Source organism: Ureibacillus sp. 179-F W5.1 NHS (genome assembly GCF_045369345.1).
GTDB classification, from domain to species: Bacteria; Bacillota; Bacilli; order Bacillales_A; family Planococcaceae; genus Ureibacillus; species Ureibacillus halotolerans.
Genome location: NZ_JBIQFG010000007.1, coordinates 56431 through 100807, shown reverse-complemented (window position 1 = coordinate 100807; position 44377 = coordinate 56431). Strand labels below are relative to the sequence as shown.

At 35.7% G+C, this 44377-nt stretch carries 37 protein-coding genes and 1 pseudogene (1 of these 38 cut by a window edge); 8 read left to right on the top strand and 30 right to left on the bottom strand.

All coding sequences use genetic code 11. The features are described from left to right. Positions 1 to 135: 135 nt before the first annotated feature. The gene (gene pbp4 / locus ACH0B5_RS05725; RefSeq protein ID WP_122972455.1) at positions 136 to 2133 is read right to left on the bottom strand and encodes a penicillin-binding protein PBP4(5); all 1998 of its coding nucleotides are present in this window, start codon (positions 2131 to 2133) and stop codon (positions 136 to 138) included. Positions 2134 to 2382: 249 nt separating this feature from the next. Further along, positions 2383 to 3174 carry a carbon-nitrogen family hydrolase gene (locus ACH0B5_RS05720; RefSeq protein WP_122972456.1) on the bottom strand — a complete coding sequence of 264 codons (792 nt, stop codon included), beginning with the start codon at positions 3172 to 3174 and terminating at the stop codon, positions 2383 to 2385. Positions 3175 to 3325: 151 nt separating this feature from the next. Here ACH0B5_RS05720 and ACH0B5_RS05715 point away from each other — a divergent pair, with 151 nt between their 5' ends. Further along, a complete protein-coding gene (locus ACH0B5_RS05715) occupies positions 3326 to 4522 on the top strand; it encodes a pyridoxal phosphate-dependent aminotransferase (RefSeq protein ID WP_158599706.1) in 1197 nt (398 codons plus the stop codon). A 64-nt stretch (positions 4523 to 4586) separates the two neighbouring features. Here ACH0B5_RS05715 and ACH0B5_RS05710 read toward each other — a convergent pair whose 3' ends face one another. The 8 genes from ACH0B5_RS05710 to ACH0B5_RS05675 form a co-directional block, all read right to left on the bottom strand. Then, positions 4587 to 5423, bottom strand: a complete 837-nt coding sequence (locus ACH0B5_RS05710) for a MetQ/NlpA family ABC transporter substrate-binding protein (RefSeq protein ID WP_341361756.1) — start codon at positions 5421 to 5423, stop codon at positions 4587 to 4589. Between the two features lie 12 nt (positions 5424 to 5435). Then, complete coding sequence (locus ACH0B5_RS05705) at positions 5436 to 6104, bottom strand: methionine ABC transporter permease (protein ID WP_191706119.1); 669 nt, start codon at positions 6102 to 6104, stop codon at positions 5436 to 5438. After that, positions 6097 to 7107 (bottom strand): methionine ABC transporter ATP-binding protein, encoded by a 1011-nt coding sequence (locus tag ACH0B5_RS05700; RefSeq protein ID WP_341361755.1) that lies wholly within the window; start codon positions 7105 to 7107, stop codon positions 6097 to 6099. Before ACH0B5_RS05700 ends, ACH0B5_RS05705 begins: the two co-directional genes overlap by 8 nt. Before the next feature lie 345 nt (positions 7108 to 7452). Further along, positions 7453 to 8523: a nucleotide kinase gene (locus tag ACH0B5_RS05695; protein WP_406927529.1), complete on the bottom strand. Its 1071-nt coding sequence runs from the start codon at positions 8521 to 8523 to the stop codon at positions 7453 to 7455. Between the two features lie 91 nt (positions 8524 to 8614). Continuing rightward, the gene (locus ACH0B5_RS05690; RefSeq protein WP_341361753.1) at positions 8615 to 9802 is read right to left on the bottom strand and encodes a glycine C-acetyltransferase; all 1188 of its coding nucleotides are present in this window, start codon (positions 9800 to 9802) and stop codon (positions 8615 to 8617) included. Positions 9803 to 9949: 147 nt separating this feature from the next. Beyond that, entirely contained in the window at positions 9950 to 10618 is a 669-nt protein-coding gene (locus tag ACH0B5_RS05685; RefSeq protein WP_341361752.1) for a YczE/YyaS/YitT family protein, read from the bottom strand. A gap of 29 nt (positions 10619 to 10647) precedes the next feature. After that, positions 10648 to 11133, bottom strand: coding sequence for a Cys-tRNA(Pro) deacylase (gene ybaK / locus ACH0B5_RS05680; RefSeq protein ID WP_406927528.1), 486 nt, complete (start codon positions 11131 to 11133; stop codon positions 10648 to 10650). Between the two features lie 164 nt (positions 11134 to 11297). Continuing rightward, complete coding sequence (locus tag ACH0B5_RS05675; protein ID WP_406927527.1) at positions 11298 to 12932, bottom strand: Na/Pi cotransporter family protein; 1635 nt, start codon at positions 12930 to 12932, stop codon at positions 11298 to 11300. A gap of 336 nt (positions 12933 to 13268) precedes the next feature. Here ACH0B5_RS05675 and ACH0B5_RS05670 point away from each other — a divergent pair, with 336 nt between their 5' ends. From ACH0B5_RS05670 to ACH0B5_RS05655, 4 genes are all read left to right on the top strand, one after another. After that, positions 13269 to 15461: a DNA topoisomerase III gene (locus tag ACH0B5_RS05670; protein WP_406927526.1), complete on the top strand. Its 2193-nt coding sequence runs from the start codon at positions 13269 to 13271 to the stop codon at positions 15459 to 15461. Positions 15462 to 16251: 790 nt separating this feature from the next. Further along, positions 16252 to 16524, top strand: coding sequence for a hypothetical protein (locus ACH0B5_RS05665; RefSeq protein ID WP_406927525.1), 273 nt, complete (start codon positions 16252 to 16254; stop codon positions 16522 to 16524). 218 nt (positions 16525 to 16742) lie between these two features. Next, the gene (locus ACH0B5_RS05660; RefSeq protein ID WP_406927524.1) at positions 16743 to 17201 is read left to right on the top strand and encodes a hypothetical protein; all 459 of its coding nucleotides are present in this window, start codon (positions 16743 to 16745) and stop codon (positions 17199 to 17201) included. A 21-nt stretch (positions 17202 to 17222) separates the two neighbouring features. After that, positions 17223 to 17738, top strand: a complete 516-nt coding sequence (locus tag ACH0B5_RS05655; protein ID WP_122970658.1) for a hypothetical protein — start codon at positions 17223 to 17225, stop codon at positions 17736 to 17738. A gap of 222 nt (positions 17739 to 17960) precedes the next feature. Here ACH0B5_RS05655 and ACH0B5_RS05650 read toward each other — a convergent pair whose 3' ends face one another. Further along, positions 17961 to 18296: a hypothetical protein gene (locus ACH0B5_RS05650; protein WP_122970659.1), complete on the bottom strand. Its 336-nt coding sequence runs from the start codon at positions 18294 to 18296 to the stop codon at positions 17961 to 17963. A 115-nt stretch (positions 18297 to 18411) separates the two neighbouring features. On the opposite strand from ACH0B5_RS05650, the gene ACH0B5_RS05645 reads away from it, so the two are divergent. Beyond that, positions 18412 to 19041, top strand: coding sequence for a LysE family transporter (locus tag ACH0B5_RS05645; RefSeq protein ID WP_406927523.1), 630 nt, complete (start codon positions 18412 to 18414; stop codon positions 19039 to 19041). A gap of 5 nt (positions 19042 to 19046) precedes the next feature. On the opposite strand, the gene ACH0B5_RS05640 is transcribed toward ACH0B5_RS05645, so the two are convergent. The 14 genes and pseudogenes from ACH0B5_RS05640 to ACH0B5_RS05575 all read right to left on the bottom strand — a co-directional run bounded on the left by ACH0B5_RS05640 (position 19047) and on the right by ACH0B5_RS05575 (position 31700). After that, positions 19047 to 20408 carry an amino acid permease gene (locus ACH0B5_RS05640; protein WP_406927522.1) on the bottom strand — a complete coding sequence of 454 codons (1362 nt, stop codon included), beginning with the start codon at positions 20406 to 20408 and terminating at the stop codon, positions 19047 to 19049. A 216-nt stretch (positions 20409 to 20624) separates the two neighbouring features. After that, positions 20625 to 20846: a hypothetical protein gene (locus tag ACH0B5_RS05635; protein WP_241559255.1), complete on the bottom strand. Its 222-nt coding sequence runs from the start codon at positions 20844 to 20846 to the stop codon at positions 20625 to 20627. A gap of 216 nt (positions 20847 to 21062) precedes the next feature. Beyond that, positions 21063 to 21551: a GNAT family N-acetyltransferase gene (locus tag ACH0B5_RS05630; protein ID WP_122970660.1), complete on the bottom strand. Its 489-nt coding sequence runs from the start codon at positions 21549 to 21551 to the stop codon at positions 21063 to 21065. An 84-nt stretch (positions 21552 to 21635) separates the two neighbouring features. After that, the gene (locus tag ACH0B5_RS05625) at positions 21636 to 21851 is read right to left on the bottom strand and encodes a hypothetical protein (RefSeq protein ID WP_122970661.1); all 216 of its coding nucleotides are present in this window, start codon (positions 21849 to 21851) and stop codon (positions 21636 to 21638) included. A gap of 12 nt (positions 21852 to 21863) precedes the next feature. Beyond that, the gene (locus tag ACH0B5_RS05620) at positions 21864 to 23231 is read right to left on the bottom strand and encodes an NAD(P)-binding domain-containing protein (protein ID WP_406927521.1); all 1368 of its coding nucleotides are present in this window, start codon (positions 23229 to 23231) and stop codon (positions 21864 to 21866) included. Between the two features lie 72 nt (positions 23232 to 23303). Then, positions 23304 to 23750, bottom strand: a complete 447-nt coding sequence (locus tag ACH0B5_RS05615; RefSeq protein WP_406927520.1) for a MarR family winged helix-turn-helix transcriptional regulator — start codon at positions 23748 to 23750, stop codon at positions 23304 to 23306. A gap of 193 nt (positions 23751 to 23943) precedes the next feature. Continuing rightward, positions 23944 to 24366 (bottom strand): arsenate reductase (thioredoxin), encoded by a 423-nt coding sequence (gene arsC / locus ACH0B5_RS05610; RefSeq protein WP_122970664.1) that lies wholly within the window; start codon positions 24364 to 24366, stop codon positions 23944 to 23946. A gap of 12 nt (positions 24367 to 24378) precedes the next feature. Next, positions 24379 to 25674 carry an arsenic transporter gene (locus tag ACH0B5_RS05605; protein WP_122970665.1) on the bottom strand — a complete coding sequence of 432 codons (1296 nt, stop codon included), beginning with the start codon at positions 25672 to 25674 and terminating at the stop codon, positions 24379 to 24381. 150 nt (positions 25675 to 25824) lie between these two features. Beyond that, a complete protein-coding gene (locus tag ACH0B5_RS05600; protein ID WP_122970666.1) occupies positions 25825 to 27021 on the bottom strand; it encodes an aminotransferase-like domain-containing protein in 1197 nt (398 codons plus the stop codon). Between the two features lie 292 nt (positions 27022 to 27313). Beyond that, entirely contained in the window at positions 27314 to 27916 is a 603-nt protein-coding gene (locus ACH0B5_RS05595) for a YdhK family protein (protein ID WP_122970667.1), read from the bottom strand. A 120-nt stretch (positions 27917 to 28036) separates the two neighbouring features. Then, positions 28037 to 30247, bottom strand: coding sequence for a heavy metal translocating P-type ATPase (locus ACH0B5_RS05590; protein WP_341361747.1), 2211 nt, complete (start codon positions 30245 to 30247; stop codon positions 28037 to 28039). An 87-nt stretch (positions 30248 to 30334) separates the two neighbouring features. After that, positions 30335 to 30540: pseudogene (gene copZ, locus ACH0B5_RS05585) on the bottom strand (copper chaperone CopZ). A 52-nt stretch (positions 30541 to 30592) separates the two neighbouring features. Next, a complete protein-coding gene (locus ACH0B5_RS05580; protein WP_122970787.1) occupies positions 30593 to 30892 on the bottom strand; it encodes a metal-sensing transcriptional repressor in 300 nt (99 codons plus the stop codon). 61 nt (positions 30893 to 30953) lie between these two features. Then, positions 30954 to 31700 (bottom strand): GTP cyclohydrolase II, encoded by a 747-nt coding sequence (locus tag ACH0B5_RS05575; RefSeq protein ID WP_122970668.1) that lies wholly within the window; start codon positions 31698 to 31700, stop codon positions 30954 to 30956. Positions 31701 to 32066: 366 nt separating this feature from the next. On the opposite strand from ACH0B5_RS05575, the gene ACH0B5_RS05570 reads away from it, so the two are divergent. Beyond that, entirely contained in the window at positions 32067 to 32882 is an 816-nt protein-coding gene (locus tag ACH0B5_RS05570) for a ZIP family metal transporter (protein ID WP_122970669.1), read from the top strand. 48 nt (positions 32883 to 32930) lie between these two features. On the opposite strand, the gene ACH0B5_RS05565 is transcribed toward ACH0B5_RS05570, so the two are convergent. From ACH0B5_RS05565 to ACH0B5_RS05555, 3 genes are all read right to left on the bottom strand, one after another. Further along, positions 32931 to 37781 (bottom strand): 5'-nucleotidase C-terminal domain-containing protein, encoded by a 4851-nt coding sequence (locus tag ACH0B5_RS05565; RefSeq protein ID WP_406927519.1) that lies wholly within the window; start codon positions 37779 to 37781, stop codon positions 32931 to 32933. A 474-nt stretch (positions 37782 to 38255) separates the two neighbouring features. Next, the gene (locus tag ACH0B5_RS05560; protein ID WP_122970671.1) at positions 38256 to 38525 is read right to left on the bottom strand and encodes a DUF1292 domain-containing protein; all 270 of its coding nucleotides are present in this window, start codon (positions 38523 to 38525) and stop codon (positions 38256 to 38258) included. Positions 38526 to 38612: 87 nt separating this feature from the next. Further along, complete coding sequence (locus tag ACH0B5_RS05555) at positions 38613 to 40067, bottom strand: protein adenylyltransferase SelO (RefSeq protein WP_122970672.1); 1455 nt, start codon at positions 40065 to 40067, stop codon at positions 38613 to 38615. 401 nt (positions 40068 to 40468) lie between these two features. Here ACH0B5_RS05555 and ACH0B5_RS05550 point away from each other — a divergent pair, with 401 nt between their 5' ends. Beyond that, a complete protein-coding gene (locus ACH0B5_RS05550; RefSeq protein ID WP_122970673.1) occupies positions 40469 to 41860 on the top strand; it encodes an MATE family efflux transporter in 1392 nt (463 codons plus the stop codon). 84 nt (positions 41861 to 41944) lie between these two features. Here the strand turns inward: ACH0B5_RS05550 and ACH0B5_RS05545 are convergent, their stop codons facing one another. Continuing rightward, a complete protein-coding gene (locus tag ACH0B5_RS05545) occupies positions 41945 to 42499 on the bottom strand; it encodes an NADPH-dependent FMN reductase (protein ID WP_122970674.1) in 555 nt (184 codons plus the stop codon). A gap of 89 nt (positions 42500 to 42588) precedes the next feature. Then, positions 42589 to 44377, bottom strand: partial view of a cation:proton antiporter gene (locus ACH0B5_RS05540; RefSeq protein ID WP_122970788.1) — the 3' portion only. 50 nt of this gene lie beyond the right edge of the window; only the last 1789 of its 1839 coding nucleotides appear in the window; its start codon lies beyond the right edge, outside the window; the stop codon is at positions 42589 to 42591.

Genomic DNA, 44377 nt, shown 5'->3' with positions numbered 1-44377 from the left:
CATTATATCGAGAGGAGTTTTTAATTCCATCTCCATTACCACTCTAAAAGTATATTTTCACACGTGCAGAGCACGTGGTTTTAAAAGAATTAATAAAAAAGAACCTAACAAAAGTTAGGCTCTTTCATTAAAAAATTATTGAACTTTTTCTAAAAATTGAATGACTGGTTTAATGAGTTCCGTTGCTGTTTTTTCTACTTCCCGATGATTTTCTACAATCGAAACCGTTAAGTAACTTGAATCATTCGCATCAAAGGCAAATATTAAGCTATTTTCTACTCCACGTTCTCCTTGCGAACCTTTTAACTCTGCTGTACCAGTTTTAGCAGCAAGATTACCTACACCTTTTAGACTATTTGCCGTCCCTTCAGAAGATGTAACGACTTTCATAAGCATTGGTTTAATTGTATCTACGGTTTCTTTTGCAAAAACTTCCTTCGTTTTACTTTCAGCATCTACTAATAGCTTCGGATAAGTTAATACGCCATCATTAGCAAAAACGGAATAGTTTGCTGCCATTTGAATAGGAGACATTAATAATTGACCTTGTCCATAAGCAGTATCCGCAAGTAAAATTTCGGAACCAAACGACTTTTCGTTGGAAATTTGAGCAGGTTCCATTGTTAACGGAAGGTCATAATTTTCACCAAAAGTAAGCTTATTTAACCCTTCACGGAACGTGTCTTCTCCCATTTCCAATACTTCTTGGGCAAAGTAAATATTATCTGATTTCACAAGTGCTGTTTCTAAATTGACTACATCTGTTTCCGTCACACGGGAAATTTTATAGTTCCCCCATGAGTCATCTTTTTGCCATTGCAAACCAGATATTTCGCGAGTTTTATCAACAGTAGTAACACCAGCCTCTAACCCAATAGAAGCAGTAATTGGTTTAAAGGTTGAACCAGGTGCATAACGTGTTGAAAAACGGCTAATAAACGGTTTATTTTCATCATTGTTGTACACATCGTATTGATCTTGCGTAATACCTACGACAAATAAATTCGGATCAAAAGAAGGTTTACTAACAAGGGCTAATAAGTTACCGGATTTCGGCTCCATTACAACTGTAGAACCGGCCGCGTTTTCCAACGAATCAAAAGCTACTTGTTGCACTTGTGCATCAACAGTTACTTGAATGTCTTGTCCATCCTTTTTTTCCACTTGTTGAATCGTTGCGCGTTTTTCACCATTTGCTGTTTCAATATAAATTTCTCCACCGTTTTCTCCACGGAGTTCATCGTTAAATGTTAGCTCGAGACCGCTTCTTCCGATAATATCACCCGATTGTAATGTCGGGTCCTTTTCAATATCTTCCGCAGTTACTTCACCAACATAGCCCGTTAATTGGGCTGCAGCATCCGCTAGTGGATATGCACGGGTTTGTACTTCTTGATATGATACGCCATCAATAACTGTCGCTTCCGTTCCATAGGCTAATGTTTTGAGTGGAACAAAATAGTCCGGCTGTACCCAACTTTGGGATAACTGTTCTTCGATAAATTCAGCCGATATGCCTAACTGTTTCGCAATATTAGCAATTTTAGAAGTCCTTGCTTGTCCTTCGCCTAAATTTTGAGGTACAACTCCAGCCTGATAAGTTGTTGTATTAAAGGCAAGAGGTTTTCCATTGCGGTCAATAATACTTCCTCGTTGGGCTTCATCCACTGTGTAGCGAATTTTATCGTCTGAAAGCATGCCAGGGAAAATTAATTCTGCAGTCCAGTCAATTTTATAAGTATCCCCATCTTCAACCAGCTTTGTTTTATAAGGAATCGATGAAATAGTACCTAGGACAGTATCAAAAGTAGCAGTATAACTTAATGTATGATCTTCTGATATTTCATAATCAATCTTCATATTGGAAACACCAATACCACCATAAATAGCATCATATTTCTCAACAACGGTTTCCTTTGTATAACCTGCAGCTTTAAGAGAATCGGATGTCACAAGACTCGGTATTTTATCAAAGGATTGTTTCTCAATGGCTGAAACCCAAGCCTTTGCCGCATCCTTTAATCGTTCTTCCTTTTTGGCCGATTGCCATTGGGAATAACCAAAGACGGAACCACCTGCTAGTAAAACAACAAGTACAATAGATAATATGACAATCCATTTTTTATTTTTCATATAATCCCCCCTACAATTACTTCTATAGTATATTTCTACATATTTTAAAAAGCTTTTGAACGAATCTATTACCACCTTACCATATTACCGAAATTTATAAAATTCAATATAAATTGGAAATCAAAAAATATGGTCAATAGAATGTATAAAACCCCCCAAAGCTCGAAAGCCCCGAGAGGTCTGCTATAGCTTATGTAAAATCTTAAAATTGTTGCATAAATGAAAGTTAAGAATTTGTAAATGTTAAATTTACTCCTCTACTACTCCACTATACAGACCAGGACGGCGATCGTCATAAACAGGAATGCGACTACGAACTTCATCTACTTTTGAAAAATCTACATCAATAATAGCAAGTTCTTCATCCTCTGCCCCTGTCCATAATACTTCTCCCCACGGTTCGATGATCATCGATTGTCCGTTATAATTTTCAACTTTATGGGAGATACGATTTACTGCAACGACAAAACATTGGTTTTCAATTGCTCTCGCCTGTAATAGTGTTTTCCAATGATCAATACGAGGGGTTGGCCATTGGGCAGAAACAAATAACACTTTTGCCCCCGCTAATGCATGGGCACGCAACCATTCAGGGAATCGAATATCATAGCAAATGACACCACCAGCTTCTAATTCTCCTAAACTAAAAAGATTCATTTCATTACCTGATTCTAAATATTTTTCTTCATTCATCAATCTAAATAAATGGGCTTTATTATATTCGCTCACAAGCTCGCCATTATGGTTATAAACATACATCGTATTATAAAACTTACCGTCACGCTCTGTTGCTACTGAACCACCAACAATATGCATGCCTAGTTCCGTTGATAAGCTTTGTAAAAACGCCTTTGTACGAATACCTTCGTGATCAGCTATTTCACCTAATTTTTCTAATGCATAACCTGTATTCCACATTTCAGGTAAAATAACAATTTCCGCACCTTTACTTGCTGCTTCGCGAATAAATTTTTCAGCACGTTCGAAATTTTCATCTACTTTTCCAAATCTAACATTTAGCTGAATACATCCGATTTTCATTGCGATAACCCCCTAGACATTTTTACTTAAAAGTACTATTATTCCTACATATCTAATAGTAATTATATTCTGAATTTGATACAAAGTATAGCGATTATACTATGTAGTTAGTTTAAGAAAAAGAATAAAATGGGAAGAAGAGGAATGAATAATGAAATTATCTAATAAACTGCAAAAACTCCCTACTCAATTTTTTGCATCCCTTGTACAAAAGGTTAATGCAGCGATTGCAGAAGGTCGAGATGTTATCAATTTAGGACAGGGAAATCCAGACCGCCCAACACCACCACATATTGTGAGTGCACTGCAATTGGCAGCAGAAGACCCTCAAACCCATAAGTACTCGCCTTTCCAAGGAATTCAACAATTAAAGGAAGCAGCTGCCAATTTTTATAAACGGGAATACGGTGTCGATATCGATCCAAACCGTGAAGTTGCCATACTAGGTGGTTCTAAAATTGGCTTAGTTGAGTTGCCGATCGCTGTTCTAAATCCTGGAGATTATATGCTTCTTCCTGATCCGGGTTATCCCGATTATTTATCAGGAGTTGTCCTTGGTGATGTCCATTACGATACGCTTCCGCTGACCGAGGATAACGACTTTTTACCAGATTATGAATCATTATCTGATGAAATAAAACAAAGAGCAAAATTAATGTATTTAAATTATCCAAATAATCCAACTGGCGCCACTGCCACTCTTGAGTTTTTCCAACAAACGGTTGACTTTGCAAAGCAAAATGATGTAGCCGTTGTTCACGATTTTGCTTACGGTGCCCTTGGATTTGATGGTGAACGTCCTCCGAGTTTCCTCCAAATAGAAGGAGCTAAAGAAGTTGGAGTTGAACTTTACACGCTATCTAAAACGTACAATATGGCCGGTTGGCGGGTTGGATTTGCAGTAGGTAACGCAGATATTATTGCCGCTTTAAACTTAATTCAAGATCATCTATTCTGTAGCATCTTCCCTGCTATTCAACATGCCGCAATTGCCGCTCTAAACGAAGATCAGCATTGTGTAGAAGAACAACTTGCCATTTACGAAAGAAGACGTAATGTTTTCATTGAAGAAGCCCATCGCATTGGTTGGGACGTAGTGGCGCCAAAAGGTTCATTTTTTGCATGGTTAAAAGTTCCTGAAGGCTATACGAGTGAACAATTTGCCGATCTTTTACTTGAAAAAGCAAACGTAGCAGTTGCGGCTGGTAACGGCTTCGGTGAGTATGGAGAAGGTTACATTCGAGTCGGCTTATTAGTAGATGAAAGTCGGTTAAAAGAAGCGATAAGTCGTATCGAAGCGTTAGGTTTATTTAAAGGCGAACCGATTTCAATAACGAAATCAAATTGAACTTAAAATAATAAAAAAGAAAAGGTTAAAGCGTTTATTCAAACGCCTTAACCTTTTTTATCTATTAGCGATTAACCATCCACTCTGGTTTACTAAAACCTTGGAAGTCTTTATCAATTACTTCTTCATATTCAACTGATTCAATAATTTCAACTAAATCTTTTGCTAACTGACTATCTTTATTTTCTGCTTTAATAGCAACAACATTACGATACTTTTCATTCATATCTTCTAAAAATACCGCATTCATTAAATCTAATCCTGCAGCTAGGGCAAAGTTACCAGGTACACCGGCTACGTCCGCATTTTCAATTTGACGCGGAAGGGAACCTGCCTCTACTGGTTGGAACACTAAGTTTTTATCATTTTTTACGATATCTTTTTCTGAAGCCGTTAACTCGTCAATATTGGGATCAATTTCAATAAGTCCCTGAGCCTGTAATGTTAAAAGGGTACGAGCAGCGTTAGATGGGTCGTTTGCAATCGCAACTGTTGCCCCGTCTTCAATTTCCTCCACAGATTTATACTTTTCGGAGAAGAAGCCCATTGGTGCTGTAGGTACTGAAATTAATGCTTCTAAATCCATATCATTTTGCTGTTCAAAAGTTTCTAAGTAAATGGAATGTTGGAAAAGATTCGCATCAATATCCCCATTGTTTAAAGCATTATTTGGTTGAACATAATCACTAAATTCAACTAGTTCCACTTTGTAACCTTTTTCCTCTAATTGGGGAATAATTGCTTTTGTTAACATGTCACTATAAGGACCTGCCGTAGCCCCCAATTTAATCTCTTTGCTTTCTCCACCTTCGTTCGATGAAGTCCCTTCATCGTTTCCACCACATGCCGCAAGTATTATCGCTAATGCAAGGGTTAAAAATGTTAATAAATACTTTTTCACATCTATCTCTCCTTATCGTTTATCGATTGATTTTGCAATCTGTTCGCCAATTAATTGAATGAGTTGTACGAAAATAATTAAAATGACCACAGTTGAAATCATAATTGTATCGTCATAACGGTAATAGCCGAACCGAATCGCTAAATCACCGATACCACCTCCACCAATTGTTCCTGCCATCGCAGAGTAAGCAACTAAACTAATAACGGTTAAAGTAATCCCGCGAATAATCGTTGATTTCGCCTCTGGAATAAGGACATCTGTTATAATCATCCACGGTGTAGCTCCCACTGCGATTGTTGCTTCAATTACCCCTTTATCGATATCTCTTAATGACGATTCAACTAAACGGGCAAAATAAGGAATCGCTGCTACCGAAAGGGATACACTTGCCGCAACAGGGCCAATTGTACTTCCTACTAGTAATTTCGTTAATGGAAATAACGCAACGAGTAAAATAATAAAAGGTATCGACCTAATAATATTCACTGCAAATCCGAAAATACTTTTGACAAATCGATTTTCCCAAAATAACCCTTTATCTGTAACAAACAACAATACACCAAGGGGTAATCCAATGATGAGGGAAATTGAAAGGGAGATTCCTATCATAATTAGCGTTTCAGTAAAGGCTTTCCAAATATCTGGCAACATACTAATAAAATACGGAAAATCAAACATGTTCAATCACCTCCACTAGCGCGCCTCGTTGTTCCATATAATGCTTGGCCTCATTAACAGCGGCTGTTTCACCTTGTAATTCCATGATAAAAATCCCAAGTGGACGTTCTTGAATATATTCAATCGTGCCATGTAAAAAGTTCCCTTTCACATCAAAACGTTGCATCGTATCTGAAATAACACCTTCTCCTGCGACATCACCTTTAAACAAAATTTTTATCACTTGTCCATTTACTTCTTTTAAGATTTCATTTGGAATCTCAAAAGATACGACACTATTAATAAATTCCTTCGTTAAAGGCTCCTTTGGTTCTGCGAAGATATCATACACTTCCCCTTCTTCAATAACCCGACCATCCTGCATAATCGCCATTCGATTACAAATTTCCTTAACAACATCCATTTCGTGAGTAATTAATACAATCGTAATGCCCAATCGTTGATTAATTTCTTTTAACAACTTTAATATGGAAAGGGTCGTTTTCGGATCCAGTGCAGAAGTTGCTTCATCGCAAAGTAAAATGGAGGGATTGTTGGCAAGGGCACGAGCAATTCCAACTCGTTGCTTCTGACCACCACTAAGTTGCCCAGGATATACATCTCGTTTGTCCGTTAACCCTACCATTTCTAGTAATTCCGTAACTTTTGTCGGGATTTTATTTTTAGGAGTCTTTGCTGCACGTAAAGCAAATGCAATGTTCTCTCCAACGGTCTTTTGACTAATTAAATAAAAATGTTGGAAAATCATCCCAATTTTCAATCGGGCAATCCGCAATTTACTACCGGGCAGTTTTGTTAAATCGATACCATCTACAAGTATCTTCCCACTAGTCGGTCTTTCTAAAAGATTGACACAGCGAAGCAATGAACTTTTCCCTGCACCTGAATAACCAACGATACCAAAAATATCGCCTTTATTAATCGTTAGAGAGACGTTATCTACACCGACTATTTGTTTCTTTTTAGATTCATATATTTTCGTAATATTTTGAAACTCTAGCATGCACTTCTCCTCACTGGTTAGCATTTAGTTAATACCAACTAAATTTCTATATTTTATCAAAATACATTGAAATCTCTGTATTGTCAATAAATACAGAGAAATTGTTAGATTCATAAAATAATAAACTATTTTTATAATTTTAACTAAAATAAAAAAATTTCTACCCATATAGTAAAAAAAGAAGCAAAGTCGTTATTTTATAAGGAATTTGAAGCTCTTTTCGATAAGGCTACGAAGTACCGCAGGAGCAAAGCAGAATAGGGGCTGGGCCGTCTATTAACTTTTCCTTTTTGGACGCCCCAATTTAAAACCCCTATATAATTTAAGTAAAAACTAATTAGTTGCTTATATAAATAATCCCTCTGTCCGTTTATCGAATTCTTCTAAATTGATTGCTTGATCTATTATCTCTCGTACTTTTCTCTCTTCCTGAGCATACAAATTGGCATTAACTGTCGCATCAGAAATAGCTGATTTATATTTTGCAACAATCTTTTGTATATTGTTCTCTTCAACCTCTGTTGGATGACAATGCTGAGCAATGTCAAAGATTTCATCCCCTACTCGACTTTCATCAGGGAAATAAACATGTGGTTCAGTGCTGTCAAAAATACAAAAATTTAGCTCTGGTAAAATCACCATATCAACTGAATTTGAATCAAGGCCACACCATACCATTTGCACATCATATCCTCTTGAAGCAGCTTCGTCGGCAAGTTTTTTCATCATCGATGACTTTCCAGTGCCTGGGTAACCTTTTATAAACAGCCTTCTTTCAAGATTTTGCGTTATGCTTTGAACCGTATCTCGTGCCCCTTCAGGTGTTAATGTTCCAAGGAGACGGTGAGTTGTTTTTGCCATTTTAGCTTGTTTTTCGTCCCCAAAAAGAACGTTTTTTAGTTCATCAAATTGTTTATCTAGCCCTTGCCAGTTCATATATCTTCTCGTTTCTACTTCCCAATCATCATGAATTTTAATCGCATTAGCTAAAGCAGAAAAGCATTTTTGATAATAATTTGTTTTTGTTTCATATAATTGCTCAAGTTGCTCACCATGTAAAATAAGCTTCTGCTCATCTAGACAATCATATAATGAAATGACTTTATCTCTTTTTCCTAATACTATAGGTTCAACAGATGGGTTGGTAGCTTGGAGGTAAAGAATGTTGTATGGTTTTTTTACAAATATTGCCTCGAGGGTATTTTCAAAAAGCAGATCAAGGAAGTATTCAACGTCTACTCCTTTGTTACTGTAATGATTTGCAAGTTTCCCAAGCAAATCAGATATTTTAAAACTATGTGCTCCTTTTAGAAGATACACTGTGTTTGCTTCTGTGCTCATTAATTCTTTATATAAATGTTTCATGCCTTGCCCAGTCATTGCTTGCCCGAAAAAGTATGTTATTGTCCCAGTCAAAACTTCATCCTTCCATCGATTTGTTAACCTTATTTTTATGTCGCCAGCCTAAAAAAGGTACCTAGTTTTCGTTCACTAGGTACCTCAATCTTTAAATTACGCCTAATTCACGGCCTACTTTTTCATAGATCGCAAGTGCGTTGTCAAGCATTTCTTTTGTGTGAGCAGCTGTTGGCATATTACGTACCCTACCAGTTCCTTTCGGTACAGTTGGGAATACGATTGCTTTTGCATAAACCCCTTCTTCTACAAGACGCTTTGAAAATTGTTGCGTTAATTTTTCATCTCCAATAATACATGGAGTGATCGGTGTTTCTGACGCACCGATGTTAAATCCTAGCTTTTTCAAGCCTGCTTTTAGGTAGTCGCCATTTTCCCAAAGTTTGTCGTGCAATTCGGTTGAATCCATAATCATTTGCAATGCACGCGTAATTGCTGCTACATCGCCAGGTGTTACAGCTGTTGAAAATAGGAATGGACGGGAACGAACTTTTAACCAATCAATTAATTTTTTCTTCCCTGCCACATAACCACCTACTACCCCAATCGCTTTCGAAAGAGTACCGATTTGGAAGTCGATTTCTTTTTCCAGTCCAAAATGTTTTACAGTTCCTTTTCCTTTACCTGTTACACCTGAACCATGAGCATCATCTACATAAGTAATTAAGTCGAACTCTTTTGCAATTTCAACGATTTCTGGAAGTTTAGCAATGTCGCCATCCATCGAAAATACACCATCTGTAATGACCATAATTTTATTATACAAACCGGATTCTTTCGCTTCTTTTGCCTTTGCACGAAGGTCATCCATGTCCGAATGATTATAAGCAATAATTTTTGCCTTTGAAAGCCTACAACCATCAATAATGGATGCATGGTTTAATTGATCAGAAAGAATCGCATCGTTTTTATCCATTACCGCTGAAATAGCGGCCATATTACAGTTAAATCCGGATTGGTACGATATGGCACTTTCTGTTCCTTTAAATTCAGCAAGCTTTTCTTCTAAAAGTACATGAAGGTCCATCGTACCATTGATTGTACGAACAGCTCCTGCTCCTACACCATATTTATCAATAGCTTTCTTTGCTACTTGTTTTAATTCTTCATTTGTTGCTAAGCCTAAATAGTTGTTTGAAGATAAGTTAATTAATTGTTTCCCATTTACTTGAATCATTGGGCCATTAGCGCCTTCAACGGCATCAATTTCGTTATATAGCCCTTGGTCTCGTAAAGCTTCTAAATTTTCATTCAGAAATGCATCTAAAATTTTAGACATGAATTTCATCCCCTTTTACTTCAGTTAGTTAGATTTTAGCATATTCAAAGGATTTTTCTACATGAGGGATTGATTTTAGTCACCCTCCCTTTAGTGTAACTGTATCTGTTCAAAGATTCCATTCAATATCAAAAAAACTCGCAAAAGCTACGATTCTTTTGCGAGTTTATCTGTTTTCCGACTAGGGAAAACGTTGTCAGTAAGTGATTCATTTAATTTAGTATGGAGCATGTTTCGGAAAAAAGGGAGCGCCGACTGCACAATATACCCTGTAAAAAAAGCAATAATAATTGTACCTAATCCGATAGGGCCACCTAACAACCAGCCGATACAAGCAATTAATGCTTCCATCAATAATCGAGCACTTCCGATAGATAAAGAAAACTTTTCAGAAATAATGATCATCAATGTATCCCTTGGTCCAGCCCCAAGATTAGGAGAAATATAGAGTGCACAACCTATCCCTAAAACGATGACACCTAACAAGAAATATATATAATCAACTATTAATCCAGTTGAATTTGGTAAAATCCAATTAAAAAAGTCAATAAAAGTTCCACATAGTAACATATTGATAATAGTTGCTAGTTTAGGCCACTCTTTTAAATAAAGGGAAGTTAATCCAACAATTACAATTCCCGTTAAAATAGACCACGATCCAACAGTTAACCCGAAATGATGAAATAATGCTACATGTAATACATCCCATGAGCTTACCCCAACTGCTTTTCCTTTAATAATCATTGAGACACCAAGGGACATCACCATGAGCCCAATGAAGAAGAACAGCCATTTCCACTTTAATTCTCTTCCCAATTTTAAGCCTTCTTTCTATTAATAAACAACTATGATACTGTCAATTTCGCAACGCGTGCATTTGTTACGCTGATTAAATGTTGAGGATGTAATTTAATCTGCATACCAATTTTCCCCGCGCTGACTACGATATACTCAAGATGATTGACAGACTCATCTATAAACGTTGGAAATAACTTTTTCATGCCAATAGGTGAACATCCACCGCGAACATAACCAGTTGTTGCTAACAAATCCTTCACATGTAGCATTTCTAATTTTTTAACGCCTGAGATCTTTGCGCATCCTTTTAAATCGAGTTCTTCGGATACAGGAATGACAAAAACAAAAAACTTCCCACTTCCCGCTGTCGTAACTAAAGTTTTAAACACATGGGAAACTGGAAATCCAACTTTCTTTGCTACACTCACACCATCGATATGATCGTCTACATCATATTCAATTAAGTTATAAGAGATTTTTTGTTGATCCAATAAACGAACTGCGTTAGTTTTGACTAGTTTTCCTTTCGCCATTTTCATCACCGCTCCTATACATAATTAAAAAGCCTATATCTACTATAACAAAGTTGTCAAATTTCGTTTATAAATTTTTGTAGAAAAATAAAATGTCATAAAATTGCGGAATATCAAAAAGCGTCTAAACCTTTACTTCGGTTTAGACGCTTTTTTATTCGAAACTACATCATATGATGATTATCTTCTAAAATCGTTTCAGCAATATTAACGGCATGATCACCAACACGTTCTAAGTTACTTACAATATCGGCGTAAATAATACCTGCTGAAGCGGAACATTCGCCTCGATTTAATCGATGGATATGGCGTTTACGTAACACCCGTTCTAATTCATCGATACGATCTTCTTTACTTATTACTTCTCTTGCAAATTCTTTACTTTGTTTATCTAAAGCTAATACCGATAAACTTACCGTATCTAATACGAGCTCAAACATTTCTTTTAACTCTTGATTTGCATCATCACTAAACTTCACACGATTCATTTCTCTAGTTTGAATAAGTTCCACAATGTTTTCAAAATGATCCCCTACTCGCTCAATATCCCGAATATTTTCAAGTAATGAATGGTGTACCTTCGAGTCATGTTCAGAAAGGGATTCTTTAGATAACTCTACGAGATAATCAGTCGTAATTCGATCTAAATTATTAATAGCCTCTTCTAGTTGAACCGTCATTCCAACATGCTTTGTATCACTTGTGAACAAGAAATCCATTGACTCTTGAAGACCTTTTACGGCAAATTCACCCATCCGCACAACCTCTTCCTTTGCTTGTCCTAAAGCAATAGATGGAGATTGTTCAATTAATGATTTATCTAAATGTTTTGGTGCATACTCTACTGTCTTGTCCTCACCAGGAACAAGTTTTGTCACAATATATGCTAGCACACCAACGAATGGAAGTTGAATGATTGTATTAATCACGTTAAATGTACCGTGAGCAAAGGCAATTTGCATTTTATCTTCAAGTTCTAAAACGCCTGAAATCCATTCAACATAATTTGTAAATAACGGTAAGATCAATAGGAATATGATTGTACCAATTAAGTTGAAAATTACATGGGAAGCTGCAGCACGTCGAGCTACAATTGAAGCACCAAGAGCAGCTAAGACAGCAGTAATCGTTGTCCCTATATTATCCCCAAACAATACTGGAAGTGCACCTTGTAAAGGAATCAACCCTTCTGCATATAATCCTTGTAAAATACCTACTGTTGCCGATGAAGATTGAACAACGACTGTAAACAATGTCCCCGCAATAACACCTAAAATTGGGTGATCACTAAAGCTTACTGTTAAATCAATAAAGGCATCCCAGTCTCGCAACGGTTTCATACCATCGCCCATCATTTCTAAACCAATGAAAAGTCCTGCAAATCCGAATAAAATTTGGCCGATATTTTGAACTGAATTCTTTTTAAAGAAGAATAATAGTACAGCACCAAGTGCCATGATTGGGTAAGAATACGCCCCTACATCAAAACCAATTATAAAGGCTGTTACAGTCGTACCAATGTTGGCCCCCATTATAACCCCAATAGCTTGGCGTAGCGTCATAAATCCAGCACTAACTAGCCCAACGGTAATAACCGTTGTTCCTGAACTTGATTGAATTAATACTGTTACAACTATTCCGACTAAAACACCCATTAATGGATTTGTCGTAAATCTATCTAATATTTCACGAAGACGATCCCCCGCTGCCTTTTGGAGACCGTCCCCCATATACTTTATTGCAAATAAGAATAAACCTAGCCCACCTAAAAATTGGAAAATCATCGTCTGCCAATCCATCTTTTTTGTTTCACCCTTTCGATGTTGTCGTCACTATTATTCATTATTCTCACATGTGATGTAAACGTTATTACAAAACTGAAATATAAAATTTACAATAGCTTTACAATTCGTTTGTTTTTTTGACACCTGCACAACATTTACCTTTTATAATTAATAGTTTGTTCAAATTTTCAAACAATTATATTTAAATATATCACTTAAGTGTTTCCTAAAACCTTACCCAAAACAAAAGAGAGCCTGTACTCAAAAGTACGCCATGTAGTTTTATCGACTGAAAGTATATTAAACCTATGCTATATTTAAACTTACGGAATGTAGAAAGGATGTTTTGTTATGGCAAAAAGCTTAGTGCTAGCTGAAAAACCATCTGTAGCGCGCGACATAGCTCGAGTTTTAAAGTGCAATAAAAAAGGAAACGGTTATTTAGAAGGAGAGAAATATATTGTAACTTGGGCATTAGGTCATTTAGTAACCCTTGCTGACCCTGAAAGTTATGATACGAAATATAAAACGTGGAATTTAGAAGATTTACCAATGTTGCCTGAACGTTTAAAACTAACGGTAATTAAGCAATCTGGTAAACAATTTAACGCGGTAAAAACCCAATTATTACGTAGTGATGTTTCAGAAATTATTATTGCAACGGATGCTGGCCGAGAAGGAGAACTTGTAGCCCGGTGGATTATTGAGAAAGCAAAAGTTCGAAAACCGATTAAACGTTTATGGATATCATCGGTAACCGATAAAGCAATATTAGAAGGTTTTAAAAATTTAAAGCCTGGGAAAGCCTACGAAAACTTATATGCTTCTGCCGTCGCTCGTTCCGAAGCAGATTGGTATATCGGGTTAAATGCAACAAGAGCTTTAACTACTCGTTTTAACGCCCAATTAAATTGTGGTCGAGTTCAAACACCGACCGTTGCGATTATTGCGAAAAGAGAAGATGAAATTAAAAACTTCAAACCACAAACTTATTATGGAATTGAAGCACAAACAACAGAAAACTTAAAATTAACATGGCAAGATGCTCAAGGAAATACCCGAAGTTTTAATAAAGAAAAAATGGATGCTATTGTTAAGAAACTAGGTAAACAAAATGCTATCGTTACGAGCATTGATCGAAAAGCAAAAAAGACATTTGCACCTGGCCTTTATGACTTAACAGAACTTCAACGGGATGCCAATAAAATATTTGGTTATTCCGCAAAAGAAACATTAAATATTATGCAAAAATTGTATGAGCAGCATAAAGTTTTAACATATCCTCGTACAGACTCTCGTTATCTTTCCAGCGATATTGTAGCAACATTGCCCGAGAGACTGAAAGCTTGTGGTATTGGTGAATATCGTCAACTGACAAATAAAGTATTATCCAAACCAATTAAAGCGAACAAATCCTTTGTTGATGATAGTAAAGTAAGCGATCACCATGCCATCATTCCAACAGAAGGATATGTGAATTTCTCTAATTTTAATGATAAAGAACGTAAAATATACGATTTAGTTGTAAAACGTTTCTTAGCTGTCCTATTCCCTGCTTTTGAATATGAACAATTAACCTTAAGCGCTAAAATTGGGGATGAAACTTTCATTGCCCGGGGAAAAACAATTTTATCGAGCGGTTGGAAAGAAGTTTATGAAAACCGGTTCGATGATGAAGAAACAGCAGATGAAGTGAAAGAGCAAATTTTGCCACGAATAGAAAAAGGGCAAACTTTAACGACTCAATTAATTGCTCAAACTTCAGGTCAAACAAAACCGCCTGCTCGATTCACTGAAGCAACACTACTGTCCGCTATGGAAAACCCTGTGAAATATATGGACACTCAAAACAAACAATTAGCTGAAACGTTAAAATCTACAGGTGGTTTAGGGACCGTTGCAACTCGAGCAGACATCATCGATAAATTATTTAATTCTTTCTTAATCGAAAAACGTGGCGGTAAAGAGATTTATATCACATCCAAAGGTCGCCAGCTTTTAGATTTAGTACCAGAAGATTTGAAGTCCCCTACTTTAACAGCTGAATGGGAACAAAAATTGGACAAAATCGCCCACGGTAAATTGAAAAAAGAAGTCTTCATTTCTGAAATGAAAAATTATACAAAAGAAATTGTTTCAGTAATTAAATCAAGCGATAAAAAATATAAACATGATAACATTTCCACAAAGTCTTGTCCTGATTGTGGAAAACCGATGTTAGAAGTAAACGGCAAAAAAGGAAAAATGCTCGTTTGCCAAGATCGGGAATGCGGCCATCGCAAAAACGTATCCCGTGTGACCAATGCTCGTTGTCCTCAATGTAAGAAAAAGTTAGAGTTACGCGGTGAAGGAGATGGCCAAATATTCGTATGTAAATGTGGCTATCGTGAAAAATTATCGACTTTTGAAGCAAGACGTAAAAAAGAAGGCGGAGGAAAAGTGGATAAACGAAGTGTACAAAAGTACTTGAAACAGCAAGAAAAAGAGGCAGAACCTTTAAATAATCCTTTTGCAGATTTATTAAAAGGAATAAAAATTGATTAAGTCTAATGATTTAAGCACCTTAATTATTGAATACTTTCAATAATTAAGGTGCTTTATTTAAATCAAATGAATTATTTTATCTTCACTAAAATTTCTTCAAATTCTTTTTGATCCATTTCTTTAAATAATCTTCCGACTTTACCACTCAGTGAAGAAATAAAATCATTCGTTGGAGGCATGTTACATGTAAAAATTGGGCTTTTAAGGAGTTAAATTGCTTACAAGATTGCTTAATAACCATTAATTTAAATGGTCAGGTAACAGGGTAAATCTTCTATATTCCACGTTTTTAGATCGTAACTTTCTGGATCTACCAGGATATCCTAGTGACCAACAATATATCGATTTCCATATAAATAGTCGTAACCTTTATTATTGTATTTTAGTACATCTAAATACCGTGAGCTACCGAAGGTTTCTCAGCTAATACCAGGCTTTTCGCCATAACTTTTAGAACATATGAATAGGAATTTTCATTTCTTTGTTGTAATAATAGAAATTCGTTTTAATTTAATTTCACGCTTTAATTGTTTATTTTGATATTTCTTTAAACTCTTAAAGAAGGTAACCTATCTTGCATAAAAAGTTAACCATTATTTTATTACTATATTTTTTATTAATATTAACTACAACACAATATCTCAACAGTGTTTCTAATACATATATAATTTATTAGAAGTTAAATAAAGAGGAGATTGCCTACAACTCATTAATTGTATATATTTGTATAAAGAGTATATATAAACCAATTATACTCTGTAAAATATAATATAAAAAGGAGTGTTATAATGTGCAACAATTATTAAAAAGAATGATTTGGTTTACACTAATACTTTTGATTTTAAATGCAGTTCTAGTACCACTTAGTACAGTTGCTCAAGCCTTAGATGCAGAATCAGATAAAATAATTTTAGAAAATGAAAAATCCGAAAATTCAAGCTCATTGTCATCAGATGACCTTAATATTTTCCCATCGACTATAATAAAAGAGACTGAAAATGAAAAAATATACAGACTTCTATCGGTCATGAAGAATATGAATATCATGAAAAGTATTCTATAGAAAATAATATAAAACTAATAAAAACAACTAGCTACTTAGTAAATACTGAAGGCGAAAAAGAATTTATAGATTACTTCGAAAGACAAGAAGAATTAGAACTACACTCTCCTATTACTTTAGAAGATAACTTTGTACCCGATGAAGCAATTAGAAAAGATGAATACCAAATAATGTGTGGCCCACCTTGTGGATATATTGCAGTAATAGCAGTAAGAGCGTTGGTAAGTGGAACATACCGTTATTATTTGAAGAGAACTGCAACCTCAGCTACCCTGGCAACAGTTACTTCACAACCCGTTAGCAGAGTAGCACCTGTAATCGCAAATTACTCTCCTCGTGTCTTTTCTGCTGGTGGTAGGTCTTATAAAATTACCAAACAAGATATGCAGCACTTCCTTCAAAGACATCATATGAATTACTGGAATGCTGGAATAAGAGCTCCACAAAATGGACAAACGTTTTTTGTAAAAAATATGAGTACTAGGACACTTGATCACATTGCAAGTCAAGCAGTTCAAAGAAATGCAACTGCTATTAGCGCTGCAAGAAGTAAAGGTTGGAGTTTCACAAATCAAATAACTTACACTTATAATGGTATAACATATAGAGTAGGTGTAGATTTAGTTAATAATAGAGTTACTCAATTGTATCCATTAACTACCTATATTGCTCCTTAAATGAAGCGGAGGGTTAATTCTATGAAAGTAGAAACATTTATATTAGTCCCAAATATTGAAGTGAAAGTTCCATTAACACCTAAAGATTTTGAAAAGAAGTTTATAAACATTGAGGATAAAGATAGGTATCAGGAAATTGAACGCATTATTAAAAATAGCAAAGATGAGTATTATTACGGTTTTATTAGAATTCTTCATAATGATTTGATCATCTTTGGTGAGGAGTTTTTAGACTACCTTCCGATTTATTGGATGGTTTTTACAGACATAATCCATACTTATTTAATGGAGGAATTTGTCGAGACTATTCTACCAGGTTATGAAATAAAACTATCTTTCAAAAAAATGAATAATGATGTAATAAATATTAAATTAGGGGACGAGATGTTTAAATTGCCAAATAATGAGTTCCTAATCAACTTATTAAAGGGAGGGAAAATTTTCTTCTATAATCATATGAAAATAACTGGTAGTAACACATATAGCAATATTATAATGAAAATAAATTCTATGTTAAACTTATTACTGGGGAAATAAGAAAATTTAGGGTCTATAATACAACTTTTTATAAAGATTTTCTAACAATAAAAAATAGAAGAACATATAAATAACGCGTTGGCAGAAGCTTTAAAAGGACTAAAATTAGATTAACTATATATGAAAACCATACTTACATCTTTTTTACGCTGTAAGTATGGCTTTTTATCATTTAATAATATTCCATTACTCGAAAAATAATGGGACAATATTAAAATATTCTTATTTCTCTTCTTTACTCGAAATCTTTTTATTAATCCCCCGGAACATTTGAGTATACATCGTTCCTTGAACAACATGTTCTAAGAAAAAATCACCAATTAACTTTAAATACTCATCATCATCGTACATTTTACGATTTTGAATTTCCATTTCCCCTAACCCCTCGTATGTTGCAAGTAGTGCATACTTATAATCTTGACCAGTAATAGGAATGAACACTTCAACAGTATGATCATAATGTTCATTTCGGTATTTTTTAATGTTTTGTAAGTTTTCGATGGCCTCTTTAAATTTTCCTTGGTTAATTTCAAAGGTCTGATATACATAAACGGGCATTAGTTCTACTCCTTAAAAATATTTAGATTGTGAAGATTTAATAATCTGTCCTATTACGTTCAAAGAATGAATAGGATGGTAAAAACCATCTATCTGTTACTAAAGGAGTTATAAAATGAGTATATTTTTTGGATACGTTTTTCTAGGGATATCACTTGCTGCCCCTATCGGTCCCGTAAACGCAGCACAATTAACGAAAGGTATATATGGTGGCTTTGGACATGCATGGCTAGTCGGATTAAGTGCAATGTTAGCTGATGCTATCTATATGCTTATTGTTTATTTAGGGGTGTTTCATTTTCTTGAAACACCATTTATGCAAACATTATTATGGTCATTCGGCTGTTTTGTTCTTATTTATACAGGCGTTGATAGCATTGTGAATGCTGGTAAAGAAGTGAAAATGAAAACCGTTAAGGAAAAATCATTAAAAAAGTCATTCTTTTACGGTTTTTTATTATCCATCACAAACCCACTATCAATGCTTTTCTGGCTAGGTATTTTTGGTTCTGTTCTTGCAAAAACGGTTTCCACTTACGACATTAACCATATTATTTTGTATAGCCTAGCTATATTTGTCGGATTATTCATTTGGGACGTTACGATGGCTTTTATTGCTAGTAGCTTCAGAAAAATTTTAACAACAAAATTATTAGGTGCTATTTCAATCATATCAGGAACATCACTCATTGGATTTGGCGTGTATTTTGGTGTACAAGCCTTTAAATTACTATTTCTCTCATGACAAAGTTAAACCCCACGAGGTAATTCGTTTTTTTTCTTCTTCCCTTTTCGCATAAATAGTATGACAATCAAGACCAATGCAACGAAGAGTATACTAACGAAAAAACCCATGCGATTCGTTTTATCAAAAATAGTGCCGCTTACTGCAAGTAATATTAGTAACATCGCTGAAATTCGCTTTATATGGTCAAAGGTTGTTGCTTCGATTAGTTTAGGGAATGATACAAGAATAAAAAACCAATTATAAATGAGCATTAATCCAGCTGCTGTTGTAATATACTCATATACTTTGTCTGGTACGAGTCTAGAAATAACAATCGAAATGACTAAAATGGAAATCGTTAATGCTAATGCGAAAGGTGGCACTTTAAGTTTCCCTTTTTTTGAAAAAAGTTTCGGTGCATCTCCTTCTTCAGCCATCGTAACAAGCATACTAGTGACCGCAAATAAAGAAGCAGCCATTGTAGAAAAACCTGCAATAATAATTCCTGCATTAAATACATGAGGGAAAAAATTTAAATTGTAATCCGCTAGAGCAATAACAAAGGGACTTTCTTCGGCATTAAACTGATCAAATGCAACTAAAGTTGAAGCCAAAACTATAGAAATTATATAAATGGACAATAACATGATTAACATGACTGTCGTCGATTTGATTACTTCTTTCTTTTGTTCGAGCCTTACTGATAAAATACCCATGATTTCAATACCACCAAAAGCATAAAAACCAAAAATTAAGGATGACCATAAACCAGTTAATCCATTGGCAAATAATTCATCTGGAGTGTTCGGAACATTAAAGTCACGAATACTACCACCGAAAAATCCAAAAAGCAAAAGGGTAGCAAGTATAATGAACATAAAAATAGCGGCGACTTTCATGACTGCAAATAAGTTTTCTGCTCTCTCAAAACCTTTTGTTCCGATTAATACGACGATAATTCCTAGGGCAGCATAAATCGAAGCCAAAATCCATAACGGAATGTTCGGAAACCAGAAGCGAGTTAAAATCGAAAGGGCTGTCAATTGACTACCGGAAATAAGCATTTCTGAAAACCAATATACCCATCCACTACTGAATCCAGCCCAACGTCCAAAAGCCTTTTTAGCATATGATCGAAACGAACCTTTTTGCGGATCCTGAACAAACATTTTTCCAAGTAACTCCGAAACAATCATTGCTGTTAGCCCAGCGAGTATAAATGAAATCACAATGGAAGGGCCAGTTTTTGATATACCAATACCTGATCCGAGAAAATAACCTGTTCCAATTGTACAACCAACGCCAATTAAGGAAAGTTGCCACCATTTCAGCTTACCTTCACTATTTTTTTCATTTTTTCCTCCTACACGTGCTGGTATTTCCACCAAAACTACCTCCCCTGAATTCCTATTTATTATTGGCGTCGGAATAAAGTTTATTCATAAAAATAAAATCACAAAATAGAAGATAGAAAACACTATTTTAAATAACGCAGTTTCCTTATTGAAAGTTGGAATTTTATTTTAAAAAACCCCGAATAAGGACACTGTACGTAAGTGTTCCCTATTCGGGGTTTATAAGTTCATCACTTAGGTTTTCCCTTAGCGATTTTCACGGTTGTTTTTATTTTGATCAAGATCACGGTTTAAGTTTAAATCCTCTGCAAACTCTTCACGATTGTTTGCATCTTGGTTGCGATTGAAATTTAAATCTTCAGCAAACTCTTCACGGTTATTTTCGTTTTGATTACGGCTAAAATTTAAATCTTCTGCGAATTCTTCACGGTTGTTTTGGTCTTGTCGACGGTTGTTATTTTTATCCACTATTTTTTCACCTCCATCCGTACTATTTTAGTATTATCAATCTTTTTATACATAAAAAGAATATAGGACTCTCACCTTTCCGTCGTTCTCAAAAATAAAAAGCACCCTTAATTAAGAGTGCATGAAACAGTCGTTAACATTTCAATCTATCCAAGGTAGATACCCAAGATTAGGTTACAAATAAAAATTTAGTAACATGGCTTCCTACTAACTATGTTAAATTTTATTACTTCTTCTTTCTAAAAAGACAACGTCCCTCCAAACCCCATTTAACTTCCCGATTTTTTCACGTATTCCAACAACTCGAAAACCTGCTTTTTCGTGTAAATGAAGGCTGGCCTTATTTTCGGGGAAGATTGATGTTTGCAATGTCCAATAACCTAATTTTTCACTTTCTTCTATTAGTTTATTTAGCAACATTGTACCTATTCCTTTTCCTTTCGCAGTTGGTGCTATATAAATACTGTCCTCACCAATCCCGGCGTAGCAGGAACGATTTGATACTTGACTTAAACTAACCCAACCTAAGCATTCGTTACCTTCTACCGCAACAAATCGACATGTTGGGTGATGGGTGCTATCCCATTTTTCATAACTAGGTGCAGTTACCTCAAAGGTTGCATTTCCCGTTGCAATTCCTGCTAAATAAATGTTCTTTACATCTTCCCAATCCTCTTTCACCATCGTTCTAATTTCAACAGCCATTTTCATTCCTCCTTTTTTTTAAATAACTCAACTCTAAAGCATCTGAGTTGAGTTATCCTTAAAAAATCTATTTTTTGACTCACTTTATGTCATAGTTCTTTTTACTTCTGAAAATTCCTGAACTGCTTTTACAAAGTTAGAATAAGTGTAGGTTCCAAAAGAATAGATATTCCCTTTAAAAAAATGGTCCAACATATAATCTTCCGCCTGATTTAATGAACAATTATGGGCATTCATCACAAGGTTTATATAAGCCAAGAAATACTCTTTTGGCAAGTTACCACCGTGATTAACAGTCATTTTTATTCCCCCTTAGTTACAGCAACAATTTGAAGTATCAGAAACTAAGTTAATACTACAAACTCCCGTTTCAGGCAATTCAAGCTCTACCCTTTTCGAAGCCTCTATGTCCCCCGAAAGATAAGAAACAATAGAACGGATTTGTTCATAACCTGTCGCCATTAAAAATGTAGGGGCACGTCCGTAACTTTTCATCCCAACTATATAAAAATTTTTTTCAGGTTGTCTTAATATTTCTTCACCATGCGGCCGTACTGTACCACAACTATGAAGGTTTGGATCTATTAATGGGGATAATGCCTCTACACTTTCAGTTGCTGCATCTACACTTAATCTAATTTCCCGTAGGAAGGAGAAGTCTGGACGGCTACCTGTGTTCGTAATAATTTCATCGATTCCGGATAACGTGAATTCATTCCCTTCATATTCTCCGATTAAATCAATACCATTTTCATTTGAATTTAATTGGCGGATTGTAAAAGGTGTTAACACTTTAACAAAACCCCCATCAACTAATTGGTGAATACGACTACCTAGTTCCCCTCTTCCTTTAAGTGCATCTTTTTCTTCTCCTCCGTGTGCATCCTCTACTCTTTTCTTTCTCATAATCCAGGAAATTTCCACATTATCTCCAAGTAGAGAAAGCTCTAGAATTGTATTAATTGCGGAATGACCACCACCAACAACTGCCACCCTTTTTCCTTCGTATCTTTCTCTATGGCTTCCTTTAATATCAGGAATGCCATAATATATTTGTTCATTCAGTTTTCGCTCTTCCGATGTCCAAATATTATCTGCATTAACTGGGTTAGGTTGTGACCATGTTCCCGTTGCATCAATTACAGCCCTCGCTTCAATTCTTTTAGTAATCCCTTGCTGTTCGACATAGATCATAAAGGATGATTCTTCCCGTGCTAGATTTTTCATTTTATCTAGCCCCTTTTTGCTAATCGACACAACTTTTGAATGTAAGTGAAGATTTTTTTCAATTGCTGGAAGTTTTGCTAATGGTTCTAAATAATTTTCTACTAACTCCTTACCAATTGGAAGAACATCTTTAGGGGGCTCATTCCACCCACTATTCTTTAACAATTTTTTTGCAACTTTATCAATGTTATATTGCCAAGGGGAAAATAGGCGTACATGACCCCATTCCAATACATGATGACCAACTCCTGAACCCGCCTCTAGCAGTATAAAGTTTTGGCCACGATCCACTAAATGAGCAGCAGCTGCCAAACCAATCGGACCAGCACCGATAATAGCTATAGGTAATTGATCCATACGATCGTTTGAGTGTTTATCCGTTTCCGAATGAACGTATTGACTTGGTGAACTACAGCAATTCGTTATAATGCCTAAGTCTCTTTCATTTTTCATCATTAAACCTCCTAATTATTTTACTTGTATTTTGCAAGTATTAATTAAATATAAAAGCAAGATTTCTCTTGCTTAATATAATGGTTTACAGCAAACTGTGGATTTTGACATCGCTTCATTTAATAATTTTAGCGAACGTATAACAGTCTCTCTTTCAAATTCATTCATATGTGAAAATACTTCGTCTAAATAAGCATTCATTGATTGGTCAGTACTTGTTGCAACGAATTTCCCTTGCACAGTTAAACTCAAAATGGATACTCGTTTATCTTGTGATGAAGGAGTTTTTTTAACTAGTTCCATATTTACTAATGTTTGGATTTGTCTACTAAATGTCGTAATATCCATTGCTAACGATTCGGCAATTTGCTGCATAGATGGTTCAACATGTTTGTCAATTTCATAAAGGATATGACTTTGAACGATTGATATATCAAAGTTGCCTACAGAACAGCAATTTTTATCCAATAAACCGAATCTTCTCGTTAGTAAATGGAAAATATCACGTTTGTTTTCCATCATCTCACCTCTTAATTTATTTATACACTAATTATTTGCAAAATACAACTATTTTTCTGAATTTTTTTATTCCATTTTAGTTTTATGTAAAACCATCTACGTATCTTGCTAATATTCGTCTAACCAATGAATAGCTTCCAAATTAAAAAAAGCTACCATAATGGTAGCTTCTTAAAACGGAAATAATCCTTCATTATTCACCTGTTTCTTTGAACTTTCTTATTCTTGCTCCAATATCATCTCGAACCCGCTCGAACACTTTCCACTTTTCCTCTTCCGTACCTTGTGCTTTCGCTGGATCATCAAAGCCCCAATGTTCACGTTTTACAGATGGTGGTGTAACAGGACATTTATCTGCTGCATCACCACATAAAGTAACTACTAAATCAGCATTATTTAATGTTTCCAAATCGATAATATCGGATGTTTGGTTTGAAATATCAATTCCAATTTCTTTCATTGCTTTAATTGCATTTGGATTTACTCCATGAGCTTCAATCCCAGCACTTTTTACTTCCCATTCATCTGATGATAAAATTTGTTTTGCCCATCCTTCAGCCATTTGACTTCGACATGAGTTTCCCGTACATAAGAAATAGAGTGTTTTTTTTGCCACAGTGATTCTCCTTTATAAAATAAGCAAAGTTAAAAATAAACCTAATAACGTAATAAATAATATTGGTATTGTAAGTATAATCCCTGTTTTTAAATAAGTTCCCCAAGAGATTTTAACTCCCTTTTGGGATAAAACGTGTAACCAAACTAACGTTGCGAGAGAACCAATTGGTGTAATTTTTGGACCTAAATCAGAACCAATTACATTCGCATAGATAAGAGCTTCTCTTATAATCCCACTAGTATTCGTTTCTGCAATGGCTAACGCATCAATCATAACAGTTGGCATATTGTTCATCACAGACGACAAAATTGCTGCGATGAAGCCCATAGCAATTGTAGCTACAAATAAACCTTGTTGTGCAAAGGTTTCAATAACACTAGCTAATGACCCTGTTAACCAAGCATTCCCTAAACCATATACAACAACATACATTCCTATGGAAAAAAAGACGATATTCCATGGTGCCCCTTTTACAACAGCAGTTGTATTCACGACTGAACTTCTTCTAGCCATTAATAAGAAAAATATTGCAATGACACCAGCAATGATTGAAACTGGCGTACCAATAAATTCACTTGTAAAGTAACCAATTAATAATAACGCAAGTACATACCATGACAAATGAAACATTTTATGGTCTTTAATTGCCTCATTTGGATTTCTTAATTTAGAAATGTCATAATTCCTTGGAATACTTTTTCTAAAGTAAATTAGTAATACTGAAATTGTTGCAACTAAAGAGAAGATGTTTGGAATAATCATTCTCGAAGCATATTCAACAAATCCGATACTAAAGAAATCGGCCGACACAATGTTAACTAAATTACTTACAATGAACGGTAGTGATGTTGTATCTGCAATAAATCCACTTGCCATAATGAATGGGAAAATCATTTTTTCTTGAAAATTTAAATTTCGAACCATCGCTAAAACAATAGGTGTTAAGATTAAAGCCGCTCCATCGTTTGCAAATAATGCTGCGACAATAGCGCCTAAAATACTAACATAAACGAACATTTTTATCCCATTACCTTTTGCAGCTCTAGCCATATGTAAAGCAGCCCATTCAAATAACCCAATTTCATCTAAAATCAATGAGATCAAAATAATCGCTACAAAAGATAAAGTGGCATTCCAAGTAATCCCTATAACTTCACTAACGTCTTCAAAATTAACTACACCTACTAATAATGCAAGTATTGCTCCGCCACAAGCGGTCCAACCGATATTTAAACTTTTCGGCTGCCAAATAACAAATATTAATGTTACTAAAAAAATAATTGTTGCCAAAACAGATGTTAACAATCCATGTTCCTCCTACACCATTGACGCTCATATATAATCGTATGATTATATAATAATTCACTTATATAACGAATACAATCCCATCAACTTTATTTACACTTATAAAAGGTAGAAAACGCCATAAACGTTTCTACCTTTTAGATTGTACCATTATACAGTTTGTTTTTCAGACGATAAAGAATATAGAATGTTCCCTAATCGTTTAATTCCCTCTTCGATTATTTCCGGAGAAGTGTTTGTATAATTTAAACGGAATGTGTTGACGTTCGATTTATTTGTATAAAATGGATCTCCTGGTACGAAGGCTACTTTTTCTTCCATCGCTTTATAAAATAAGTCCAAAGAAGATGTTCCTTCCGGAAGCGTCACCCAAATAAACATGCCCCCATCTGGTTTTGTATAGTTCACATAAGTAGGGAAATATTTTGCTATTGCATTTAACATCGTTTCGGCTTGAGTTTTGTACAGTTGAACGATTTTTTCTATATGGGATCGTAAATCATTGTTTACTAAATATTTGTGAATAATCATTTGGGAAAAAATGTTCGTGTGCAAATCCGTTGCTTGTTTAGCTGTATTCACATGATTCATAAGTTCTTTATTTTTCGTTGCCATATAGCCGATTCGCATCCCTGGTGTGACAATTTTAGAGAAGGAACCTAACAATACTGAATTCTCTAAACGTCCAGCACCAATGTAAGGTATTTTTTCACCACTCCAACGCAATTCACCATAAGGATCATCTTCAATTAAAACAACATCATATTTTTTTATCACTTCATAAATAGCTTCCCGATTATCTTTCGTATATGTAATACCTGTTGGGTTATGAAAATTTGGTACAAGATAAATAAATTTAATATGCTGATTATGCTTTAACGTATTCTCCAATTGTTCTACATTTAGCCCATCTTCTTTTAACTGAACAGAATAAAAACTTGGTTCAGCTAAAGTAAAGGCTTGAATAGCTCCTAAATAACCAGGCTCTTCCATAACAATTCCTTCTCCTTTATTTACAAGAACTTGCGAAATAAGTTGTAATGCTTGTTGAGAACCGGTTGTAATAAGAATATCTTCAGGATTGAAATTTAAGCCATAGTCCTTTTTATATTTATCAGCAATATATTGGCGTAATGGTAAATAACCTTCTGTAGTAGAATATTGGAATAATTTCGCTCCATTTTCTTCAATGGCACAATGAATCGATTTTTGTAAATCTTCAATCGGAAACGAGATAGGATTTGGTAATCCTCCTGCAAAGGAAATGACATCTGGTGCATCTGTCACCTTTAAAATATTTCGAATAAACGATGATGGCGTATTTAAAATTTTTTCGGAGTACTTCATTTTATTTCCCTCTTTTGTTTGATAGTCGCTGATTATGAATTAATCAGTGTTATCCGATTTTATCAGACTATTCTAAAAATTTCAAAGAGTAATTGTAAAAATTCATTTGAAACATGGAATTTGCACATTGCCATTAACATGAATTTGCTGGAATACTCTTATTTTATTCAATATTAAGTTAACATTATTCTAACTTTTGCTTTTATAAAACAAGTTTCAAGTTACCCTTCTTATGTTACTTTCGAAATAAAAAAAATACCCAATTAAAGAAGCACTTTAATTGGGCACCCGATTATTGCTCTGGGGCTAATTCACTTTCTTTTAACCAATAATGATCTGTTACAGTTTCTCCTAATGAGTTCGTATAATCAACCACATAAACAGTTGTCTCTTCAACAGTATCAATGACGCCTTGCGCACCTAACATACCCTCTAAATGGTCTGCGTTAATAATTACATCAGCCCCTTGATCTAACGTTCCTTCGTCAACCGGGTCCAATTCCCCTTCTACAAACCATTTATGATTTTCCTCATAAGGATCACCGTTCGTAGGTGTGTAAGAAACGGAATAAACCGTCGTATCATAGGCAGCCTTTATCGTTGCTACTGCCCCTTCCATTCCATCTGTATGACTTGCGTTTACAATGGCTGTACTACCAACTGGATACTTAGGATTTTCTGCTTCTTTTAACCCTTCTGGTACTTGCCCATTATGCTCAGTATGTTCACCATGTCCGCCATCTGCTTCTGGCTGTTTATCCATTCCTTCTTGATTATTCGTAACATTCGTACCCGTTTCCGTCGTATCTCCATTATTCGTATCATTTACTCCGCAAGCTGCCAATGAAAGGGCTGCAACAATTGTCATGATGCTAGTTAATAATTTATGACCCATTCTAATCCTCCTAATATTCTCTTTCTATATTAAGGATTGAACTTTGAACTCGTTTCTATTCATGAAAATAACTACATATTATAATGTTTAAAAAATGGAGACATTTCTTCTATGAAACGATTATTTACTTATTTCAACTTTTTGTAACCGTAGTGCATTAAAAACAACGGATACAGAACTAAAGGCCATTGCAGCTCCTGCTAACCATGGAGCAAGGAAACCCGCAGCTGCAATTGGAATACCTAGAGTATTATAACCAAAAGTCCAAAATAAGTTTTGTTTTATATTTCTCATCGTTTTATGACTCATAATGATCGCATCAGCAATACTATTCAAATCACCACGAATTAACGTAATATCTGCGGTTTCCATCGCAACATCCGTACCTGTACCAATGGCCATTCCAATATTAGCAACAGCTAACGCTGGTGCATCGTTAATACCATCTCCTACCATGGCAACCTTTTTTCCCATCCCTTGTAATTTCTTTATTTGTGCAGTTTTTTCTTCAGGGAGCACTTCTGCAATAATTCGAGTGATTCCCACTTGTCTTGCAATTGCCTGAGCTGTCCGCTCATTATCCCCTGTCATCATAATGACATCCATTTTCATTTTATGAAGTCGTTCAATAGCTTTTTTAGAACTCTCTTTTACTGTATCTGCAACAGCTACTAATCCTGCAAATTGTCCATCAATACTCGCTAATATAACGGTTTTCCCCTCTGATTCAAGTCGTTCCATTAAAGAAACAACAGCAAAACTATCAATATTGTATTGCTCTATTAGTTTACGTGTACCAACAACTACTTCTTTTTGATTTACGATTCCTTTTACTCCGTATCCTGGAATAGCTTCAAATTCACGAACATCTCTCATTTCAATTCTTCGTTTACTAATTCCTTGTACAATAGCTTGGGCAAGGGGATGCTCAGATTTCCTTTCGATCGAACCGAGAAAAGAAAGAAACAATCTTTCACTCATCCCCTCTACGACAAAAACATCTGTAAGTTCTGGCTTCCCGTTTGTAATTGTCCCTGTTTTATCTATAACTATTGTGTCTATTTGATAGGTTTGTTCAAGATGTTCTCCACCTTTAAATAAAATCCCTAACTCGGCTGCACGCCCAGAACCAGCCATTATTGAAGTTGGGGTTGCAAGTCCTAAAGCACATGGACATGCAATTACAAGTACAGCTATTAAAGCTTCTAATGCTGGAGCAAATTCTCCAGGCGTTATAAAGACAAGCCAAGTTAAATAAGTAACGATCGCAATCCCAATCACGATTGGAACAAAAATTCCCGAAATCTTATCAGCTAAACGCTGTATAGGTGCTTTAGATCCTTGGGCATCTTCTACTACTTTAATAATTTGGGATAAAGCTGTATCTCTTCCTACCTTTGTTGCTTTCATTTTAATAAAACCATTTTTATTTATAGTAGAACCATATACCGTTGAACCGATTGTTTTATCGATTGGAAGACTTTCCCCTGTTAACATCGATTCATCGACCGCCGTATTCCCTTCTAGAATTTCACCATCTACTGGGATTTTTTCTCCGGGTTTAACGAGCATAATGTCCCCAATGGCAACTTCCTCTAGCGGAATCTCTTTTTCCATATCCTTTCGTAGAACAAGGGCAGTTTTTGCTTGTAACTTCATCAACTTTTTAATCGCTTCAGAGGAGCGACCTTTTGCTTTCGCTTCAAGTAATTTCCCGAGCAAAATTAAAGTAATTAGTACCGCGCTTGTTTCAAAATAAAGTTGGGAATGATAACTAGTTCCTTTTGATATCGTTTGAAAAACGCTATATAAATACGCAGCGGATGTACCCATTGCAACAAGAACATCCATATTAGCACTTTGATTTTTTAAAGCTTTAAATGCACTAACATAAAACTGCCAGCCAATAATAAATTGTACCGGTGTTGCTATTACCATTTGAACCCATGGATCATTTAAAAAGTCCGGTATATAAAGAAAAGACGTAAATGTGAAGTGACCAACCATTGTCCATAAAAGCGGAATGGAAAGAACAGTCGAAACGATGAACTTTACTTTTAGTTTTTCAATCGCCTGTTGTCGAAAATCGACTCCCCCTCGTTCATTGTCTTTTACATGGGCACCATAACCTAACTGCTCCACACGACGAATAATATCCGTAACCGACACTTCAGATGGATTAAATTGTACCGTTGCATTTTCCAAGGCTAAATTTACGTTGGCTAACGAGATTCCTTTAAATTTTTGAAGGCCCCTCTCAATTCTCGTTGCACAGGCTGCACAGGTCATGCCAGTAATGTGCAAACTTGTTTCCCTTTGTTCATTTGTCAATTTTCTTTCACCTACTTCCCAATACCTTTACAGGGTATATAATTGATATGAAAGAGAGTGCTTTAATAGAGCACTCTTGAAAAACTTCTATTCAACATCATAACCTTGATCATCAATCGTTTCTTTAATTTGAGTAAGGGTTACTTGTTGTTCATTATAAGCTACATCAACTTTTCCCTGTTCTAAATTAACTTTTCTTCATGAACACCATCTAAAGCACCAACACTTCCTTCAACGGCTTTCACGCAATGTCCACATGACATCCCTTTAACGTTTAAAGTTACGTTCTCCATTTGCATCACTCCTTATGTTTTAATAGCTCTCTTAATACTATATAGGGGTATATTATTTCCTCATTAACTTTTGAATCGTCACTAACAACTCGTCCAAAACTTCTTCATCCCCAACAGCTAAACGATCTACAACACATCCCTTTAAATGACCTTGTAATAGAACTTTCGCTACACTGTTTAACGCTGATTGTGTGGCAGCTAATTGCGTGATAATGTCGTCACAATAGACATCCCGATCAACCATCCCTTTTATTCCACGAATTTGCCCTTCAATTCGGTTAAGGCGGTTCGTTAAATCCTTTTTCACGCTTTCTGGATGATGACTTTTTCTGCAATGGGATGACTCGCTCATGTCTTCCTTCACGTTTTCCAGTTTGGTCAACTCCTCTTCTTCAATAGGTAAACTAAATCCTTTAATCGTTACAACACGCCCCATCCTCGTTTAAATGACCAGAGCGATTAATTTTCGTTTGTAAATAATTTTTATTATATTCAGAAACGTCACCCCATAATGGCCTTCTAGCATTAACGGATAAACCTGATTGTTTCAGAGCTTCTAATTTTTTCGGATTATTTGTAATAAGTGTGACAGGCTTGGAACGAAGCGCTTTTAACACTTGAATCGCATCGTCATAATTTCTTGAATCATTAACAAAGCCCAATGCATAGTTAGCATCTACTGTGTCATAGCCATTTTCTTGTAGAAGGTAAGCCATTGCTTTACTAAATAAACCAATGCCTCTTCCTTCATGATTGGCTAAATAAAATAATGCTCCTGTTCCATGATCTACAATAATTTTCATGGATTGTTTCAGTTGATAACCACAATCGCACCTTTTACTTCCAAAAATATCGCCTGTATGACAGATGGAATGCATTCTTATTATCGCATCATCCTCATCAGTAAAATTTCCATAAACGAGAACACTCGATTGCTGCATTTCAGCTAAATTAATCGAAGATAGTTTTTCAACAATTTTTTCAATATCTTGATATACTTCATCACAATTTAACCAACAATACCATTGGAAAGTAACCGTTTCATCATATAAGTTCACAGGTAATTTTATCGGACCAACTAAATATATCGCGCCCTTTTCCGTCTGAATAAGTTTAATTTTATCCTTTAAAATTGAAATAACTTGTTGATCTAAATTCATAGAACCGCCTCCTAAAGTTAGTTTGCAACTTACCAAGTTTTTTATGTTAGGAATACCATCGTAACGTTGCTCTTTTTATAACTTCTATTTTGGAGACGAAAAGAAAAAGGTTTCTTTATATCACTTTATTAACCAGCAACATAAAAAATACATCGATCATTCACTTTTCATCAAAAGCAAACTTCTATTGAAAAATCTTTTAAGTACAAAATATAAACTACTATTAGGAGTATTTTATAAAGATGATTCTCTTTTTCGAACAATGATGATGATAATCTTGGCATTCATCCATTGATTTCCTCATTTTATAAGCTTAAAATTTGCTATAAGAAGATTTTGGTAAGGGATACATAAGGGGGTGTTTCAATGATCGACTTTATCCTAACACTAAAACCAATTTATCAAGTAATACTCGCTACATTGTTTACTTGGGGAATGACAGCATTAGGTGCTGCACTCGTTTTTACAACAAAAAATTTCAATCAACGTTTTTTAGATAGTATGTTAGGCTTTGCCGGCGGTGTTATGATTGCTGCAAGCTTTTGGTCTTTACTATCCCCTGCGTTAGAAATGGCAGAGGGGGGACGTTTTCCTTCATGGCTCTCTGTAGCAATTGGTTTTTTACTTGGTGGTGCTTTTCTTTTTGCCATTGATAAACTGTTGCCCCACCTTCATCCGAATGCAGCAATTGAAACAGCTGAGGGTATACAACCAAAACGAAGAAAGCGAAGTACTTTGTTAGTCCTTGCCATCACATTGCATAACATACCGGAAGGATTAGCTATTGGTGTTTCTTTTGGAGCTGCTTCCCTTGGTTCCCCTTCCGCTTCAGTTGCTGGAGCCCTTGCTTTAGCAATCGGGATTGGTATCCAAAACATACCTGAAGGTGCTGCAGTTTCAATGCCCCTTCTACGGGACGGATTATCCAAAAAGAAAAGTTTTCTTTTTGGTCAATTTTCAGGGATGGTAGAACCTATTTCTGCCATTATTGGATTTCTGGCAGTTGCTTTTATTGAACCATTATTACCCTTCGCATTAGCCTTTGCAGCTGGTGCAATGATTTTTGTTGTCGTAGAGGAAGTTATTCCAAGCTCACAAGAAGAAGGAAACAAAGACTTAGCTGTCTTGTCATTAATGATTGGATTTACCATTATGATGATTTTAGATGTGGCATTAGGTTAAATTGAATATAGAAAAAGGAGATGCTCTTAGCTGAGCATCTCCTTTTCATTATTTAAAATCAATTTGTGTTAACACTGGATCATGGTCACTTGCACGACCTGATTCTTCAGTAAAGTCGGAATTAACGTGTAAAATATCAAGTACTGCTTTCTCAACTAGATTGCTAGATACGAAAATGTGATCTAGTGCTTGAGAATTTCCTTGGTACGTATACGTATAACGATCCGCTTCATCTAATGAATAAATCATATTCACCATTGATTCATTGTCCCCTTCTAATGTTTGAAGGGCAGGCGTCCATTGGAAATCATTAAAGTCTCCCAATGCTACAATATTTGCTTCTGGATTTTGTGATTGAATCGATTCTACAAAGTTTCGAATAATAGAACCTATCTGAATCCGTTGTTGTTCACTGCCTAGTACAGGCGGTTGGATTGAACCAAATAAAGGTGAGTCACCTGACTTTGAATTCCAATGATTTGCAATGACAATAACTTGTTCATCATTAAATGTAAACTGTGCAGCTAAAGGTTTTCTACTATTAGAAAAGGCATCATTTGTAGGATCAATACGTCCTGGATTTAATGTTAACGCCCCATTAACATATTCCGTCCCCGTAGTTGCGTTACCAACGGCTTGTGCTTCAGTTAACGATACTCGTTCAGGATTATAAAGGAAACCGACACGAATGTTACCACCAGGTGCTCCACCATCTTGATTATACTCTGGATCAATATTGACATATTCATATTGAGGACCACCTTCAGCAGCGATGGCATTAATCAATGTTTGATAACTTTGATCCGCAGCTGAACTTCCTGAATCAGTTTGACCATCATTATCTTGCATCTCTGTAACTCCAACAATATCAGGTGAATTTAATTTGTCCGCAATGGCTACAGCAATTTTCTTCACTTTTTCTGAATCAGATTGGGCAGAGAAGTTTTCCAAATTATAAGATGCGATTGTTAACTTTTCGTCGGATGCTGTAATAGCAGTTGTATCTGGTGCCTTTCCACCATCGACTATTTTACTTTGAACATCTGTATTATCTACATAGACTTTATAGTTGGAATAACCATAGTTTACAATACCAGTGATAGGTCCATTAACTTGATCGCCTGTATTAATATCGCCACCATTTGTTACTTCCTTTTCACCGTTAAATAACTTCAGTTGAATTCGTTCAGGATTCGTATCCGTTTCACCTAATAATAGACCACCGTTCGTTGTAGTAGCTTCAATTGAGTCAAATACAGTTATAATTTCACCGTACTCTTCTGGAGAAACAACACGCAAGCTACTTTCTGTGCCTTCACCAATTTGAACGCGCATTCCTTCTAGGCTTTCCCAGAAATCAATCGCATCGCTCGTTGGGTCAAAGGATGTTAATTCATCATCATCAATCGATTCAGAAGGAATCATAGATGGTGTAATAACAACTGGATCTGGTAATTCTACATTACTTTTCACAACTGTAATCGAACCGTTTCTCGCATTAATTTCCGTTACAGTTAAATCTGTATCCGCATCATCATATCCGTCTAAACGGTATTCATCTACAGTACCAGTAACACTTACTAGATCTCCCACTTTGAATGAGTATGAAGATGAAGCATTACCTGCATAGACAACAATTCCTTCTGAAGTACTAGAATCATTATCTTCTGTCCCCTTTGCAGATTGCATATAGAAGTATTGGCTACCATCTAACTCAAACAAAGAAGTAATTACCCCTTGAACCCCGTCTACAACACTACCGTCAAAGGAAGATGTGTGATCAGCCCCTTGAATTTGGCTAATCGTTGGTGATTCATCATATACTTCATAGGATATACTAAAGATATCACTATCCGTTAAACCTTCTTTTATAGCAATCGCTTTAATAGTTGTTGGTTCATTGATGACAATTGGTTCTGAATATACAGCACTATCCTTTGTTGGTTCTGAACCGTCCAATGTGTAATGAATTGTTGCACCTTCTGTTATAGTTGAAAGCTCAATTGCAGTTCCTACAGGAATTAATGTGGAACTAATAGAAGGTTTAATTCCCTGTACTTTTGTTGCATCTTCAATCACATCCGCTAAACCACGCGGTATAATTTGATACGTGCTATTATATTGTTGAATAATCCCAGTAAGAGAATCATAGGTTTTCCCTACTTCTAATCCTAAGGAACCATTTTCATCACGTACAACAAAGTTATTCCCTTCAGAATCGTTTGCTGCATAATTTCCTGAACCATTATTAGCCGTAACCGTTACTTGTTGTACAGTTGCTAATTTGGACTCATTCTCTTCATTAATCCCCGCACCTGTTATGTCAATAGGAGAAAATTCATTTCCAGTAGAGACTCTTTCGACTAAAGAAGGACTTTGAAGTTGCAAAAGCCCTCTATAGTCCGCTAGTTCTCCAGATAATACGACTTCATCTCCAACTTCTACTGAATCTGCTAAACCATATACAGCAATAGCAGCAGTTTCATCTTGAATATGGATCGTATTTTTTAATTTCCCCGTTACAATTCCTTGTACTTGTACCTCTCCAGTCCCTTGTTCGCGAGCTTGGGCAATGGTAATTGTTTCCCCCTCTCCTGGCTCTTCAACAATGTAAGGATGTTGGCCAAGATTTTCAAAGGAGTCTTTCCCTAAATTCGTCCATTCCGTCTCAAATGTAAAAGCATCAGTCGGGATGGCATCTCCAGTCGTTACATCCGCATTTCGTACGAGAGTTACATCTTTTGCAAAATCACTACTTGATCCAATTTGTCCAATGGAATCGACTATTTCATCATTCTTTTTTAAAACTAAAGGATCATTTCCATTAAAATTAATCACCGTCGAATTTTCTATTTGACCGACTGATTTAATTTCATCCGTTGCTTGGCCATGATATAAAACAATCGCTTCTCCAGCTTCTAAAGTGCCATGTAATTCCATAGATTTAACGCTCTCAGGAGCACCATTTGTATAAATCTCTAATGTGTACTCGGAAAGATCGATGACGGAACTAGAAGCGTTATACAATTCAATCGCTTTATTATAACTACTTCCTTCAATATATTGGGAGATCATTAAATCTCCCCTAGAAACCTCCTTTGATACATCAACTATCCTTCCTTCAGTAGATGTTGGAATACTTTCTACACTTACTAAATAATCACGGAAGTTTTCCCAATCGGATAAACCTAAATCGGTCACACGTCCTTCAGCATATGCTGTTGCGAATACGTCGTAACCATCTCCACCTTTAGCAGTGAAAGCATTTGTTGCAACTGTATATGTTTCATCATCTTGAATTTCTACAAAATTACCTTCTGCATCCTTGTAATAGATGGCAACTACCCGTTCTCCAACTGGTTTTGTTGAATCAAATTCAACTTTCCCACCAGCTACATGTAAAAATCCACCGTTTTCAGCTGGGTATTCTTTAAAACTAATTTCAAAGGCAGCTTTTAACTCGGCACCTGTAACCGTCATCGTTGCCAATGTATTTCCAAAAGGTAAAACGGTAATCACTTCTCCAACGGTTACTGGTCCAGCATCAATAGCTGAACGGATACCGCCACCATTTTGAAAGGCTAATACAACATTTTCGTTATACTGTTTCGCTTTTTCAAGCATACCGTTCGTAATTAAATTACCAAGAATCGTTTCACTATTTCTGACGCTGACCCCTTCCGTATTTCCACTATCTGTGATGCGAGGATTTGTAAGGGGTTCATTTAATGTTACGCCAATTTCTTCATTCGTAATTTCAGCTATTCTATCCGAATAAGGAGCTAATAGCTCTTTTGCTTCTGGATCTTCTTCAAAAGAATTCACTTCTAGCAGTTGGCCACCATACTCTGTAATAACACCTTGTTTGTCAAAAGTAAGATTTAATTGGCCTAAAAATTCACTATACTGATAAGCTTGTACAATTACTGTTGGTTCCTTTTCTTCTCCATCTAAATCTTCAACAACTAAAGTAGGTTCATCTAATTGTGTATGACTATGACCACCTACAATAACATCAATTCCTTCAACTGCACTTGCTAAAACTAAATCATTATCGATTTCAGCATTATCGTCGTATCCAATATGAGTTAAGGCAACAATTTTGTCTACACCCATTTTTTCGAAAGCTTTTACTGCTTTTTCTGCTTCTTTAATATAGTTTTCAAAAGCGATACTGCCAGGACTTGAAATGGCAGCCGTTTCTTCCGTCGTTAAACCGAAAATCCCAACTTTTTCGCCTTTAATTTTCTTTACAATTCCTTGATAGATTTTCCCGTCCTTCGGTTTGCTTGAAACTAAATCAGAGAATAGTCCGTCAAACTTATTATCTTGTGAGAAGTCAACATTAGCACTTACAAATGGGAATTTTGCCCCTTCAATAAAATCAACTAGTGCTTGATGACCTTCCGGCGAAGAACCTAAATCAAATTCATGATTACCAAAAGTCATTGCATCATAACCCATTAAATTTAAAAACGTTAAATCGGCTTGCCCTTGAAACTCATTAAAAAATAGAGTGCCACTAAATACATCTCCAGCATTTAAAAGAAGTGTATTTTTGTTTTCTGCTCTCACTGTTTCAACAGCTGTAACTAACTTTGGAACATTGTCTAAATGGGCATGGGAATCATTCGTATGCATTATCGTTAATTCAAAATCTTTTTTCCCTTTTCCCTTATCTTTGTCTTTCCCTTTTCCGTTCCCTTTACCATTCTCTTTTTTATCCACACTTTGTTTCGCTGGGTGTTGATATTGAGCTACTTTTTCAGATTGATTACTTTTCCCTTCCGATTCCGCTGCCAACACAGTTGGTGTAACGGATCCAATTGTTGAAGCTACAAGCGTCGTTGCCAGTGTTGCTTTGAAGAAACGATCCCTACTTTTTTTAGAAAAATGCATTCATTTGCCCTCCATTATTTGTTTAATGTGCTATTGGTAAATCATGTAGTAAATTAGTAATTGTAAAATTTCATACGAATAAAGTAGACTTTATATTACCTACATTATTAGAAAAATAATTCGAAAGAAATAGATTATTTGTAAAATAATCGTAAATAATTATAAAAAAAATCGTTTCCACGTAAATTTAACGAATCATAAATATTATTTTTCAGACTTTTTTGATTTATTTAATAAATTTTTGCCCCGAATATAATTTAAACTGTTGAAACATCGCATATATAGGTATTATTAACTAAAAATAGTCTTAATAAGGATGTAAACACACTCCTATATCTTTAGTATGGTTCATGAAAAACCAACTATGTTTGTTAAGAAATTTTTCATTTCTTTCCTTAGATATCGTTCATTCTAAAAAAAATAGCAAAACGCCCCTAAATCTTAGGCGCGTTTTGCTTCTTTCCAATTTTTAAACTACTCTTCTTCTTCCATTATTTCATCAAAGGCAGATGATACTTTATCGAATTCCTCATCACTTTCAATGGCACTAAAATCTCCTTCTTCATCTACCTTTAAGAAGAAAACATCGATATCCTCTTCTGTTTCTTCTTGTAAATCTTCCACAAATCCTACCGCAACATATTCCGTTCCTTCAATATTAATCGCTGCAAGAACTTCAACTTCTAATTCCTCGTCATTTTCGTCGGTAATCGTGAAGATTTCCCCTACTTTCAATTCATCCATTCGTCCATTCTCCTTCTTAAAAAAGTCTGTTTAAACATATTATTTTATTGCCATTTCTGGTCAGATTCATACAACATTTTAGAAAAATCAAGTACCACAAAAAGTACGATACGGTAAATTCGAAGGTACAGGTAATTGGCTATATTCTTGATGTTCCGGCGAATCATCAAAAGGATTAGCAAGTACTTTTAGTAAACGTTCCATCACACTGTAATCACCATTATTTACTGCTGCATCCAACGCTTCTTCCACACGATGATTTCGAGGAATAACTGATGGATTTCGTTCTTTCATTAATTGGGTCGATTCTTCCATCGACTGTTGTTGTCTAGAACGTCGCTCTTGCCACTTTTTTTGCCATTGATCAAAATCTTCTTGATCGTGAAGAGAAGTCATTTCCAACTTGTTGACCGTTAACGCTCGGAACGTATTTGTATAATCCGCTTCATATTTCTTCATCATATCGAGTAATTCGTTTATTAATTCTTTATCTTGCTCTTCTTCATTAAATAATCCTAATTTTCCCCGCATTCCTCTAAGCCAGTTCTTCTCAAAAAGGAGCGGATATTTCGCTATTTCATTTTGGGCAATTTCGACCGCCTCATCCTCCTCATCATGTAATAATGGAATGAGTGTTTCAGCAAAACGGGCCAAATTCCAGCCACCTATTTTCGGTTGATTACCATATGCATAACGTCCTTTTGTATCAATCGAACTAAAAACTGTATCAGGATCATACGCGTCCATAAAAGCACATGGTCCATAGTCAATCGTTTCCCCACTAATGGTCATATTATCCGTATTCATAACACCGTGGATAAAACCAACCAATTGCCATTTACAGATTAACTCCGCTTGTTTTTTAATAACTTCCTGAAGTAAATAAAGGAATCGATGATCACTATTAGGGATATCTGGGTAATGGCGGACAATTGTATAATTCGCCAACACTTGTAGGTCTTCATAACTTCCCCAATTAGCGATAAATTGAAAAGTTCCGACACGGATATGACTCGATGCAACACGGGTTAGGATGGCACCGGGTAATTCCATTTCTCTAATAATTTTTTCTCCTGTTTCCACTACAGCTAAGCTTCTAGTTGTTGGTATACCTAGTCCGTGCATTGCTTCACTAATTATATATTCTCTTAGCATCGGACCAAGGGCAGCCCGTCCATCCCCTCCACGGGAAAAGGGAGTACGACCAGACCCTTTTAGTTGAATATCATATCGTTCTTCTTTTGGAGTAATTTGTTCCCCATAAAGGGTAGCTCGTCCATCTCCTAGCATCGTAAAATAACCAAATTGATGCCCTGCATAAGCTTGAGCCAAAGGGAAAGAACCTTCAGGGGCTACATTACCTGCAAGAATTTGCACCCCTTCTTCACTCTGAAGCTCCTCACTATTTAAGCCAAGTTCACTTGCTAGTTGTTTGTTCAGTATGACTAACTTCGGATTACTTACTGGATGCAGCTTTAAACTTGCATAGAAAGAATCGGAAAGTCTCGCATAACTATTATCAAAGTTCCATCCTATTCCCATATAATCCCCTTTTCTCTTTACCGAGTAGTTTACTTCATTTAAGATGAAGCCATTTCTTTAACAAAATATACTAAGTTAACCATCATTCATTAACATTGTAAGCCAAGTTCCATCATTATACACTACCTAAGAAAACAAGACATAAATTCGCATACTTTTAAACAAATAATTCCTTAAAACATCATTCTAACTGTAGGTTTGTTCATGTTTTTTTACAATTTTATTATTCTCCATAACCGTTGGATCTATGATAATTTCAAAAACTATATGGATTTTTAAAAAGTAATCTCTTTGTAAACGCTTTTTTGATTTTAATCCGGTTTATTCATAAATTTTTTACTCAACGAAAGAACTTTCTGTGGTAATATATCCTAATCAAATAAGTTAGAAAGAGGAGAAACATGAGCGAAACACTTCAAACACCTCCAAAAAAGTTAAATTTATTTCATTTAACTTGGCCGATTTTTTTAGAGGTATTTTTATTTATGTTAATGGGGCTTGCCGATACGTTTATGTTAAGTGCGGTATCAGATAATGCGGTTTCAGGGGTCGGCACAGCTAATCAATATATACACATCGCCATTTTAATTTTAGAAGTTGTCGGGAATGGGGCTGCCATCGTTGTTTCCCAATATCTCGGTTCTCGTCGGTATTTTGAAGCAGCAAAAATTTCCGCTTTAGCCGTTACATTAAATTTATGCCTCGGATTATTAATGTCGGTCCTATTTATTTTCTCTTCCAACCAATTAATGATCATGATGAACTTGCAAGGAGCAGTACTTGAACATGCACAAAGCTATTTAATCATCGTCGGAGGAGGGATATTCCTTCAAGCTGTTATTAATTCTTTAGCAGCGATTATTCGTGTACATGGTTGGACAAAGCAAACGATGTTTGTTTCATTAGGAATGAATATTATCCACGTAGTTGGAAACTATATTTTAATTTTCGGTAACTTTGGTGCTCCTGAACTAGGGGTACAAGGTGCTGCGATTTCATCGGTAGTTAGCCGATTAATTGCCGTTTTCATTTTCTTCTGGCTACTATATCGAGCATTAGAAGTCAAAATAAAGATGGCATACTATTTTTCCTTTTCTAAGGAATATGTACAGAAAATTTTATACATTGGTTTACCAAGTGCCTTTGAACAAATTATGTACCAAGTTTGTCAAATTGTATTCTTGTACTATGTAACATACCTTGGTGCAGAAGCTCTTGCCGCACGACAATATGCGAATAATATTTCGATGTTTACCTATCTATTCGCCATTGCGATAGGGATGGGTACTTCCATCATCGTTGGTCGTTTTGTTGGTTCAGGAGATAAGGACTCTGCTTATAAGCAAGTATGGTCTAGTGTAAAGGCAGCACTCGTTTTCACTGTAATTATCGCAGCGGTCGTAACTATATTCCGTGAACAATTAGTTAGCTTATTTACCGATAATCCAGAAGTAGTCAAATTTGGTGCTTCTGTATTAGCTTTAAGTTTATTGTTGGAAACTGGTAGAACGATTAACATCACAATCATTAACTCGTTACGGGCTTCTGGGGATGCTCGTTTCCCTGTCAAAATAGGATTCTTATCCATGATATGTATGAGCTTACCTTTAGGATACTTATTAGTATTTGTATTCGATTTAGGGTTAGTCGGCGTTTGGCTAGCCATTGCTGCTGATGAATGGACCCGTGCTATCATCGTATTATTTAGATGGAAAAGTCGTAAATGGGAACAGTACGCCTTAGTATCTCCAGATAGAGATGTTGAACCTACTGAAAATCCAGTTACTACTTAAAAACATATGAACCCGTCAAGAGTGCTTTCTGTAAGCACTCTTTTTTATATAAAAAATGACTTCCGCGTTGGAAGTCATTGAAAACTAATGTTTATCTACTGGTAGTTTCGGTAACGTTTCACTTAGCTTGCAATATTGAACGAAAACCCGAGCTAGTTCGCGAAGACGATCTTGAATCGTAGCATCTGTAATTTGATTATTTTCATCAAAATGAGATGAATGGGTATATACATAGTTAGGTGTTACTAAACAACGGAAGTAATCTAATATTGGTCTAAGCTGATTTTCAACTACTAAATGGTGCTGATATGTACCACCATTTGCTACCATTGAAACTGGTTTATACCGCATCGCTTTTGGGTCAATCATATCAAAAGCATTTTTTAATACGCCTGGAATCGATGCTTGATAAATTGGCGTTGCAATAATATAGCCATCAGCTTCTTCAAATTTTCGAATCATCATTTGCATATCTTCATTTAATGGGCTACCATCCAAAATTTGATGTTTTAAATCAGCGAAATATAATATTTCAAGCTCTAAGCTGCTATTATATTCTTTAATATATTGTTCAACTTGACGCAATATCGCACCTGTTTTATTACCGAATACAGTGCCATCCACGAGTAAAATTTTCATGTTGAGTATCCTCCACTTTTTATTTCCATTCGTTATTGTAACAGATGCGATAAAGCACGAGTAGGGAACAAGTTTGGATTCAATAAATTTCAGTCTTTTGGCGGAATTTCCGTTTGATTCGCCTTTTCCATTGCTTTTTCCATTCTTCGGGTTGGTGAAGTAAGACTAACGATCGTTGTTCCAACATCAAATGACCGCTTTATCCCCTTTGTAAAAAATATGAGGTGATGATCCTTATCCACTGCAAATAATGGGATTGTTTTATGTCCATCGCCATCAAGATAACGTTCAAATGTATATTGTTCCGTAAGCTGTGTTTTACGAATCATATATCCTTCATTAATAAGACGATTTAATGTGTAAATATCATAATCTTCATCAAATAATGTCTTTCCAACGATTGATTGACTGTAGTCACTTAAGTCCCCCGTAGGAATGGGTGTTTGAAAAATATGTTCCCGACCTAGTTCAGGAACGAAACGTTGGCATATAAGGGCATTATACGCATCCTCTTCTGTGGCGGCTACTAATATTTCGTAAGGAGTTAAGTCTACATGAAACTCCGTATATTCACTTAAGATGTCCCCTACTTCCGTTTTTATCCCTAATTGACGAGCTTCAGATAAGGCACTCCAAGATCGGTCGATAATAAGAACAGGTTTTTGAAAACTTTGTATCGCTTCACCTAAAACAGCTGTAAAAGGACTACCTCCGACAATCGTTACCCCCATTTCATCCGTACATTGCAAATTTAATTTCTTCGCAAGCCAGCTAATGGATAAACCATGGGCTAAAACGGTGGCAAATACTAATGCTAATGTTAAAGCTGTAATAATATCAGCATCTTCAAATCCAGATTCCGTTAAAACACTAGCAAAAAAGCCGGAAACGGTTAAGGCGATAATCCCTCTTGGTGCAATCCATCCAAGTAATAGACGTTCCCGCTTCGGTAATCCTACTCCAATAGTAGAAAGCCAAACCGATACCGGTCGGACAACAAACAACATCGCTAAAACAAATAAAAGCATACGCCAGTTTAAAATATCGAGTAACGTCTCGATTGATAAAGAAGAAGTTAACATGATAAATAGCGTAGAAATAAGAAGAACAGAAACATTTTCTTTAAAGTGCAGTAATTCTCTTAATGATGTTAAATGCATATTTGCCATGACAATTCCCATGGCAGTGACAGCGAGTATCCCTGTTTCGTGTATGATTTCTTCTGATAGTACAAATACCAAAAGTACACTGACTAAGACGACTGGAGACTTTAAAAATTCAGGAATAAAACCATGTTCCAGTAAACGGCCTAATAGAAACCCTACCCCTGCTCCAATAATGGCAGAAAAAATAGAAGCAACAAAAAATAATAAAAGGGACCCTTCCGAGATCATGCCATTCATATATAAAACCATTTCGAGTGCGAATAGGGCGACTAACGCACCGAATGGGTCCACAATAATGGCTTCCCATTTTAGGATTGTAGCCGGACGTTCTTTTAACTTAGCTTGGCGCAATAATGGCAAAATCATCGTAGGTCCAGTAACGATAAAAAGTCCACCCATCACAAAGGCAACATCTATTGATAGCCCAGCTATAAAATGAGCGGCTAAGGACCCAATAATCCATGCAATAAAGGCACCTAAAGTAGAAATACGAAAAATCGATTGGCGGAATCCTTTAATTTCTCGAAGGTCTAAGCCCAAACTCCCTTCAAATAAAACAACGGCAACAGCTAGCGCAATAGTCGGATTAAACACTTCTCCAAAACTTTTTTGCGGATTGAATAATCCTAACAAAGGACCGACTAGCAAACCGACTAGTGACATAATAACGATGGCAGGGAGTTTAAATCGCCAAGCTACCCATTGCGATAAA

Bases quoted from the DNA above. Each gene is read 5' to 3' on its own strand.
- pbp4 (WP_122972455.1), bottom strand. From the start codon at position 2,133: ATGAAAAATAAAAAATGGATTGTCATATTATCTATTGTACTTGTTGTT.
- ACH0B5_RS05720 (WP_122972456.1), bottom strand. From the start codon at position 3,174: ATGAAAATCGGATGTATTCAGCTAAATGTTAGATTTGGAAAAGTAGAT.
- ACH0B5_RS05715 (WP_158599706.1), top strand. From the start codon at position 3,326: ATGAAATTATCTAATAAACTGCAAAAACTCCCTACTCAATTTTTTGCA.
- ACH0B5_RS05705 (WP_191706119.1), bottom strand. From the start codon at position 6,104: ATGTTTGATTTTCCGTATTTTATTAGTATGTTGCCAGATATTTGGAAA.
- ACH0B5_RS05700 (WP_341361755.1), bottom strand. From the start codon at position 7,107: ATGCTAGAGTTTCAAAATATTACGAAAATATATGAATCTAAAAAGAAA.
- ACH0B5_RS05690 (WP_341361753.1), bottom strand. From the start codon at position 9,802: ATGTCTAAAATTTTAGATGCATTTCTGAATGAAAATTTAGAAGCTTTA.
- ybaK (WP_406927528.1), bottom strand. From the start codon at position 11,133: ATGGCGAAAGGAAAACTAGTCAAAACTAACGCAGTTCGTTTATTGGAT.
- ACH0B5_RS05675 (WP_406927527.1), bottom strand. From the start codon at position 12,932: ATGGATTGGCAGACGATGATTTTCCAATTTTTAGGTGGGCTAGGTTTA.
- ACH0B5_RS05670 (WP_406927526.1), top strand. From the start codon at position 13,269: ATGGCAAAAAGCTTAGTGCTAGCTGAAAAACCATCTGTAGCGCGCGAC.
- ACH0B5_RS05655 (WP_122970658.1), top strand. From the start codon at position 17,223: ATGAAAGTAGAAACATTTATATTAGTCCCAAATATTGAAGTGAAAGTT.
- ACH0B5_RS05650 (WP_122970659.1), bottom strand. From the start codon at position 18,296: ATGCCCGTTTATGTATATCAGACCTTTGAAATTAACCAAGGAAAATTT.
- ACH0B5_RS05645 (WP_406927523.1), top strand. From the start codon at position 18,412: ATGAGTATATTTTTTGGATACGTTTTTCTAGGGATATCACTTGCTGCC.
- ACH0B5_RS05630 (WP_122970660.1), bottom strand. From the start codon at position 21,551: ATGGCTGTTGAAATTAGAACGATGGTGAAAGAGGATTGGGAAGATGTA.
- ACH0B5_RS05625 (WP_122970661.1), bottom strand. From the start codon at position 21,851: ATGACTGTTAATCACGGTGGTAACTTGCCAAAAGAGTATTTCTTGGCT.
- ACH0B5_RS05620 (WP_406927521.1), bottom strand. From the start codon at position 23,231: ATGAAAAATGAAAGAGACTTAGGCATTATAACGAATTGCTGTAGTTCA.
- ACH0B5_RS05615 (WP_406927520.1), bottom strand. From the start codon at position 23,750: ATGGAAAACAAACGTGATATTTTCCATTTACTAACGAGAAGATTCGGT.
- ACH0B5_RS05600 (WP_122970666.1), bottom strand. From the start codon at position 27,021: ATGAAGTACTCCGAAAAAATTTTAAATACGCCATCATCGTTTATTCGA.
- ACH0B5_RS05595 (WP_122970667.1), bottom strand. From the start codon at position 27,916: ATGGGTCATAAATTATTAACTAGCATCATGACAATTGTTGCAGCCCTT.
- ACH0B5_RS05580 (WP_122970787.1), bottom strand. From the start codon at position 30,892: ATGAGCGAGTCATCCCATTGCAGAAAAAGTCATCATCCAGAAAGCGTG.
- ACH0B5_RS05575 (WP_122970668.1), bottom strand. From the start codon at position 31,700: ATGAATTTAGATCAACAAGTTATTTCAATTTTAAAGGATAAAATTAAA.
- ACH0B5_RS05570 (WP_122970669.1), top strand. From the start codon at position 32,067: ATGATCGACTTTATCCTAACACTAAAACCAATTTATCAAGTAATACTC.
- ACH0B5_RS05565 (WP_406927519.1), bottom strand. From the start codon at position 37,781: ATGCATTTTTCTAAAAAAAGTAGGGATCGTTTCTTCAAAGCAACACTG.
- ACH0B5_RS05560 (WP_122970671.1), bottom strand. From the start codon at position 38,525: ATGGATGAATTGAAAGTAGGGGAAATCTTCACGATTACCGACGAAAAT.
- ACH0B5_RS05555 (WP_122970672.1), bottom strand. From the start codon at position 40,067: ATGGGAATAGGATGGAACTTTGATAATAGTTATGCGAGACTTTCCGAT.
- ACH0B5_RS05550 (WP_122970673.1), top strand. From the start codon at position 40,469: ATGAGCGAAACACTTCAAACACCTCCAAAAAAGTTAAATTTATTTCAT.
- ACH0B5_RS05545 (WP_122970674.1), bottom strand. From the start codon at position 42,499: ATGAAAATTTTACTCGTGGATGGCACTGTATTCGGTAATAAAACAGGT.